The organism is Humibacter ginsengiterrae (genome assembly GCF_054780115.1).
In genome coordinates this window covers 1-50,503 of sequence record NZ_BAAGWY010000018.1, presented here as the reverse complement: position 1 = coordinate 50,503, position 50,503 = coordinate 1, and the positions used below count along the sequence as shown (strand labels likewise).

51 protein-coding genes and 1 pseudogene are annotated in these 50,503 nt (G+C 67.4%); 25 read left to right on the top strand and 27 right to left on the bottom strand.

Translation table 11 applies throughout. The features are described from left to right. Nucleotides 1-305: 305 nt before the first annotated feature. From ACYVII_RS17255 to ACYVII_RS17240, 4 genes are all read right to left on the bottom strand, one after another. Entirely contained in the window at nucleotides 306-2,084 is a 1,779-nt protein-coding gene (locus ACYVII_RS17255) for a glycoside hydrolase family 35 protein (RefSeq protein ID WP_460537398.1), read from the bottom strand. Between the two features lie 125 nt (nucleotides 2,085-2,209). Further along, nucleotides 2,210-3,562: an ABC transporter substrate-binding protein gene (locus tag ACYVII_RS17250; protein WP_460537396.1), complete on the bottom strand. Its 1,353-nt coding sequence runs from the start codon at nucleotides 3,560-3,562 to the stop codon at nucleotides 2,210-2,212. A 61-nt stretch (nucleotides 3,563-3,623) separates the two neighbouring features. Then, nucleotides 3,624-4,589, bottom strand: coding sequence for a carbohydrate ABC transporter permease (locus tag ACYVII_RS17245; RefSeq protein WP_460537394.1), 966 nt, complete (start codon nucleotides 4,587-4,589; stop codon nucleotides 3,624-3,626). Continuing rightward, nucleotides 4,586-5,590, bottom strand: coding sequence for a carbohydrate ABC transporter permease (locus tag ACYVII_RS17240; RefSeq protein WP_460537404.1), 1,005 nt, complete (start codon nucleotides 5,588-5,590; stop codon nucleotides 4,586-4,588). Before ACYVII_RS17240 ends, ACYVII_RS17245 begins: the two co-directional genes overlap by 4 nt. 146 nt (nucleotides 5,591-5,736) lie before the next feature. On the opposite strand from ACYVII_RS17240, the gene ACYVII_RS17235 reads away from it, so the two are divergent. From ACYVII_RS17235 to ACYVII_RS17215, 5 genes are all read left to right on the top strand, one after another. Then, nucleotides 5,737-6,771: a LacI family DNA-binding transcriptional regulator gene (locus tag ACYVII_RS17235; RefSeq protein ID WP_460537392.1), complete on the top strand. Its 1,035-nt coding sequence runs from the start codon at nucleotides 5,737-5,739 to the stop codon at nucleotides 6,769-6,771. Nucleotides 6,772-6,956: 185 nt separating this feature from the next. Continuing rightward, nucleotides 6,957-7,817: a hypothetical protein gene (locus ACYVII_RS17230; RefSeq protein WP_460537390.1), complete on the top strand. Its 861-nt coding sequence runs from the start codon at nucleotides 6,957-6,959 to the stop codon at nucleotides 7,815-7,817. 80 nt (nucleotides 7,818-7,897) lie between these two features. Continuing rightward, nucleotides 7,898-9,097, top strand: a complete 1,200-nt coding sequence (locus ACYVII_RS17225; protein WP_460537388.1) for a hypothetical protein — start codon at nucleotides 7,898-7,900, stop codon at nucleotides 9,095-9,097. Between the two features lie 203 nt (nucleotides 9,098-9,300). Next, nucleotides 9,301-10,320: a zinc-dependent alcohol dehydrogenase family protein gene (locus ACYVII_RS17220; protein WP_460537386.1), complete on the top strand. Its 1,020-nt coding sequence runs from the start codon at nucleotides 9,301-9,303 to the stop codon at nucleotides 10,318-10,320. Nucleotides 10,321-10,382: 62 nt separating this feature from the next. Further along, nucleotides 10,383-11,759, top strand: a complete 1,377-nt coding sequence (locus ACYVII_RS17215; protein ID WP_460537384.1) for an MFS transporter — start codon at nucleotides 10,383-10,385, stop codon at nucleotides 11,757-11,759. Nucleotides 11,760-11,879: 120 nt separating this feature from the next. On the opposite strand, the gene ACYVII_RS17210 is transcribed toward ACYVII_RS17215, so the two are convergent. From ACYVII_RS17210 to ACYVII_RS17195, 4 genes are all read right to left on the bottom strand, one after another. Then, complete coding sequence (locus ACYVII_RS17210) at nucleotides 11,880-12,518, bottom strand: transcriptional regulator (RefSeq protein WP_460537382.1); 639 nt, start codon at nucleotides 12,516-12,518, stop codon at nucleotides 11,880-11,882. After that, nucleotides 12,515-13,630 (bottom strand): sensor histidine kinase, encoded by a 1,116-nt coding sequence (locus ACYVII_RS17205; RefSeq protein WP_460537380.1) that lies wholly within the window; start codon nucleotides 13,628-13,630, stop codon nucleotides 12,515-12,517. The genes ACYVII_RS17210 and ACYVII_RS17205 overlap by 4 nt, the downstream gene beginning before the upstream one ends. Before the next feature lie 9 nt (nucleotides 13,631-13,639). Then, a complete protein-coding gene (locus ACYVII_RS17200; protein ID WP_460537378.1) occupies nucleotides 13,640-14,089 on the bottom strand; it encodes a hypothetical protein in 450 nt (149 codons plus the stop codon). 216 nt (nucleotides 14,090-14,305) lie between these two features. Continuing rightward, a complete protein-coding gene (locus ACYVII_RS17195; RefSeq protein WP_460537376.1) occupies nucleotides 14,306-14,884 on the bottom strand; it encodes a TetR/AcrR family transcriptional regulator in 579 nt (192 codons plus the stop codon). A 114-nt stretch (nucleotides 14,885-14,998) separates the two neighbouring features. Here ACYVII_RS17195 and ACYVII_RS17190 point away from each other — a divergent pair, with 114 nt between their 5' ends. Then, nucleotides 14,999-15,880, top strand: coding sequence for an SDR family oxidoreductase (locus tag ACYVII_RS17190; protein ID WP_460537374.1), 882 nt, complete (start codon nucleotides 14,999-15,001; stop codon nucleotides 15,878-15,880). A 205-nt stretch (nucleotides 15,881-16,085) separates the two neighbouring features. Next, nucleotides 16,086-18,323, top strand: a complete 2,238-nt coding sequence (locus ACYVII_RS17185) for an adenylyl cyclase (RefSeq protein ID WP_460537372.1) — start codon at nucleotides 16,086-16,088, stop codon at nucleotides 18,321-18,323. A 120-nt stretch (nucleotides 18,324-18,443) separates the two neighbouring features. Here the strand turns inward: ACYVII_RS17185 and ACYVII_RS17180 are convergent, their stop codons facing one another. Continuing rightward, nucleotides 18,444-19,124 (bottom strand): TetR/AcrR family transcriptional regulator, encoded by a 681-nt coding sequence (locus ACYVII_RS17180; RefSeq protein ID WP_460537370.1) that lies wholly within the window; start codon nucleotides 19,122-19,124, stop codon nucleotides 18,444-18,446. A 127-nt stretch (nucleotides 19,125-19,251) separates the two neighbouring features. On the opposite strand from ACYVII_RS17180, the gene ACYVII_RS17175 reads away from it, so the two are divergent. Continuing rightward, the gene (locus tag ACYVII_RS17175) at nucleotides 19,252-19,536 is read left to right on the top strand and encodes a hypothetical protein (protein ID WP_460537368.1); all 285 of its coding nucleotides are present in this window, start codon (nucleotides 19,252-19,254) and stop codon (nucleotides 19,534-19,536) included. A 107-nt stretch (nucleotides 19,537-19,643) separates the two neighbouring features. Here ACYVII_RS17175 and ACYVII_RS17170 read toward each other — a convergent pair whose 3' ends face one another. From ACYVII_RS17170 to ACYVII_RS17150, 5 genes are all read right to left on the bottom strand, one after another. Next, entirely contained in the window at nucleotides 19,644-20,621 is a 978-nt protein-coding gene (locus tag ACYVII_RS17170) for a zinc-binding dehydrogenase (protein WP_460537366.1), read from the bottom strand. Between the two features lie 153 nt (nucleotides 20,622-20,774). Further along, nucleotides 20,775-21,968: a Gfo/Idh/MocA family protein gene (locus ACYVII_RS17165; protein ID WP_460537402.1), complete on the bottom strand. Its 1,194-nt coding sequence runs from the start codon at nucleotides 21,966-21,968 to the stop codon at nucleotides 20,775-20,777. A 58-nt stretch (nucleotides 21,969-22,026) separates the two neighbouring features. Further along, nucleotides 22,027-23,385, bottom strand: coding sequence for an ABC transporter substrate-binding protein (locus tag ACYVII_RS17160; RefSeq protein WP_460537364.1), 1,359 nt, complete (start codon nucleotides 23,383-23,385; stop codon nucleotides 22,027-22,029). Next, entirely contained in the window at nucleotides 23,382-24,212 is an 831-nt protein-coding gene (locus ACYVII_RS17155; protein ID WP_460537362.1) for a carbohydrate ABC transporter permease, read from the bottom strand. Before ACYVII_RS17155 ends, ACYVII_RS17160 begins: the two co-directional genes overlap by 4 nt. Nucleotides 24,213-24,224: 12 nt before the next feature. Next, the gene (locus tag ACYVII_RS17150; protein ID WP_460537360.1) at nucleotides 24,225-25,208 is read right to left on the bottom strand and encodes a carbohydrate ABC transporter permease; all 984 of its coding nucleotides are present in this window, start codon (nucleotides 25,206-25,208) and stop codon (nucleotides 24,225-24,227) included. Between the two features lie 115 nt (nucleotides 25,209-25,323). Between ACYVII_RS17150 and ACYVII_RS17145 the strand changes: the two genes are divergently transcribed. From ACYVII_RS17145 to ACYVII_RS17130, 4 genes are all read left to right on the top strand, one after another. Next, a complete protein-coding gene (locus ACYVII_RS17145) occupies nucleotides 25,324-26,304 on the top strand; it encodes a LacI family DNA-binding transcriptional regulator (protein WP_460537358.1) in 981 nt (326 codons plus the stop codon). An 87-nt stretch (nucleotides 26,305-26,391) separates the two neighbouring features. Further along, nucleotides 26,392-27,543 carry a sensor histidine kinase gene (locus ACYVII_RS17140; RefSeq protein WP_460537356.1) on the top strand — a complete coding sequence of 384 codons (1,152 nt, stop codon included), beginning with the start codon at nucleotides 26,392-26,394 and terminating at the stop codon, nucleotides 27,541-27,543. Next, nucleotides 27,531-28,199, top strand: coding sequence for a transcriptional regulator (locus ACYVII_RS17135; protein WP_460537354.1), 669 nt, complete (start codon nucleotides 27,531-27,533; stop codon nucleotides 28,197-28,199). Before ACYVII_RS17140 ends, ACYVII_RS17135 begins: the two co-directional genes overlap by 13 nt. Nucleotides 28,200-28,298: 99 nt before the next feature. Beyond that, on the top strand, nucleotides 28,299-29,183 hold the full coding sequence (locus ACYVII_RS17130) for a CPBP family intramembrane glutamic endopeptidase (protein WP_460537352.1): 885 nt from the start codon (nucleotides 28,299-28,301) through the stop codon (nucleotides 29,181-29,183). Between the two features lie 21 nt (nucleotides 29,184-29,204). Here ACYVII_RS17130 and ACYVII_RS17125 read toward each other — a convergent pair whose 3' ends face one another. The 3 genes and pseudogenes from ACYVII_RS17125 to ACYVII_RS17115 all read right to left on the bottom strand — a co-directional run bounded on the left by ACYVII_RS17125 (nucleotide 29,205) and on the right by ACYVII_RS17115 (nucleotide 31,063). Further along, nucleotides 29,205-29,519, bottom strand: coding sequence for a hypothetical protein (locus ACYVII_RS17125; protein ID WP_460537406.1), 315 nt, complete (start codon nucleotides 29,517-29,519; stop codon nucleotides 29,205-29,207). 154 nt (nucleotides 29,520-29,673) lie between these two features. After that, nucleotides 29,674-30,210: pseudogene (locus ACYVII_RS17120) on the bottom strand (FAD-dependent oxidoreductase); the annotation flags it as partial. A 34-nt stretch (nucleotides 30,211-30,244) separates the two neighbouring features. Continuing rightward, on the bottom strand, nucleotides 30,245-31,063 hold the full coding sequence (locus tag ACYVII_RS17115) for an oxidoreductase (protein ID WP_460537350.1): 819 nt from the start codon (nucleotides 31,061-31,063) through the stop codon (nucleotides 30,245-30,247). A gap of 138 nt (nucleotides 31,064-31,201) precedes the next feature. Between ACYVII_RS17115 and ACYVII_RS17110 the strand changes: the two genes are divergently transcribed. Further along, entirely contained in the window at nucleotides 31,202-31,825 is a 624-nt protein-coding gene (locus tag ACYVII_RS17110; protein WP_460537348.1) for a TetR/AcrR family transcriptional regulator, read from the top strand. 55 nt (nucleotides 31,826-31,880) lie between these two features. On the opposite strand, the gene ACYVII_RS17105 is transcribed toward ACYVII_RS17110, so the two are convergent. The 3 genes from ACYVII_RS17105 to ACYVII_RS17095 all read right to left on the bottom strand — a co-directional run bounded on the left by ACYVII_RS17105 (nucleotide 31,881) and on the right by ACYVII_RS17095 (nucleotide 35,189). Further along, entirely contained in the window at nucleotides 31,881-33,200 is a 1,320-nt protein-coding gene (locus tag ACYVII_RS17105; RefSeq protein WP_460537346.1) for a threonine/serine exporter family protein, read from the bottom strand. Between the two features lie 67 nt (nucleotides 33,201-33,267). Further along, entirely contained in the window at nucleotides 33,268-33,933 is a 666-nt protein-coding gene (locus tag ACYVII_RS17100) for a response regulator transcription factor (protein WP_460537344.1), read from the bottom strand. Further along, nucleotides 33,930-35,189: a sensor histidine kinase gene (locus ACYVII_RS17095; protein WP_460537342.1), complete on the bottom strand. Its 1,260-nt coding sequence runs from the start codon at nucleotides 35,187-35,189 to the stop codon at nucleotides 33,930-33,932. Before ACYVII_RS17095 ends, ACYVII_RS17100 begins: the two co-directional genes overlap by 4 nt. A 192-nt stretch (nucleotides 35,190-35,381) precedes the next feature. Here ACYVII_RS17095 and ACYVII_RS17090 point away from each other — a divergent pair, with 192 nt between their 5' ends. Continuing rightward, nucleotides 35,382-36,074 (top strand): ABC transporter ATP-binding protein, encoded by a 693-nt coding sequence (locus ACYVII_RS17090; protein WP_460537340.1) that lies wholly within the window; start codon nucleotides 35,382-35,384, stop codon nucleotides 36,072-36,074. Next, nucleotides 36,071-37,363, top strand: a complete 1,293-nt coding sequence (locus ACYVII_RS17085) for an ABC transporter permease (RefSeq protein ID WP_460537338.1) — start codon at nucleotides 36,071-36,073, stop codon at nucleotides 37,361-37,363. The genes ACYVII_RS17090 and ACYVII_RS17085 overlap by 4 nt, the downstream gene beginning before the upstream one ends. A 42-nt stretch (nucleotides 37,364-37,405) precedes the next feature. Here ACYVII_RS17085 and ACYVII_RS17080 read toward each other — a convergent pair whose 3' ends face one another. Further along, on the bottom strand, nucleotides 37,406-37,936 hold the full coding sequence (locus ACYVII_RS17080) for a DinB family protein (protein WP_460537336.1): 531 nt from the start codon (nucleotides 37,934-37,936) through the stop codon (nucleotides 37,406-37,408). Between the two features lie 150 nt (nucleotides 37,937-38,086). On the opposite strand from ACYVII_RS17080, the gene ACYVII_RS17075 reads away from it, so the two are divergent. After that, the gene (locus ACYVII_RS17075; protein WP_460537334.1) at nucleotides 38,087-38,755 is read left to right on the top strand and encodes a VOC family protein; all 669 of its coding nucleotides are present in this window, start codon (nucleotides 38,087-38,089) and stop codon (nucleotides 38,753-38,755) included. A 16-nt stretch (nucleotides 38,756-38,771) separates the two neighbouring features. On the opposite strand, the gene ACYVII_RS17070 is transcribed toward ACYVII_RS17075, so the two are convergent. Then, a complete protein-coding gene (locus ACYVII_RS17070; RefSeq protein WP_460537332.1) occupies nucleotides 38,772-38,981 on the bottom strand; it encodes a YciI family protein in 210 nt (69 codons plus the stop codon). Nucleotides 38,982-39,156: 175 nt separating this feature from the next. Here ACYVII_RS17070 and ACYVII_RS17065 point away from each other — a divergent pair, with 175 nt between their 5' ends. From ACYVII_RS17065 to ACYVII_RS17055, 3 genes are read left to right on the top strand one after another with little or no spacing between them, the layout of a single operon-like run. Then, on the top strand, nucleotides 39,157-39,495 hold the full coding sequence (locus ACYVII_RS17065; protein ID WP_460537330.1) for an ArsR/SmtB family transcription factor: 339 nt from the start codon (nucleotides 39,157-39,159) through the stop codon (nucleotides 39,493-39,495). Nucleotide 39,496: 1 nt separating this feature from the next. After that, on the top strand, nucleotides 39,497-40,144 hold the full coding sequence (locus ACYVII_RS17060) for a dihydrofolate reductase family protein (RefSeq protein WP_460537328.1): 648 nt from the start codon (nucleotides 39,497-39,499) through the stop codon (nucleotides 40,142-40,144). 10 nt (nucleotides 40,145-40,154) lie between these two features. After that, nucleotides 40,155-40,628 (top strand): SRPBCC family protein, encoded by a 474-nt coding sequence (locus ACYVII_RS17055; RefSeq protein WP_460537326.1) that lies wholly within the window; start codon nucleotides 40,155-40,157, stop codon nucleotides 40,626-40,628. Here ACYVII_RS17055 and ACYVII_RS17050 read toward each other — a convergent pair. Further along, complete coding sequence (locus ACYVII_RS17050) at nucleotides 40,618-42,291, bottom strand: alkaline phosphatase family protein (RefSeq protein ID WP_460537324.1); 1,674 nt, start codon at nucleotides 42,289-42,291, stop codon at nucleotides 40,618-40,620. The two genes, ACYVII_RS17055 and ACYVII_RS17050, sit on opposite strands and share 11 nt — an antisense overlap. 188 nt (nucleotides 42,292-42,479) lie before the next feature. On the opposite strand from ACYVII_RS17050, the gene ACYVII_RS17045 reads away from it, so the two are divergent. Next, nucleotides 42,480-42,995: a P-loop nucleotide/nucleoside kinase family protein gene (locus ACYVII_RS17045; protein ID WP_460537322.1), complete on the top strand. Its 516-nt coding sequence runs from the start codon at nucleotides 42,480-42,482 to the stop codon at nucleotides 42,993-42,995. 103 nt (nucleotides 42,996-43,098) lie between these two features. Here ACYVII_RS17045 and ACYVII_RS17040 read toward each other — a convergent pair whose 3' ends face one another. Next, the gene (locus ACYVII_RS17040) at nucleotides 43,099-43,692 is read right to left on the bottom strand and encodes a hypothetical protein (RefSeq protein WP_460537320.1); all 594 of its coding nucleotides are present in this window, start codon (nucleotides 43,690-43,692) and stop codon (nucleotides 43,099-43,101) included. A 38-nt stretch (nucleotides 43,693-43,730) separates the two neighbouring features. On the opposite strand from ACYVII_RS17040, the gene ACYVII_RS17035 reads away from it, so the two are divergent. Next, nucleotides 43,731-44,090, top strand: a complete 360-nt coding sequence (locus tag ACYVII_RS17035; RefSeq protein ID WP_460537318.1) for a hypothetical protein — start codon at nucleotides 43,731-43,733, stop codon at nucleotides 44,088-44,090. Nucleotides 44,091-44,114: 24 nt separating this feature from the next. Here ACYVII_RS17035 and ACYVII_RS17030 read toward each other — a convergent pair whose 3' ends face one another. Next, a complete protein-coding gene (locus ACYVII_RS17030) occupies nucleotides 44,115-44,984 on the bottom strand; it encodes a LysR family transcriptional regulator (protein ID WP_460537316.1) in 870 nt (289 codons plus the stop codon). A gap of 92 nt (nucleotides 44,985-45,076) precedes the next feature. On the opposite strand from ACYVII_RS17030, the gene ACYVII_RS17025 reads away from it, so the two are divergent. Beyond that, entirely contained in the window at nucleotides 45,077-46,291 is a 1,215-nt protein-coding gene (locus ACYVII_RS17025) for an MFS transporter (protein WP_460537314.1), read from the top strand. Nucleotides 46,292-46,336: 45 nt separating this feature from the next. On the opposite strand, the gene ACYVII_RS17020 is transcribed toward ACYVII_RS17025, so the two are convergent. Beyond that, a complete protein-coding gene (locus tag ACYVII_RS17020; protein WP_460537312.1) occupies nucleotides 46,337-47,266 on the bottom strand; it encodes an NADP-dependent oxidoreductase in 930 nt (309 codons plus the stop codon). Between the two features lie 88 nt (nucleotides 47,267-47,354). Between ACYVII_RS17020 and ACYVII_RS17015 the strand changes: the two genes are divergently transcribed. Genes ACYVII_RS17015 through sigJ form a run of 3 tightly spaced genes read left to right on the top strand, consistent with a single transcriptional unit; the run spans nucleotide 47,355 to nucleotide 50,059 of the window. Continuing rightward, complete coding sequence (locus ACYVII_RS17015; protein ID WP_460537310.1) at nucleotides 47,355-47,849, top strand: MarR family winged helix-turn-helix transcriptional regulator; 495 nt, start codon at nucleotides 47,355-47,357, stop codon at nucleotides 47,847-47,849. Nucleotides 47,850-47,897: 48 nt separating this feature from the next. Further along, nucleotides 47,898-49,076, top strand: coding sequence for an NAD(P)/FAD-dependent oxidoreductase (locus ACYVII_RS17010; RefSeq protein ID WP_460537308.1), 1,179 nt, complete (start codon nucleotides 47,898-47,900; stop codon nucleotides 49,074-49,076). After that, nucleotides 49,073-50,059, top strand: coding sequence for a sigma-70 family RNA polymerase sigma factor family protein (sigJ, locus tag ACYVII_RS17005; protein WP_460537306.1), 987 nt, complete (start codon nucleotides 49,073-49,075; stop codon nucleotides 50,057-50,059). The genes ACYVII_RS17010 and sigJ overlap by 4 nt, the downstream gene beginning before the upstream one ends. Before the next feature lie 11 nt (nucleotides 50,060-50,070). Here sigJ and ACYVII_RS17000 read toward each other — a convergent pair whose 3' ends face one another. Further along, a complete protein-coding gene (locus tag ACYVII_RS17000) occupies nucleotides 50,071-50,457 on the bottom strand; it encodes a winged helix-turn-helix transcriptional regulator (protein WP_460537400.1) in 387 nt (128 codons plus the stop codon). Nucleotides 50,458-50,503: the final 46 nt, after the last annotated feature.

The following is a 50,503-nucleotide window of genomic DNA, read 5'->3' as shown; positions in this document are numbered from 1 at the left end:
ATGCGAGCACTGATCCACGTCCTCCACGAGACCACCGAGCCCGCCCGCCCCGAACTGCTCCTCACCGCCTAACCATCACCCACCCACAGGGAACAACAGCAGTGACACCACACCACGGGACTTGACCGATCCAGATGTGCCAGCCACGACGAACGAGCCCGGAATCGACGAACCACCACGCAATGGACGGCGCTACCGTGCTCGCTCGTCCGTAGCGTGCTCGCCCGTCTACAGCGTGCTCGCTCGTCCGCAGCGTGCTCGCTGGGCCGACGCGCTGATCGGATGCCTCGGCCTGCCGCGGCCGCCTACTCCTCGGTGTGGCCCAGCTGCGGTGAAGGCACGAAACGGGCCGTACGCGACGACATCGCGTCGAACTCGAGAACGACCAGCTCGTTCTCGCCAGCGCGCGTCGCACCGGCGGGCACATAGAGCGTGCGCTGCGGCCCGGCGCTCCAGTAGCGCCCGAGTGGGAACCCGTTCACCCAGGCTGCACCCTTGCCCCAGGAGACCGTGTCGAGGAAGAGGTCGGCGGATGCCTCGAGCTCGAACACCACGCGATGGAATCCAGGCAGCGACAGGTCGCCGCGGCTCGCCACGCCGCCACCGACCATGTGCGCCGACGCAGCAGCACCAGCCGTGCGTGCGAGCGCATCCGCGTCCAGACGCAGCGTCTCCCACCGGTCAAGCTGAACGCCGTCGACGTTCGCCGGGCCGATCAGGCCCTTCCGCTCGCCGATGCGGGGGCCGTAGTCGACACGTCCCTCGTCCTCCACGACGACGAGCAGCTCATGGCCGCCGGGCACCACCATGGCTCGCTCGTGCCGCTCTCGCGCCAGCACTCCGACCCGCACGCCGTCCACGAAGACGATCGCGCGGTCGCGCACCTCGTCGAAGGTGAGCACCGCAGGCGAACGATTCGACAATGAGGCCCGGTAGGCGACCAACCCTCGGTAAACGCCGAGGTCTTCCATCGTGGGCAGCGTCGAATGCGGCTCCCAGAAGCCGACGGCTGCCGCGGCATCCAGAAGCCCGGCTCCGGGCGAAAGCGACACCTCGAAGCTCGGTGCCGGCGAGCGCGGCACCCGCTCGAACTCGGGCACGGGCGCGTACTTCGCGATCACCTCGCGGAACGCCCAGAACTTCTCGGTGGGGCGTCCGGCCTCGTCGATCGGGGCGTCGTAGTCGTATGAGGTGGTGATCGGCTGGTACACGCCCTTGTCGTTCGCGCCGTTCGTGAATCCGAAGTTCGTGCCGCCGTGCACCATGTAGATGTTGACGGATGCACCGGCCGCCAGCAGCGCGTCGAGTTCGGCCGCCGACGCTGCAGCGGGCGTTGTGTGGTGGTGCGCGCCCCAGTGGTCGAACCATCCGCACCAGAATTCGCCGCACATCAGCGGTCCGGTCGGCTGCTGAAGCCGCAGGCGTGCGAGGCGCTCGGCGGCGTGCGAGCCGAACGAGCCCGTCTTGTGCAGCTCGGGCAGGCTGCCGTCCGCGATCATCGATCCGCTCGGCTGGTCGACCGTGATCAGCGGGACGGAGATCCCGGATGCCCGAGTCGCCTGCGTCAACTCGCGCAGGTACTCCTTGTCGGCGCCGTATGCACCGTATTCGTTCTCCACCTGCACGAGGATGACCGGGCCGCCCGCGTCCACCTGCAGCGGTGCGACGATGCCGAGCACGTGACCCAGATAGCGCTTCGCAGGGTCGAGGAAGCGGGCATCCGTGCTGCGCATGCGCACGCCGGAGTCGGCGAGCAGCCACGCCGGCAGTCCGCCGCCATCCCACTCCGCGCAGATGTACGGGCCCGGCCGCACGATCGCGAACATGTTCTCCTCGGCGACGATCCGCAGAAAGCCCTCGAGATCGAGGCGCGGGTCATCCGTCACGAAGGCACCCGGCTGCGGTTCGTGCTCGTTCCACGGAACGTAGGTCTCGATGGTGTTGAGACCCATCGCACGGGCGAGCCGGATGCGATCGCGCCAGTGCGCGGGATGCACGCGGAAGTAGTGCAGCGCCCCCGAGATGACGCGGAAGGGGGCGCCGTCGAGCAGGAAGGCGTCGGATCCGATCTCGAAACGGCCCATGCGTGAGAACTCCAGGTTGTGGTGCGGGTGCGGCAGAGGAAACGGGCCGGCTCGTCACTCGAGCCGGCCCGTCATCGGGTGGGTCGCCGGTCGAGCAGCAATCGCCGCTCGACCGGCAGGTTTCGCTAGGAGCCGGCCTTGACCGTGAAGCCCTGCTGGTTGCCGTAGCTGATCAGCTGCTTCTGCCAGTTCTCGAGCCCGGAGTCCAGCGAGGTCGCGCTGCTGTACGACTGGCCCACCGTGTCAGCGAAGATGCTGTTCGCGTACACCTCGTACGGCAGGTACTGCCAGCCCGGCAGCACGTTCTTCGCGCCGTCGACCAGCACCTTGTTGATCTTCTGGCCGGCGAAGTACGCGGGTGCCTGGTTCAGGAACGAATCCGAGTTCTGGTCGGCGACCGTCGACGGGAACCCGCCGCCGCTCTTCACGAAGATGTCGACGCTCTGCTTGCTGTCGTTCAGCCACTTCAGGAACCCGGCGGCGAGCGCCTGGTTCTTGCTCTGCTTCATGACGACCTCGGAGCTCCCGCCGTTCTCGGCGTTCACGGCCTTGCCGTCGTAGGTCGGGATCGGCGCGACGGCCCACTGCCCGGATGCCTGCGGCACCGACGACTCGAGCACACCGGGCATCCAGGCGCCGGTGATCAGCGTGGCGATGTCGCCGTTGCCGAGGCCCTTGTACCAGTCATCCGTCCAGCCCGGCGTCTGGGAGAGGAGCTTGTTCTCGACGAGCTCGTTCCACACCGAGGTGAACTTCTTGGTGCCGGAGTCCTGCAGGTTGATCGTCACCTTCGTGCCGTCGACCTTGAACGGATGCCCGCCCGCTTGCCAGATCATGCTGGTCGCGAACCCGGGGTCACCGCTGTCGGAGGTGATGTAGGCGTTCGGGTCGGCGGCGTGCAGCTTCTTGGCGGCATCCACGTACTCGGCCCACGTCGTCGGCACTGAGATGCCGTACTTGTCGAACACGGTCTTGTTGTAGAACATCGCCATCGGGCCGGAGTCCTGCGGCAGGCCGACGAGCTTTCCCTGCACGTTGACGTTGCCCCACGGACCGACCGAGAAGTCCTTCTTCAGCTTGTCGAAACCGAACTGCTTCAGGTCGACGAGGGAGTCGCTGAGCGCGAACTGCGGGAGCGCGTAGTACTCGACCTGGGCGACATCCGGTGCGCCCTTGCCCGCCTTCACCGCGTTCTGCAGCTTGGTGTACTCCGTCGTGTTGGTGCCGGCGTTGACGAGCTTGACGTGCACCTTCGGGTACGCCTTCTCGAACGCGGCGACCTGTGCCTTGGCGGCCGGGGTCCACGTCCAGTACGTGATGGTGCCGCCCTCCTTGAGCGCCGCGTTCACGTCTGTCGAGCTGCCGCCTGCGCCGTTGCCGGATGACGAGCATCCAACCAGGGCAGCCGCGACGACCGCACCGGCGGCCGCGACGGATGCGAGCCGGCGGAGCGCCGACGATCGCGTGCTGTGTTTCATTTCGTGCCTTTCACTTCATCGGGATGTGAGGGGTTCGGGTAGAGGAGAACGACGGATGCGCTCACGACTTGACGCTTCCGGCGGCCAGCCCCGACTGCCAGTAGCGCTGCAGGAAGAGGAAGGCCACGACGATCGGCACGATCGTGAGCAGGCTTCCCGTGATGACGAGGTTGAAGATCGGCTGCGCGCCCACGCCGGTGGCCTGCGCGCTCCACTGGCCGAGGCCGACGGTGAGCGGATACCAGGTCGGATCGCTCAGCATGATCAACGGCAGGAAGTAGTTGTTCCAGGTGGCGACGATCGCGAAGAGGAGCACCGTGACGATGCCGGGCGCGAGCAGCTTCAGCGAGATCGTGAAGAAGGTGCGCAGCTCGCTCGCGCCGTCCATGCGCGCCGCCTCGAGCACCTCCGTGGGAACGGCGTCGATCGCGAACGTCCAGACCAGGTAGAGCCCGAACGGACTGATCAACGACGGCAGGATGATCGCCCACGGCGTGTTCGTCAGCCCGATCTGGCTGAACAGCAGGAATGTCGGCACCGCCAGGGCCGTTCCCGGCACGGCGATCGCGCCGAGCACGACCGCGAACACGGCGCGCCTGCCGCGGAAGGCGAACTTCGCGAGACCGTAGCCGGCCAGCGTCGCCAGCAGTGTCGCGCCTCCCGCACCGACCACGACGTACAGCAGGGTGTTGCCGAACCAGTGCAGGAAGATGCCGTCCTTGTACGTGAACGTCTCGACGATGTTCTGAAACAGCGCGAAGTGGTGTCCGAACCCGAGTCCGAACGTGGAGAACAGGTCGGCCTGCGTCTTCGTCGCGTTGATGAGCAGCCAGGCCAACGGCACGAACGAGTAGACGACGAAGAGCGCCATCACGATGGTGAGCACGATGTTGCGGCGCGGCCGCGCGACCGGCCGGCGTCGACCCACCGCGCTCATGGGACGACGGATGCCGCCTGCACGGCGCGCGCTGGCATCCGTGCGCCGGGTGCTGGCATCCGTCCGTGTTGTCGTGGTCGCGCTGGTCATCGGTTCTCCGCTCTCGTTCCGCGCACCTGCACCACGTAGGCGATGACGGCGGTGATCAGCCCCATCACGATGGCGACGGCCGCGGAGTAGTTGAACTGCTGGCCGGCGAACGACAGGTTGTAGGCGTACATGTTCGGGGTGAAGTTGCTGCCGATGGAGTTCGGCGCGAGCGGTTGCAGCAGATTGGGTTCGTTGAAGAGCTGGAAGCTTCCGATGATCGAGAAGATGACCGCGATCACGAGGGATCCGCGGATGGCCGGCAGCTTGATGTTGAACATCACGCGCCAGGCGCCGGCGCCGTCCAGCTCGGCGGCCTCGTACAGGTCGGGCGAGATGACGCGCAGCGCCGAGTAGAAGATGAGCATGTTGTAGCCCATGAACTCCCAGGTGACGATGTTGCCGATCGAGCCGAGGATCCACGACTTGGCCAGCGGCGCCAGGTGCCACCCGAATGCGTCGTTCACGGCCGCGGTGAGGCCGAACTGATCGCCGTAGATGAAGCCCCAGATGAGCGCGGCGACCACTCCGGGAACCGCGTAGGGCAGGAAGATCGCGATGCGGAAGAACCCTGCGCCGTGCAGACGCGCACTGTCGAGCGCGAGCGCCGCGATGAGCGAGAGCACGAGCATGATCGGCACCTGAACGACGAGGAACAGCAGCACGCGCAGGAACGACTCCCAGAACTTCGCGTCCTGGAAGAGCGTGATGTAGTTGCCAAGGCCGACGAAGGCAGTGCCGCCGACGAGCTGCGTGCGGAAGACGCTCAGGGCAAGCGCGTAGACGATCGGCGCCACGATGAACAGCGCAAGGCCGATCATGAACGGCGCCACGAAGCCGACGCCGGCCAGCGAGACGCGGCGCTGGAGTGTCGAGCGCTTGCGGCGGGTAGGGCCGCCCTGCGAGCGAGAGCCGCCGCTCTTCTGGCGGGAACCGGCGGGGGAGCCGGGTGAGCCGGCGGGGGAGCCGGCCGCGCCCGCCGGGGATGCGGGCGATGAGGTGATGGACACGATTTCGGGTTCCTCAATGAACGATGTTCACGTAAACATGTTTACGTTAACATACTCGGCGATACGATTCTGTCGACCGCGCTCGTTGTCGCCGGTGCTGCTGCCGGGGCGGATGAGCGGTCGCGGAGCGAGGGAGCGCGATGACCGACACGGAGCAACGCGAATGGCTGCGCCCGGCATCCATCGCCGATGTCGCCGCGAGGGCCGGCGTTTCATCGCAGACGGTCAGCCGCGTCTCCAACGGCCTCGACACCGTCAAGGCCGAAACCCGCGACCGGGTGCTCGCCGCAATGGCGGAGCTCGACTACCGGCCCAACAGCGCAGCACGTGCCCTGAAGAGCGGCAGGTTCCAGACGATCGGCGTGCTCATGTTCACGCTGCAGAACATCGGGTCGATCCGCATCCTCGACGCGATCACGGCCGAGGCCGCGTCACACGCATTCTCCATCGACCTGATCTCGATCGGCGACCCGTCGACGGGCGACATCACGGATGCCCTCTCCCGCCTGGACCACGAAGCGGTCGACGGGATCATCGTCATCCTCGAGGCGCACGAGCTGCGCGAGCACTCGATCACATTCCCCGACCGCATCCCCTCCGTGCTCGTGGACTCCCGCGCGTACGACGACCGGATCTCGGTGAACGCAGACCAGAGACAGGGCGCGCGACTGGCGGTCGAGCACCTGCTCGAGCTCGGGCATCCGACCGTCTGGCACGTGGCGGGACCGGTCGAGAGCTCGAACGCGGCATCAGACCGCGCCGAGAGCTGGCGGCAGACGCTGCGGTCCCACGGAATCGAGGCGCCCGAGCCCCTCGGTGGAAGCTGGCGGGCCGAATCGGGCTACGAGGCCGGCCGAACGATCGCCGCCCGGCAGGATGTCTCGGCCGTCTTCTGCGCGAACGACCAGCTCGCGCTCGGTGTGCTCCGCGCCCTGCACGAGGCGGGCCGCGATGTGCCCGGCGAGATCAGCGTCGTCGGTTTCGACGACAACCCCGAGTCGGCCGAGTACTGGCCGCCACTGACTACGGTCCGGCAGAACTTCGCGGAGGTCGGCCAGCGCGCGTTCGCTCTGCTCAACCAGGCGATCCAGCGCGAGACCGTGAAGCCGGGGCTGCGGCTGATCGAGAACGAGCTCGTGGTGCGGGAGTCGACGGCGCCGTTCGTGACGCGCTGACACCTCGGACTCTCGGAGAAGGCCCGGGTCGAAGGAAGCAGTAGTCTGGGCTGTCTATCCCTCATACGGGGTGGACATGCTCTGCTCATCCGTGTACCGTCTCCTCCTGTCTGCGTCGAAGAACACGAGCCGAATGACGGCTCCAAGAGTCCAACGATTCCTCGACGCTCACGAACGGCTCATCAGTGGAAATCTCGGAATCGCGCCCAGCTTCCTGGCTGCTGCGCGTCCTTCTGCTCGGTGCCGCACTTGCCGCCGGATGGGTGATTCTCACAGTCGTTCTCGGCGTCGCCTCGCAGAGCGCCCACGCCGAAGACGCGATTCCGGATGACATTCCGGCCGTGTCCAGCTCCTCGACAACGGCATCGACGCCGCCGTCCACGCAGTCCGTCGGCTCGTCGATCGTGGGACTCGCGACCGGCACCTCGAACGACCTCGCGTCGACGACATCCGCCGTGACCTCCGCCGTGCAAAGCACCGTCGCGCCGCTCACCACGGCGCCGGCCCCGACCGTCGATTCGTCCGTGTCCGGACTCGGCGACACAGGGTCGTCTGCCGGCACGTCCCCCGCTGTTCTCCTCGATGCCGCATCGGCCGCCGGCTCGACGCTCGACGCGCTCGACGGCACCGTCTCGAATACGCTCACCTCGGCCGTCGACGTCGTCCGCTACCCAGCGGTGGCATTGCTCGGTCCCGTACCCGCCTCCCCGCGACCGGTGGTCGCCAGCGCCTCCCAGACATCCGTCCCGGCGTCAGCGGTCCCTCGCACGTTCGCGCAGGGTCACGCGGGCCTGAGTGCGACGAGGCCGGGATCCGCGGCAGCCGACCGGCTGCCTGCGCCGTTCGGCACGCCGCCGAATGAGGCGTCCGGATGTCTCGGAGTCGGAATAGGTATCGCCGGCTCGGGAGCAGCGGGTGGCGGGGGCTCTGCGATGTCGCCGAACCTGCTGCTGCATGCGGCACTGACATCCGCGGCGGCACGCCTCCAGCCCGGCGATCGGCTGCCGCCGGCACCGCCGGAATCGCCCGAAGTCTCTCCCGACTGAATCCGCCTCACCGTCGCTCTCGACGGACAGGCACACTCGCGCTTTCTTGCGCTCAGATTCAGATACGAAGGACAGAAACTATGCATCGCGTCATTTCGCGCGCCCTGTGGGGCACCATCATCGCCGGTGGCTTGACACTCGCCGGCGCGACCGCAGCAAACGCTGCGACACCGGCAGACGCGGGGAGCGACACCGGAGCCACGGCATCCGCGTTCTCCTCGACGAGCGCCAGCAGCACCATCGACAGCACCGGCAGCGTCCTGGGCGGCGTCATCGGCACGACCGGTTCCTCCGTCAGCGGAGTTCTCCGCTCGGCGGGCAACACCGCGGACGGTGTGATCGGCACGACCGGCGCCACGGTCAACGACACCATCCGCACCACCGGCGCTACGGCCGGTGCTCTCGTGGGCACCACAGGTTCCACCACGACCGGCGTCATCGGGAGCGCCGATTCTGCGGTGAACAGCGTCACGAGCTCGGCGGACAACACCGTGTCGAACGTCGCCGGCACGGCCACGGGATCCGCCCGCGCCGCCGCCGGCGTCGCGGATGGTGCCGTGGGTACCCTCGACAGCGCCGTGCGCACCACCGCAGGCGACGGCGTCACTGCCGTCAGCGGCCTGGTGAACCGGGCGCCGGGCAATGCTGCAGCACTGAGCAAGCTGGTCGACACCGGCCTGATCACCGACGGGGTCTCGCGACTGCCGGGCATCCCCCTCGGAGATCTCGCAGGCGGAGCCAACAGCGCTCTCGGCCAGACGATCGAGGCACTGGGCGCCACCGCTCGGCGCACTGACGGGCTCGACGGCCTGCTCGTCGCAGGCCCCAGGAAGGCGCTCGCCACCGTGAGCGGCACCCTCGGCACGGTGACTTCGGCGCTCCCGAGCACCGGCAACCTCACCGGGTCGCTGCCGAACGTCGAGTCGCTGCCGAACCTCGGCAACATCACCGGCATGCTGCCCAACACCGGCGACCTCACCGGGTCGCTGCCGAGCACCAGCAACCTCACCGGCGTGCTGCCGAGCACCAGCAACGTCACCCGGTCGCTGCCGAGCATCGGCAACCTCACCCGGTCGCTGCCGAGCATCGGCAACGTCACGGGCAAGCTGCCGAACGTCGGGTCGCTGCCGAACCTCGGTAACCTCACCGAGTCGCTGCCGAACGTCGGCAACCTCACCGGCACGCTGCCGAACGTCGGCACGTTGCCCAGTGCCGGCAACCTCACCGGGTCGCTGGCAGGCATCCATGATGTCGCGGGTTCGCTGCCAGGTCTGGCGTAGTCCAGCGCAGACGCGCAGGTTCGGCCTCACCAAGGCCTGAACCAGGCGTCCCACCATCGACTGGACGGGGCGAGGCCTTCTCGCCCCGTCCAGCCGGGGTCTGGCATGCCCTGCCATTACCTGTTCCGCCAAGGACTCCCACGAACGCGCGCGAGGGTGTTCCCTTGTATCGCACCCCATCGACCACAACTGGAGGCCACGCAATGCGCGCAGTCATCATGGATGCTCCCGGCGAGATCAGCGTCGTCGAGCGCGAAGATCCGACGATCGTCGAGCCGACGGATGCGATCATCCGTCTCGCTGCCACCTGCATCTGCGGCTCGGACCTCTGGCCGTATCGCGGGGTCGACCATCCGGACCACACCCCGATGGGTCACGAGTACGTCGGCGTGGTCGAAGAGATCGGCCCGGACGTGAAGAACATCAAGGTAGGCGACTTCGTCGTCGGATCGTTCATGGCCTCCGACAACACGTGCGAGATCTGCCAGGCGGGCTACCAGTCCCGCTGCGTGCACGTCGTGGGCATGGGCTCGATCGGAACGCAGGCCACGAAGGCACGCATCCCCCTGGCCGATGGCACGCTCGTCGCCACGCCCGGTCAACCTGACCCGGACCTGATTCCGTCGCTGCTGGCGGCATCCGACGTGCTCGGAACCGGATGGTTCGCTGCAGTCGCCGCAGAAGCCGGCCCCGGTAAGACGGTCGCGGTCGTCGGCGACGGAGCGGTCGGCCTGCTCGGTGTGCTGGCCGCGAAGCAGCTCGGCGCGGAGCGGATCATCGCGATGTCCCGCCACGCCGACCGGCAGGCGCTCGCGCGCGAGTTCGGCGCGACCGACATCGTGGAGGAGCGCGGGGATGCCGGCGTGGCCCGCGTCAAAGAGCTCACCGGAGGCCTCGGCGCGCACAGCGTGATCGAGGCGGTCGGAACGCAGGAGTCGTTCCTGCAGGCGATCCGTTCGACCCGCGCCGGCGGGCACATCGGTTTCGTCGGAGTCGCCCACGACGTCGCCATCCCGGGTGACGAGCTGTTCTTCAAAGAAGTTCACCTGCTCGGCGGACCGGCACCCGTTCGCCGATTCCTGCCCGAGCTGATCGACCTGATCTGGACGCGCACGATCGACCCGGGCAAGGTGTTCGACCTCGCACTGCCGCTCGAACAGGCCGCTGAAGGCTACAAGGCGATGGACGAGCGCCGCGCAACCAAGGTGCTGCTCACCGTCTGAACCCGTGCCGGGCATCCGTCAAGCCCTACCGAGCCAGGTCGCCACGCGGCTTGCTGGATGCCATGGCTGGCTTCATCTCAGAGGTGCGATCGAGCGCCAACGGTCTCATCATCAGGGCCGCGATCATCGCGGCAATCGGCGGACTGCTGTTCGGATACGACACCGGTGTCATCTCGGGCGCGCTCCTGTTCATCAAGAAGGATCTGCACGCCAACGCCGCCGCGCAGGAGTGGATCGTCTCGGTGCTGCTGCTCGGCGCCATCGTCGGCGCGCTGATCTCTGGCTACCTCGCCGACAAGATCAGCCGCAAGTGGACGAAGGTGATCTCCGGCTGCGTCTACTTCATCGCGGCGCTCGGGTGCGCGCTGTCGATCTCGGTGCCGATGCTCATCGGGTTCCGGTTCCTGCTCGGTGTCTCGGTGGGCACGGCATCGTTCGTCTCCCCGCTGTATATCTCCGAGGTCGCCCCGCCCCGCGTGCGCGGCGGGCTCGTCTCGTTCAACCAGCTCGCGATCACGTCGGGCATCCTCATCGCCTACCTGGTCAACTTCGCGTTCCAGGGCTTTCCGGGCAACTGGCGATGGATGCTCGGAATCGCCGCGCTCCCGGGCGCAGCCCTCGCGATCGGCATGCTCACCGTGCCGCACACCCCGCGCTGGCTCGCGCAGGTGGGCCGCGAGGACGACGCACGAAAGGTGCTGGAGAAGCTGCGCGAGGGCGACGCGAAGGCGGATGTCGACGGCGAGCTGAAGGAGATCAGGGAGGCGAACGAGCGCGAGGCCGGCAGCAAGGTGAAGGACCTCTTCGGTCCGAAGGTTCGTCCGCTCATCCTGATCGGGCTGGGGCTCGCGATTGCGCAGCAGTTCGTCGGCGTCAACACGGTGATCTACTACGCCCCGACCATCCTTTCCGACACCGGACTCTCGGCCAGCAGCTCGATCGGGCAGACGGTGTTCGTGGGCTTCACGAACGTGGTCTTCACGATCGTGGCGGTGCTGCTGCTCGACCGTGTCGGGCGCCGCGCGCTACTGCTCATCGGCACCATCGGGCTGACCGTGTCGCTCGCGGTGCTGGGCATCTACTTCGCCATCCCGACGCTGCAGCACACGGCCGGCTGGCTGGCGCTGATCTGCCTCATCGTCTACATCGCGGCGTTCGCGATCGGCCTCGGGCCGGTCTTCTGGCTGATGATCTCCGAGATCTTCCCGAGCGGGCTGCGCAGCAAGGCCATGTCGGTCTCCACCATGACGAACTGGGCGGCGAACTTCGTGGTCGCGGGCTCGTTCCTCACGTTGAACATGGTGATCACCCGGCAGGGCACGTTCTTCGTCTACACGGCGATCGGCATCGCCGCGTTCCTGTTCTTCATGTTCCGGGTTCCGGAGACGAAGGGACGCTCCCTGGAGCAGATCCAGACCGAGCTCGTCGGCGAGAAGTAGCTCGCGCTCGACGTTTCGCCGTCGCACTCGGCGGCGTTCACGCGGCGGTGTCACCGTCGCAGCAGAGCGCGTTGCGAGCAGGCCCACCGTTTCGACCACGGCTGCCTACGCACGTTCGGGCTACCCGGTGAGCAGTCCGCGCCGGAAGCCTTCGGCCACGGCGGCGGCGCGATCGCCGACGCCGAGCTTGGCGTAGATGCTCAGCAGGTGCGTCTTCACCGTGGCCTCGCTGAGGTGCATGCGGGCGCCGACCGCGCGGTTCGTGGCTCCGTCGGCGACGAGGGCGAGCACCTCCAGCTCCCGCGGGCTCAGCGCGTTCGCCTCCGGTGCGCGCACCCTGCCCATCAAGCGAGAGGCGACGGACGGCGCAAGAACCGCCTCGCCGGCAGCGGCGGCACGGATGGCCCGCAGCAGGTCGTCGCGCGGCGCATCCTTCAGCAGATACCCGGTCGCTCCCGCCTCTATCGCCGGCAGCACGTCGGCGTCGGAGTCGAACGTCGTGAGGATGACGACCCTGGCCCGGATGCCCAGCCGCGCGAACTCGCGGGTCGCGGCGACACCGTCGGTGCCTGGCATCCGTAGGTCCATCAGCACGACGTCAGGGTCGAGCACCCGCGCGAGCGAGACGGCCTGGGCGCCGTCGGATGCCTCACCCACGACCTCGACATCGGGAGCGGACGCCACCATGCCGACGATCCCGTCGCGCACCACGGGGTGATCGTCGGCCACCATCAGCCGGATGGGCGTCGCTTCGCTCACGCCGGCACCTCCGCACGCACCGCCGTGCCGTGTCCCGGCCTCGATTCGACGGTCAGGGCGCCGGCCACGGATTCGATCCGTTCCCGCATCGCCACCAGACCATACCCGCCTTCCTCGGTACGGGCGGCCCGCCCGTGTCGTTCCGCCGGATCGAAACCGCAACCGTCGTCGCGCACCTCCAGGCGAGTTCCCGAGCGGTCCGATCGAACGGTCAGCGCCACGCGGTGCGCCTGAGCGTGCCGTTCGACGTTCGCGAGCGCCTCCTGCGCCGCTCTGAGCAACGCGACCTCGGCATCCGTCGACAGAGTTCGGCTGTCGCCCGAGACGCCGAAGTCGACGGGGATGCCTGTGCGCGCCGACCAGCTCGCGGCCACGTTGCGGAGGGCGTCGTGCAATCGCATCGCGTCGAGCGCGGCCGGGCGGAGCGCCTGCACCGAGCGTCGTGCCTCCGCGAGGCCGTCCCTGGCGAGCTCGATCGCGGCATCCGAGTGGCGGAGGCGTGTCGCGTCATCCGGTGCCTGTTCGGCCGCCTGAAGCTGCGTCACGATCCCGGCGAACTTCTGCGCGAGCGTGTCGTGGATCTCGCGCGCCAGCCTCGCTCGCTCGGCTGCCGTGGCGGCACGCTCGTCCTGTCGCTGCGCGATGAGCAGACCCCAGGAGAGCCCGCACATGATGACGATGTTGATCGCCACGACGACGACCCGGCCGATCAGGCCGAGCGTGTCAGCCCCGAAGCTCGAGCTCTGGGCCAGGCCCGCCACGACGGCTGTGCCGCCTACCGGCAGAAGCTCCCACGGCCATTCGACGAGCGAGTAGGCGAAGGTGAACGTCGCGATCGTGAGGAACCCGAAGTACCCCTGGAGAAGCACGAGCGCCAGGTTCAGCAGGATGGCGCCCGCCACGAATACCGCTATGGCCACCGGCCGATCCCGCCAGCGGAACGGCAGGTTGCGCATCACGAGCACCCAGACGCCGTACGCAGCACACAGCACGAGCACGGGCACGAGGCGCGCCCGTGCGCCCCATTCGGTGCCGAGGGCGAATGCTGCCAGCATCCCCAGCACGAGGTAGGGCGCGTAGGTGAGAACGGTGCGCCAACGCGGGTCGACCACGTATCGACCCTATGCCGTGGCCGTTGCCACGGCTTTGGGGAAGAGGCGTCCCATGCGAGGGAGGTTGACGATGATGACCGCAGGCAGCACGAGAAGCCCGCAGACCGCCTGCTCCACGCGCACCCAGTCGGGGAGGAATCCGGGGATCGAGACGATCACGATGACCGCGATGACCACGATCGGCGTGATGATGCGCAGCCGGATCCACGCGGCGCGCGAGCCGCGTGCGGCGGATGCCCCGATGAGCAGCAGCACCACGGCGCTGGCGAGCACGAGCGAGCAGCGGATCCAGATGGCGCTTTCGATGGATGCGCCACCCACGCTCATCGCGACGAGCACGGCGATCATCGCGGCGCTGACGACGAGGAAGCCGGTGAACAGGCGAAGCACAGGACGGAACGCCGCGCGCCGGAGCGCCGGAATGTCGATGCGGAACGGGAGGGAGTCGGTGTTTGTCATGACTCCAGCGTCGCGAGCCTCGGGTCCGGCCGGATCAACCGAACGGTCAGGCTGCGCCACCGATCGGTTGATCGTGGTCACCGCTGTTGTCTCTTGGCTTATCGCCTGTCGCGACTGCCGGCGGCGGAACGCCCGCTACGACAGCGTCGGCCACGGGCGGCTTCGTGGTCGCCGGCCAGGTCCGGCTTCGCAGTCGCCACCCAGGCCCGGCTTCGCTCAGCCCAGCGAAGCTGTGGCCGCTCGCAGCTCGCCCAGAGCGCGCGACGTGTAGTACGCGAGGTCGTGATCGGACTCGCGGTCGGCCTCCGTCCAGTCGGCATATCCGCGCTTGAACGCGAGCAGACCGAGCTCGGCCGCAAGGTGGGCCGTCGGGTCCGGTACTCCGCGAGCGACGAGTGCGGTCGTCATGGATGCCGCGAGGCCGACGCTCTTCAGTGCGTCCCGTTCCTGCAACTCGCTGCTGGCTGCGATGGCCGCCTTCATCCGCGGCCAGAGCTCACGGTTGATCGGGCTCATGACGCCAGAGACCGCCTTGAGACCTGCAGCGACGGCCTGCAATGGCGTGGCATCCGAGGGCGCGCCGGCTATGCCCTCCGCGAGCAGTGTCCCGAGGGTCTCCTGCCCGGCGACCAGGAGCTCGCGCTTGTCGGGAAAGTATCTGAAGAACGTGCTCTTCGTGAGCCCAGCGCGCTCGGCGATCTGGGCAACGGTGGTCTCGTCGTAGCCCTTCTCGCTGAACAGCTCGACGGCCGCGACGACGAGGCGATCGCGCGCACCGGGTTCCCATCGAGCCATGCATCCAGTGTACTGACGGGACTTTTGTCTCATCACAGGTGTACAGTGATGAGACATCGGTCCCATCACTTGTGGACCGAGGTCCCCACATCCACTACTCACCAGGGAGATCACATGCACGTCTTCATCACCGGCGGCACCGGCTTGGTCGGCTCGGCCGTCGTCGCGGAACTGCTCGAGCACGGGCACACTGTTCTGGCGCTCGCACGTTCGGATGCCTCCGCTCGCGCTCTCGAGGAGGCCGGCGCCACGACCCTGCGCGGCGACCTGGCCGCGCTCGACGTCATCCGTGCCGGTGTCGCCCAGTCCGACGGCGTCATCCACCTCGCCTTCGCCAATGACTTCAGCGGCCAGGAAGCACTCGAGCGAGCGATCGCGGAAGAGACCGCCGCGAGCGCGGTGATAGGCGAAGAACTTGCCGGCACCGATCGTCCGTTCGTCAAGGTCTCGGGAACGCCGGCCGAGCCCGGACGTGCGTCGACCGAGAGCGACCCGATACCCACCGGTGGGCCTGTCGGCGGCCGAAGCAAGTCCGTCGCGGCCGCGCTCGCGCTGGCCGATCGCGGTGTGCGCAGCAGTGCCGTCCGTCTGCCGCGCACCGTCCACAACAACGGCACCGGCGGCTTCGCCGGACTGCTCACCCAGATCGCGCGCCAAACCGGCGTCTCCGGTTACCCGGGAGACGGCTCTCAGCGCTGGCCGGCCGTGCACGCCCTGGATGCCGCCGTGCTGTTCCGGCTGGCTCTCGAGCGGGCGGATGCCGGGACCGCCTGGCACGCGGTGGCCGACGAGGGCGACGCGGTGCGCGACATCGCCGCGGTGATCGGTCGGCGGCTCGGCCTGCCGGTGCAGCAGGTTCCCGAGGAGACGTACGGCCCGCTCGGCCCGATCTTCGCGACGGACCAGCCGTCGTCGAGCGCACGCACCCGGGAGTTGCTCGGCTGGGAGCCGACCCACCCGAGCCTGCTCGAGGACCTGGAGAACATCCAGCCCTGACCGCGAAGAACCCGCACTCTCGCGCACCCAAAGCCGAGCGAGGGTGCGGGTTCGTCTCCTCGAAAGGGTGGCGCAGGAACGCGGTCAGTGGCAGGGTTACTTTCCAGTCAGTAAGTGACCAGTCCACCAGGGACATGCTCCACCCGTTTTCAGGCACCGCCGCCTGAGATCCGCGCGCAGGCGGCTCGGCAAGAAGGAGAACCAGATGAGTCGTTCCGCACCCTCCCGTCGCATCCTGGCGGGAGCGACCGTTCTCGCCTCGTCGGCACTCGCGCTAGGCGGGCTCGGCCTGCTGGGCGCCGTGCCGGCATCCGCCGCGTCTCCCGCCGATGGCTCCACGGCGGGCTGCCAGCCCGACCCCTCCTACCGCGCACCGGCCGCGCCGGACTTCGGACCGAACGTGGTCATCCTCGATCCGAGCATGAGCAACGACACGATCAACGCGAAGCTCGCGGCCGTGTCGAACGAGCAAGAGTTCTCGTCGAACCGGTACCAGGTGTACTTCCTGCCAGGCACGTACGGATGCGGCACCAACACCAACAACTCCGGCCCCGATCAGGCGACGAACATCATCAACGCCAACGTGGGCTTCTACGAGTCGGTCGCGGGTCTCGGCGGTTCGCCCGACGACGTCACGATCAACGGGGCCCTGCACGTCGAGCCCGTCCAGTCGAATCCGACGGCACCGTGGGAGGGTCAGAGCCCCGGCTCGCTCGACAACTTCTGGCGAAGCTTGAGCAACGTCAAGATCAATCCGATCCAGGAGCCCCTCGGCGAGGATGCCGCGCGCCAGTACCCGGAAGGCATCACCGACCCGCACACCATGCGCTGGTCGGTGTCGCAGGCCGCCCCTCTGCGGCGCGTCGACATCGCCGGCAACCTGACCCTGATGGGCCGCTTCGGCGCCTACGCGAGCGGCGGGTTCCTCTCCGACTCGAACGTCGACGGGCTCGTGACGAACGGCTCACAGCAGCAGTGGTACACCGAGAACACCTCGGTCGGCTCCTGGTCGAACGGGGTGTGGAACCAGGTGTTCTCCGGCGTGACCGGCGCCCCGGGCGACGCCGCGTATCCGAACCCGCCGTACACCACGCTGGGCTCCACACCGGAGAGCCGGCAGGCCCCGTTCCTCTACGTGGACCAGGGCCAGTACCGGGTGTTCGTGCCGAAGGCGCAGAAGAACGCCTCGGGCGTGTCCTGGTCGACGGATGCCTCGGCCGGCGCGTCCCTGCCGATGAGCGCGTTCTACATCGCACACCCGGGTGACTCCGCGGCACGCATCAACGCGCAACTGGCATCCGGTAAGAACCTCATCGTCACGCCCGGCGTCTACAACCTTGATGAGGCGCTGCGGGTGCGGCGAGCGGACACGGTCATCCTCGGGCAGGGCGAGGCGACGCTGACGCCCACGCACGGCAACGCCGCCATCGAGATCGGCGACGTGAAGGGCGTCAAGGTGTCGGGACTCACCATCGACGCCGGCGCCGAAACCAGCAAGGTGCTTGTGCAGGTCGGGCCGGACGGCGCCCGGGTAAGCGACCCGAGCGATCCGACAACGTTGAGCGATGTGTTCGTGCGCATCGGCGGGGCCCAGCCAGGCAGCGTGGACACCGCGATCGTCGTGAACAGCAGCAACGTACTGCTCGACGACATCTGGTCGTGGCGCGCGGACCACGGGACGGGCGTGGGCTGGACGCTGAACACCGGCCAGCACGGCCTCGTCGTCAACGGCGACCACGTGGAGGCGAACGGGCTGTTCGTCGAGCACTACCAGCAGGCGCAAACGGTGTGGAACGGGAACGACGGCACCACGGTCTTCTACCAGAGCGAGCTGCCCTACGATCCGCCCACCCAATCCGCGTGGATGGACGGCACCCGCGACGGCTACGCCTCATACCAGGTCGCCGACACGGTGACGAGCCACCACGCATATGGGCTCGGCATCTACTCGTTCTTCGACCCGACCCGCGAGGCCGGCGGCGTCGATCAGAACGTGTTCGCCCAGTCCGCCATCCAGGCACCGGTGAACCCGAACGTGGCGTTCCACCACGTGGTCACGCAATTCCTGAACGGCGGCGGCGGCATCGTGCACGGCATCAACAGCACCGGCGACACCGTGTCGGCGACCGCACCAACCGGACACACCGCCTACATCGTGGACTACCCGTCGGCGGGCACACCCGTGACAACGGTCACCTTCGCCACGCCTGGCGCTCAGCCCAACGGTGCGGGCTTCTACAAGGGCGGGTCCGTCACGTTGGTGATCGGCACGACCGGTGACACGTCCGCGGTGCTCACCGCGAACATCGACGGCCGCACTCCCGTCACGGTGACCGGGTCGATCAAGCTCGGCAAGGGGTCGCACACAGTCTCGGTCACCGCGACGGATGCCGCGGGCGACGTCGAGGCGGTCGGCACCTGGCGCGGGCGCGTGGTCGGCTAGCGGGCACGTCGACACTATGGATGCCACACCGAGACTTGGGCGAACGGCCGTAGTCTCGGCGGCGCATCCATAGTGTCGGCGGCGCATCCGTAGTGTCGGCGACGCCTGGCGTCGGCCGGCTCAGTCGCCCCTGGCCTCCAGCAGCGCGGCACGAGCACGGGCATCCGGTGCAGGAGTACCGGATGCCAGCCTGTCGACGATCTCGTTCATCACCATCTCGACGGTGGCCCGCATGTCCACAGCATCCGGATCGAGCAGCCACTGCACCTGCAGCCCGTCCATCACCGCGATCAGCGAGTTGGCCGCACGCAGCAGTTCGTCGTCGGTCACGTCGTGGGCCGCGAACTCGCGCAGAACGCGCATCAGCTTCTCGCGCAGTGCGGCGATCCTGCCGCGGAAGTACTCCTGTGCAGGATGCCCCTCGGTGACCGACTCCGCGGACAGCACGGCATACGCCTGTACGACGCCGCGGCGCTCGGTGTTGGCCTCGACGGTGTCGAGGATGTGGCCGACGAACGCCGGCCCGTCTACTTGCGCGCGGGCGGCGATCCCGTCGACTTCGTCTCCGTCGCGGTACTGCAGCACCGCCACCAGCAGGCGCTCCTTGCTGCCGAAGTGGTGCAGCACGCCGGCGTGCGTCATTCCTGCGCGTTCCGCCACCTCGGTCAGCGCGGCCTTGTTGTAGCCGCGTTCGCCGAACACGCTCATCGCGGCCTCGAGCACCGCCTCGCGACGTGCCGCCGTCCCCGCTCGTGCCTTCGACTTGCCGCGCGACTCGTCGCGCATCGTGGATGCGGTCACCTGGGCTCCTCGGTCATGTCGCCGATCCGCGGCTGTTTGCCGACTATGAGTATTCTCGGATGCCATAACTTACTGACGTGTAAGTAAGCTACCGCACAGGCTATACGGGAGAACGGAAGGGCGAACCATGAACTGGGCATCCGTCGTTGCCATGGAAGCAACGTACGACCTCGGCAACACGCAATGGAACCTCACGCTCCTCAGCGAGCGCGGCACGCCCGTGCTCTTCTTCGTCGACTTCGACCATCCGGATGCGCTCAGTCCCGAGGCCCTCGGCTGGGACGCCGCGCTCCTGGCGCCGCTCGACCTCGACTTCACGCCTGACGGGAGCTGGCTCGCCCAGCCCGACGGCCGATGGACGGCCGCCGTGCAGGCACGACGCGCCAGAGAACTCCAACTCGCCGCGGGCTGAAGCGCACCCCCGGCCACACAAGCGTGCACCCTCGGCAAGACAAAAGCGCACCCTCGGCGACACAAACGCGCACCCTCGGCGACACAAACGGCGCACTCTCGGCGGTGTCAGGGCCGCAGCAGCACCTTGCCGACCCGGCCGGCGCGCATGCTCGCGGCCACGGCGGCACGCACGTCGTCGAGAGCGTGCACGCTGTCCACGGGCAGGGTCAGCCGCCCGTCGCCGATCAGCCCGAACAGCTCGGCGAACAGCGCACGTTTGGTCTCCGCCGACATCGCGGCCGACACCTTGCTGCCCCAGAACCCTTTGATCACCGCCTGCTTGAAGATGACCGCGCCCGACGACAACTCCATGCGGTCGGAGGCCATCGCCCCGAACGACACCAGCGTTCCGCTTTCGCCGAGCAGGTCGAGTAGATCGCCCGATGCCGTGCCGCCGACGGAATCCACCGCGGCGACGATCGGCTGATCGCCGGCGAGCTGTCGCACCCGGTCGCGCCACGTCGGGTCGTCGGCGGCGACGGCATCCGAGATTCCGGCATCCGCGAGCGCGGCGACCTCCGCGTGCCGGCGCACGACGCCGATCACGCGGATGCCCCGACTCGCCCCGATCTGCGCGACGAGCCGCCCGACCGCGCCGTTCGCCGCGTTCTGCAGGATGACGTCTCCCTCTCGCACGCCGAGGAAGTCCACCAGCGAGATGGCGCTGAACGGCATCGCGACGAGCTGCGCCGCGACCTCGCCGGGGATGCCGCCCGGCACCGGAACGAGCGCTCCCGCCTTCGCGATCACGTACTCCGACCATGCCCCGAACGCTCCGCCGGTGGCGACGCGTTGCCCGAGTTCGAACCCCTCGACCTCGTCACCGAGTGAGTCGACGATCCCCACGGCCTCCGTGCCCGCGCGGGCCGGCAGCTCGGGCTTGTAGCCGTAGGTGCCACGGATGGTCCACAGGTCGTGATTGTGGATCGGCGAGAGCAGCACCCGAAGGCGCACCTCGCGCGGCCCGGGCTGCGGAACCGCGACGTCCTCGACCCCCAGCACGTGCGCGGGGTCGCCGAACTCGTGATGGACGATTGCACGCATGGGCTGCTCCTCTTTGTCGATGACCGACGCCTGCGGCGTCCTCCCTCCAAATTGTGGACGCCCATCGCCGTTGTCGCGCGGCACAACGGCAACAGGCGTCCACTATTCCGTAAGACAGCAGGCGCTACCGAGCAGGAGGACGGGCGCCGCCGATCAGGCGGGCGCGTCGCCGAAGTCGGGGATGGGCAGCCGCGCTCCGCCCTTCAGGGCGGACTCGTGCGCGACGATCCCGGGCAGCGTGTAGCGAGCCGCGACCCACGCGTTCACCGGCGGAAGCGTGCCGTCCACCACGGCCCGCACGAAGTCGTCGGCGAGGAAGTGATGGCTGCCCTCGTGCCCGCTGGGCAGGCCATGGAACTCCTCGGGCAGCCGCGACGGGTCGTGCACCTCTGCGTAGCCGGAGACGAACGCCTCCCGCAGTTCCGGTGCGACATCGGCGAGCTCCGGGTCATCCAGAGACATGGATGCCTCGGTGTCGAGCTGCTTGCTGACGTCGAACACCTCGTACTTGTCCTGCCAGAGCGACACCGTCGCCAGCTGCTCGAAGCTGGCCTCGGTGCCGAAGTAGCGGAACCGGGACTCGCGGATCTGCGACGGATACCCCACCCGGCGCATCTCGTTGGTGCGCATCACCGCGCCGTTGTCCAGTTCGAACAGCGCGCTCGCGTTCGAGAAGTCGTTGTCGAACTGGCTCACCTCCTTGTCGAACACGCCGTCGCCCCGGTCGTCGACGATGCCGATGCAGCTCACGCTCACCGCATGGCCCGGGATCGCGCCGAGCACCCCGCCGATCGCGTGCGTCGGATAGAGCATGGGCGGGTAACTGGCCGTCGACTTCCAGCCCTCGCCCCCGCTGTACTGGTAGGCGGCGTAGAAGCCGAGGTCCATGTCGTGCACGTAGTCGCCCTCGGCGTAGATGATGCGCCCGAACGCACCCTCCGCCACCTTTTTGCGCGCGAACACCGTGGCCGGGTTGTAGTAGCTGGTCTCGCCCATCATGTAGGTGAGGCCCGTCTGCTTCACCGTGTCGATGATCGCCGCGATCTCCTCGGCCGAAATGGCCATCGGCACCGCGGAGTACACGTGCTTTCCGGCCTTCAGCGCGGCGACCACGAGCGGTCCGTGCGTCCACCGCTGAGTGAAGATGGCCACGGCATCCACATCGCTGGCCAGCATGGCATCGAAGTCTTCGACCGTTCCGTCGAGGTGCTCGCGTTCCACGAGCTCCGAAGCGCGCCCGGGCAGGATGTCCGTCACCAGCACCCGGTCGACATCCGGATGCGCCTTGAACAGCTTGGCGAAAGAGGGGGCGAACTGGCCGGCACCGACCATTCCGATGGAGATCATTGTCACCTTTCGTTGCTTTATTGCGTGGGTTCTCAACGCACGGCGGAGCCGCAGTGCGTCACTTCTTGCTGGCGTACGAGATGCGGTAGTCGAAGATCTCGGAGGCCGCGGCGAGCGAGCTCGCCACCGGTTCCTGCCCGAGGAAGGCCGGCCCGAGGGTGGTCGTCACATTGGTCAGGGCTTCCTGCATGCCCGTGGCCACCGGGAAGTTGACCGTCTTGCCGTGCGCGGCATCCAGGAACCAGGACATGTCCAGGCCCTTCTTCTTCCAGTAGGCGAGGAACAGCGGGTCGAGCTCCTTGATCGCCGACCACACGTATCCGCCCTCGGCCATGATGCGCTGCGACTCGGGACCGCCCAGCCACTGCACGAGCTGCCATGCCTCCTTCGGATGCGGCGTGTTGCTCACGATCGCGTCGATCAGGCCGTTGAAGACGCTGATGCGTCCCTTCGGGCCAGATGGCATCGGCATCACGCCGATCTTGAAGCCGGAGAGCTGGCTCACGGTGAGAGTATTCCAGTCGCCGGTCATCCATAGGGCCATCTGGCCGGAGGCGAACAGCGTCTCCACGTTCGTCGAGTCCCCGTTCGGCCCGGTCTGCGCCGCCGGCACGATGACGTGCGCGGCGCTGAGCATGTCGGTGATGAAGCTGAACATCTCACGGTTCTGCGGGCTGTTCATCGTCGACGAGGTGGCGTACGGCTTAGGCAGCATCGAGCCGCCGTTCATCGCCATGTAGTTGCCGAACGAGTCCTGGTAGCTGTTCGTCGCGGCGGTGGCGTACATGGCGATGTTCCCCGGGTCGAATCCCGCGTCGAGCGCGCTGCGACCGTTCTTGTCCAGGGTGATCCGCTTCAGGAAGTGCAGGAAGCTCCCGCCGTCCGTCGGGTTCCACTCGAGGTCTGTCGGCGGCTTCGCGTAACCGCACTTGGCGAGGTGGGTCGCGTTGTAGAAGAAGCAGATGGTGTCCCAGTCCTTCGGCAGGCCCCAGAGATGGTCGCCGTCGGTGTGCAGGTCGACCAGCGCCGGGTAGTACCGGCTCATGTCGATGCCGGCCTGCTTCACCTTCGGGGCGACATCCGTGAGCACACCACCCCGTCCCCAATCGGCCAGCCACGGCGTGTTCACCCAGAACACGTCGGGCGCGTTGCCCGAGATGTACTGCTCGGTGATCTTCTGCTGGTAGTTGCCGTACGGCACCTGCTGGATCGTGACGCGGATGTTGGGATTCCGCTTCATGAACTCGGCGACCGATTTCGTGAGGCCGATCTGCTGGTTCGCATCCCACAGCGCGTACGTGAGATCGACCGTCTTACCGCCGTCGCCCCTGAATCCCCAGCCGGCCGCCGAGCATCCGCTCAGCGCAAGGGTTCCCGCCGCAGCCCCGGCGAGCTGGAGGAACTGCCGCCGCTTCATCGGCTCGCTCCCGACAGGTTCACCGAGTTGACGATGTGCTTCTGGAAGATCGCGAACAGGATCACCATCGGGATGAGCGCCACCAGCGAGCCCGCGAGCACCAGGTTCCATTGCTGCGCATAGTTCGAGTTGAAGTTCGCGATCCCGACGCTGAGCACCTGCAGGTCGTTCGAGTCGGTGGCGATCAGGGGCCAGAGGAAGTTGTTCCAGCCGAAGATGACCGCGATGATCGTGGCCGTCAGGATGACCGGCTTCGCCAGCGGAACGATGATGCGACGCAGGATGCCCAGCTCCGAGAGCCCGTCGAGGCGTCCGGCTTCGACCACCTCGCCCGGGATCGTCTGCAGATACTGCCGCATGAGGAAGACGGTGTATGGGGTGCCGAACACGTACGGCAGGAACAGCGCCCAGTACGTGTTCACGAGTCCCGCGCCCGACATCATGATGTAGAGCGGGATCATCGTCACCACGTTCGGCACCATGAGCATGGCGAGGAAGCCCCAGAAGATCGCCTCGCGGCCGGGGAACTTGATACGCGCGAAGGCGTACGCGCCCAGCAGCGAGAAGCCCACCTGCCCGATGGTGAGGATGACTGTCACGACGAGCGTGTTCGCGAGGTAGGTAGCGAAGTGGTACTGGGTGAAGATCGTGACGAAGTTGTCCCAGGTGAAGTGCGAGGGCAGCTGCCAGGCCCGATCCGACTGGATCTCCGACAGCGGTTTGAACGCGGCGAAGATCGAGAAGATGTACGGGGTCAGGAAGACCGCGGCGATGAGGAGCAGCACGACGACGTAGAGCGTCTTGCGCAGTCCGGCGTTGAATGTCATGGTCGGAACTCCTCACATCATTTCGTAGACGGTCTTCTTCTGGAAGTAGTTGAACTGCACCAGAGTGACGACCAGGATGATCAGGAAGAGGATGACCGAGAGCGCGGATGCCGTGCCGAACCGGAATCCCTCGAACCCGTTCTGGTAGATGAGGATGTTCATCACCGTGGTGGACGTGCCGGGGCCTCCGTTGGTCATCACGTAGACCGTGTCGAAGACCTGGAACGATCCGATGACGCCCGTCACCACGACGAAGAGCATGGTCGGCCGCAGCAGAGGCAGCGTGACGAACCAGAAGCGTTTCCACGGCGACGCGCCGTCGATGGATGCCGCCTCGTAGACGTGCTGCGGAATCGCGGCGAGCCCGGCGAGGAAGAACAGCATGTTGTAGCCCACGTACTGCCAGATGTTGGCGAACGCCACGACCGGCATCGCCCAGCCGGGTGAGTTGAGCCAGTTCGGCCCGGTGACGCCGATAAGGTGCAGCAGCGTGTTGACCACACCGGTGCTGGGGGCGAAGATCCACTGCCAGACCACGCCCATCGCCACCGGCATCGCGAGATAGGGGAGCACGCACAGCACGCGGATAACCGCGGTGAACCTGCCCCTCCGGTTCATCAGCATCGCCATGCCGAGGGCGAGCACCGTCTGGGCGGGGATGTTCAGCAGCACGTACCAGAACGTGACGACGAGAGCGTGCCACGCACCCTCGTACTTGAACGCGTCGATGTAGTTGCTGAAGCCCGCGAACGCCGGAGCATTCAGCATGTTCCACTTCATGAACGACAGCACGAACACGAAGATCACGGGGATCAGCAGGAAGACGACCACCCCGAACAGGCTGGGGGCGAGTAGTCCATACGCCGCGAGATACCGCTTGCGCTCGGGCGCACGGTTCCTCACGTTCTTCGCGGGCGCGGGCCGCGCCTTCACCGGGACGTCTTGCGCCACCCCGGTCATGATGAGGTCTCCATCGACAACTCCTTCGTCTTCCATGGACCACCCGGTTGACCGCGCTGGTTGAACGTTCGATCATGGGGGCGTCGTGCCATCGTGACAGACGCGCCGAGTCTCTGTCAATGAATGCACCAAGATCGTGGGAGGAGGCGAGATGACCGGAACGGGACGCGTGACCATCGACGACGTCGCACGCACGGCGGGTGTCTCCCGGCAGACCGTGTCGAACGTCGTGCACGGGACCGGCCGGGTCGGCGCCGCGACGGCGGAGCGCGTGCGCGCTGTGGTAGACCGGCTCGGCTACGTGGTGCATCCCGGCGCGCGCAGCCTGCGATCACTGCGCACCGGCCAGCTCGCATTCCCGCTCGACGAGTACATCGAGGGCAAGGACGATGTGTTCAACCTCGACTTCGGACGCGAGCTCACCTTCGCCGCCGGCAAGCGCGGCTACCACGTGCTGCTCATGGTGCCCAGCCTCGACGCGATGCGCGATCTGATCCGCTCCGCCCGCGTCGACGGCTTCGTGTTCTCGAACCTGAAGAGTGACGACCCGCGCGTTGCGCTGGTGACCGAGTACGGCACGCCGTTCGCGTGCATGGGCCGCACCGAACCGAGCCAGCGCCAGCCCTGGGTCGACATCGACAACGCGGCGGGCATCCGGCTCGCCATCGAACACCTCGCTTCGCGCGGCCACCGCCGAATCGTCTACTTCGGGTATGAGCCGATGAACTACTGGGACAAGGAGCGGGCGGATGCCTACCACTCCACGATGAAGGCGCTGGGCCTCCCGCCACAGTCCGTTCTCACCGACGGCGATCCGTCGAGCGTGGCGAGAGCCGCCGCGATCTCGGGCGACGCGACAGCCGTCGTGTGCAGCGGCGACCAGCTCGCCGAGCAGATCTACGAGGCCGCCGCGGAACGCGACATGGCCATCGGCCGCGATCTGGCGGTCACGGGCTTCGGCCACGACGTGATCGGGCGCAACCTGGTACCGTCATTGACCACCGTTCGCACGCCCATCCGTTCGATCGTCGAACTCGTGATGCAGCGCTTCGTGCGGGAGGTGGCGGGCGAACCGGATGCGCCCGGCGAGCTCATCGTGCCGGAACTGGTCGTGGGCGCCAGCACCGGGTGAACCGCGATCAGCAGCGTCAGTCGTCCGTCGCCGCCCACGACGCGAGAAGCGCCACCGACGGTGCAAGCCGTGTCCTAGCCTGAAGCCATGCTGCCTCGCGCCGCCGGACGGGCCATGGAGACCTGGCATCGGCTCGCTCCTCTTGTGCGTGATTCACTCGGCGCCCTGTTGCTCCTCGTTCTCTCACTGCTGCCTCTCGGCGTGCCTGCGCTGCAGTTGGGTGACCTGCCTTCGACAGTCCCAGCTCCGGTCGCCACGGTGCTGACCGTGATCGAGGTCGCTCCACTCGCACTCCGCCGTGTGGCACCGTCCATCACTCTCGCCGTCGTAGGCGCGGCGTTCGCCGCGGCCGAGATCACCGGGGCGCCGACGGGGTTGGGTGGTCTCGCGCTGCTCATCGCCCTGTACAGCGTCGCCGCGCATCAGCGGAACGGGCGGTTGATCGTGGCCGGCGCCTCGATCGTCGTGTACGCAGCACTGTGCTTCGTTCTTCACCTGGCCGGGTCGCGCGAGCGAGTGCTCGACTGGTGCACGTTCGCAGCCGTCCTCCTGCTTCCGTGGCTCTTCGGAGAGATCATGCGACGACGGGATGCCGTGCAGGCCGAGCGTCTTGCCCGCGCAGCAGACGACGCGGTTCGGGTTCAACGCGCGGCACTGGCTCGCGAACTGCACGACGTGGTCACGCATCATGTGACCGCCATGGTCGTGCAGTCCGAGTCGGCGCCCTACCTGCTTCCGGATGACATGGCGGAGCGGGACCGCGTATTCAGCGCGGTCGGGGAGACCGGGAGACTCGCACTCACCGAACTGCGCACGCTGCTGGACACGCTCGATCCGGACACCATCGATCGCGACGAGGGAGTCCTCACACCGGAGCGCGACGTCATCGCCATGATCGGCCGTCTGAAGAAGGCCGGGTATCCGATCGAGCTGGATGCGCCGGCCGACGTTCGGCTGCCGGGCGACGATCGTGGCTCGGCGGTGCAGACCGTCGTGCGTGAAGCGCTGACCAACGCGATGAAGCATGCTCGTGGTGCGACGGTATCGATACGGCTCCGCACCACACCGCTCGAACTGCGCGTGGCGAACCCGATCTCTTCGACCACCCGACCGATCTCCGGCGGTGCCGGGCGTGGGCTGGCCGGAATGTCGAGCCGCGTCGAAGGCGCCGGGGGCAGATTCGAGGCCGGCTCTGTCGCCGGCACGACGTTCGTGGTCAGCGCACGATGGAGCTCGTGAACGCGCGCACGCGGATCGTCCTCGCCGACGATCAGCCGCTCATCCGCGAGGGCGTCTCCCGGGTGCTGGGCTCACAGCCCGATCTCGAACTCGTCGGCACCGCATCCGACGGTCTCGAGGCGGTGGCCCTCGTCAACGAGCACCGGCCCGACGTCGCGCTTCTCGACATCCGGATGCCCCGGCTCGACGGCATCGAAGCGACGCGACGCATCCTCTCGGTCGAGAATGCTCCGCGCATCCTGATCATGACCACGTTCAACCTCGACTCGTACGTCTACGAGGCGCTGCGCGCCGGCGCGAGCGGGTTCCTCTTGAAGGACGCCCGCCCGGACAAGCTGCTGGATGCGGTGCGCACGGTCGCGAGGGGAGAGGCGCTCATCGACCCCGCCGCGACCCGTGCGCTGATCGGGGAGTTCGGCACGCGCATCCGTCCCCCGCTCTCGGATGCCCGCGCAGCGGCTGGGCTGACGAACCGCGAGCTCGAGGTGCTCAAGCTTCTCGCGGACGGTCGTTCGAACGCCGAGATCGCCGACGCGCTCATCGTCACGCGCGAGACGGTCAAGACGTATGTCTCGCGCCTCCTGCTCAAGCTCGGGCTGCGCGATCGCGTTCAGGCGGTCGTCTACGCGTATCGCACGGGGCTCGTCGAAGACTGAAGCCCCAGGCCGGATTGTCGACCTTTGGGGGACCCGGCCCGCTCCGGCGCTTCGTAGCTTCGAAGTGAGGGCTCGACGAGCCCGGAATCGGAGCATGAGATGACCTTGAAATCCCGGCCGGGGCCAGTCCGGCGCATCCTCGCGTTCCCACTGGTGTGGGCGCTCATCGGGGCCGTATTGATCGTGATCGGCGACGGTGTGCTGCTGGGCGTGGGTGGCGATCTGGGCGACTCCGGCTCTATGGTCTTCACCCTCATCGGTGTCGCGTTCTCGATCGGTGCCTACGTCTTCGTGATGAAGGTTCTCGCCCGGCGCACGGTGGGCGAGTTGTACCGCGGATTCACGCGCGAGTCGCTCATCGGCTTGGCCATCGGCAGCGTCTTCATCATCGCGTCGACGGTTCTCCTGGTGCTTACCGGCGCGTACTCGATCCATTGGCATCCGGTCGATGCCGCGCACACGATTCTGCTGGCGGTCGTCGTCACCATCGGTGGCGCGGTCACCGAGGAGCTTCTGTTCCGGGGTCTGCTGCTTCAGGCGATCGAGCGGCTGGGCGGCACGTGGATCGCGATCGGCGTCACCGCTGTGCTGTTCGGCGGTGCTCACTTCTTCAACCCGGGCGCCGACCTGTGGAGCTCGGCAGCGATCGCGATCGAGGCGGGTGTTCTCATGGGTGCAGGCTTCGCCTGGCGTCGCAGCATCCCGTTCGTGGTGGGCATCCACTTCGCCTGGAACTTCATCGAGAGCATGCTCGGCATCCCGGTCTCCGGCCACCGCGAGCCCGGTCTGTTCCTGACGCAGACGCACGGAGCGATCATCCTGACCGGCGGCGACTTCGGCCTCGAGGCGTCGATCATCCCGGTGCTGCTCTCGTTGGTCCTGTCCGCCGGGATGCTCGCGCTCGCCCACCGCTCCTCCCGGGTGACGCGCTTTCGGTCTTCGACTCCCGGGGTGACGGGAGTGCGGGACCGCGTCTCGGCATGAGTCGGGACCACCTTTTTGGGCCTACCTCGGCGATGCTCCTTGGACCGCCGCGTCGGCGTCCGCGGTGGCCAGCATGCTGTTGATGTTGGCGCCGGCCGCTGCGCCGGCGGCTGCGGAGGAACCGACCTGGGCAACCGGGTCGGCGGCGTTGCCGGCCACCCACACACCCGGTACGTCGGTGATCCCGGCCGTGCCGGAGGCGAAACCGCGTCCCGCGTTGTTCGGCAGGTCCTGCATCGGCAGGCGCAGTCCTTCTAGACCTCTGCTGCGGGCTTGCATGTGTGTGCCGACGGCGAGGACACGGCGGGCGACGACCTGGCCGTCGGCCAGGCGCACCCCGGCGAGGGCGCCGTCCTTGTAGTTGACGATCTCGGTGATCGGGGTGTCGATGATGCGGATGTCGCGGGCGGTGAAGCGGGCGCGGCTGTCCTCGTCCAGGTCGGTGCCGTTGGTGAAGTAGGCCAGGGTCCTCGGTCAGCTGACGGAACAGGAACGCTTGGCCGATGGAGGCCGAGCCGGTGGCGATGATGCCGATGGGCTCATCGCGCACCTCCCAGCCGTGGCAATACGGGCAGTGCACCACACTGTGGCCCCAGTGCTCAGCGAGCCCTGGAACCTCCGGCAGCACATCGGTGAGGCCGGTGGCCACCAGGATGCGGCGAGCGGTGATGCGGCGGCCGTCGGCCAGTGCGACGGTGAACCGCAGGTCCCCGTCGGCCGACGGGGAAGCAGCCCCGGCCGCGACGACCTCGCCGTGGATCACGCGTCCGTCGTACTGGCGCACCTGTTCCCGGCCCCGCCGCAGCACCTCGAACGGCGGGGTGCCGTCGAGGACGATGAAGCCGTGCACGGCCTCCGCGGGCGCGTTCCGTGGGGAGCCGCTGTCGATCACAACGACCGACCGGCGAGACCGGGCGAGGATCAGCGCACCGCCGAGGCCCGCAGCGCCTCCGCCGATCACCACCACGTCGACGATCCCCTCGGCCAATGAGTCGCTTGCGTACGACAGAGTGGGGCTTGCAGCCATGGTCTCCTGCCTTTCCTTTTCAGTCCTGGTTCAGTCAGTTCTTCGGCAGCCGGTTGAGCTTGCGGATCTGTTTATCGAAGGCGCTCGAGGGCACGAACCGGCGCAGGAGGCTGACACGGCTTGCCAATGAGCCCGCGGTGTACCGCTGTTTGGGTCTGAAATCGGTGGCGGCCGCGACGATCACCTTCGCGACAACATCCGGGGCATCGGCAGTGCGTATGGCGGAGGCCAGCACGTCTCGGGAGATCTCCCGCTGTGCGGCGTAGGCGGGCAGGGGCGAGTCGGGTGCCAGGCTGCCCGCCTCGAAACTCGTGCTCGTGTAGCCCGGCTCGATGAGCAGCATCCGCACGCCGTGCTCGCGAAGCTCGTGATCGACGGACTCGGCGTAGCCCTCGACCGCATGCTTGGTAGCGGCGTAGACGGCCATGAAGGGCGCTGGAATCCGGCCGAGCACCGATGCGACGTTGACCACGCGGCCACTGCCTTGGGCACGCATGTGGGGCAGCACGGCATTCGTCATGCGCATCAGGCCGAAGACGTTGATGTCGAACACTTCCCTGGTCTGGTCGATCGAGCTCTCCTCACCGGCTCCGACCGCCCCCACGCCCGCGTTGTTGACCAGGACGTCGATACGACCGAACCGATCGATCACCTCCTCGACCAAGGAGTGGACCGATACGTCGCTGGCCACGTCGAGATCGAGGAACGTCACCCCGGCAAGCGGTGCGGCCTTCGCCGCGTTGCGGCTCGTACCGACCACCATGAAGCCGGCGTCTGCGAGGGCGAGCGCCGTCGCCCGCCCGATCCCGGAGGAGGCTCCGGTCACAACGGCCACTGCGGAAGCTGTCTGCATGTTGATTCCTTCGCTTGTGGGCATGACTTCATCTGCGTTGCGCACCGTCCGCAGGCTGATTGTGTACTGAACAGTCAGGAATCTATAGAGTTCTGTACTGCGTTGTCAAGAACTGTGCATTGGAGCTAGCTTTTGGGTATGGGGAGACCACGAAGCTTCGACCGTGACCACGTCTTGCATGCCGCCGAGCGGCAGTTCCGCACCACGGGCTACCACGGCACGAGCGTCGACGACATCAGCGCCGCCACGGGCCTGGGCCGCGGCAGCCTCTACGCCGCATTCGACGGCAAGCACGGCGTGCTATTGCAGACGATGGCCGGATACTTCGCCCGCCTGGGCGAGTTCGCGCCGAAGGCGCTCGCCGGACCGGATGACGGCGCCTTGGAGCGACTGCACGGTTACTTGCTTCGCGCGGTTCGCGGGGTGCCCCTCGCCGATGACGTACCGCCCGCCCCTGACCGGGCGGCTGCGGCCTGCTTCGCCGCCAAGATGGCTCTGGAGATCGGCGCCTCCGACGCCGAGGTGCGACGCCTCGCCAGCGAATGCTTCTCCGTGGTCCTCACGGCTGTGGCCGAGTGTCTGCGTGCGGCACAGCGCAACGGTGACATCGACCCGAACGCCGATCCTGACGATCTTGCCTACCTTCTGCTGACCGTCATCCGCGGGATCGATCTCGTCGGCGCCTCCGGCCAGAGTTCCGCCCGCCTGACCTCGATTGCAGAGAGCGCGTTCGCGTTGTTGCCTCGCGGGCACCACCGCTGAAAAGGGCTCGGCCGGCCTCGGTGCGGGCAGAGCAGTCGCACCGATGTGGCCCGTTTCAGATCTTCCGTCGTCGTGACGCGATCGACAGCAGCGGCCCGCGTACCCGCCGGGTGCCGCGCGACATGTTCCGCCAGGATGCCTGTGTCACGTACTGTCCGGCGATGGCGCCTGCAGCGAGTGCTGCAGCGACAGCGGCCGCGACGAGCGCGGCGAGCAGGCCGGCGACCGATCCGGATGCCAGCTGCATCAGCGCGTTGAACAGCACGAGGCCGGGAAGGAGTGGAACGAGACCGGTGATCACGAGAGCGAGCACGGGCGTGCGGCTCAGGTGCGCGAGGACCGAGGCGAGCATCCCGACGGCAAGTGCCGCGATAGCGGATGACCAGACCGGCCCGAACGTGTTGGCCGCGCACACGAGGTAGAGCGCCTCCGCCACCGCGCCGAGCAGGCAGACAGCCCAGAGCGCGCGCCACGGCACCTGAGTCGCCAGGGCGAAGCCGATCACGATGACGATGGCGCTCGCAACCGTGATCGCAGGCGGGCCGCCGATCTGAGTGCCGCTCGACATCACATCCAGAGACAGTCCGAGGCCCGAGAATACGAGGGATGCGCCGATCACCCCGGCCGCGATGCCGATCGTGATGACGAGGGCCTCGGTGAGCCGGGCGAGCCCGGTGAGATAGAAGCCGGAGAGGATGTCTTGCACGCCGCCGAAGATCGCGGTACCGGCGAGCAGCACGATGATCGTGGCGACGACAACGAGACGTGCCGACTCCTGCGGTTGTACGAGGTGCACGACGACGGCCGCGACCGGTCCGACGACCCCGCCGACGACACTCTGGAAGAAGACCGGAGCGCGGCGCCGAGCCATGAGCGACGTGATGCTCTCCAGCACGAACGCCGCGACGAACGCGACCGCCGCCACGAGGAGGTCGCCCCCGACGAGGAGTGCCGCGCCGCCTCCGATCAGGCTCCACCCGATGCGCAGCACGAGACGGGATGCCTGCGGCTTGTGCGATGCGATTCGCGCCAGGTGACGCCGTGCCTTGTCGAGTTCGAACTTCCCGTCGACAATCTCCTCGAACAGGGTGGACGCCGCGGCCAACCGGGCGAAGTCCATCCCACGGGCCGGGATCGTGTGGCGTCGCGACACCGACTCGTACGTGCCGGGGTTCGTCCAGGTCAGGCTCAGCACGGTGTGCGTGACATCCGAGTCGACGTTCCGCACCCCGTACGCGCCGGCGATCGCGGTCATGGCGGCGGTCGCATCCGCTGCTCCTGCGCCCGAGGAGAACAACACTTCGGCCAGCCGGATCGCGAGGTCCAGCACCACCCGGATTCGTCCTGGTGCGTCCAGCGCTCCACCCTCAGCCATCGAAGCCAACGCTACTCATCGTCGGGCAGCGACAGCAGTCCGATTGCCCGAACGAGGTGGGCCGCAGCTACTCGGCGCCCGGCGCGATCAGCCCCGACTCGTAGGCAACGATCACCAGCTGTGCGCGATCGTGGGCATCCAGCTTCGTCATCGCACGGTTGATATGCGTCTTCGCCGTCGCGGGGGAGATGAACAGGGCGGCGGCGATCTCGTCGTTGGAGCGGCCCCTGCCCACCAGGGCGAGGATCTCGGTCTCGCGCTCGGTGAGGTCCGGAGGCAGCACGCGAGAGGGCGCGGTCGATTCCGGCGCGGCGAGCGAGCGGCGGATGAGCGCGCGGGTGGCGACCGGCGAGAGCAGTTCGTCACCCGCGTGCACGATGCGCACCGCACGCACGATCTCGTTCGGATCCGCGCCCTTGCCGAGGAAGCCGGCCGCTCCGGCCCGCAGCGCCGACAACAGGTTCTCCTCGTCCTCGAATGTGGTGAGCACGAGCACCCGGGTGGCGTCGAGCTCCGTGTTGGAGCGGATGGCCGTGGTCGCTGCGATGCCGTCGGTGCCCGGCATCCGCAGGTCCATGACGACGACGTCGGGATGCTCGCGGGTCGCGATCGCGATCGCCTCAGCGCCGTCGGATGCCTCGCCCACCACCTCGATGTCACTCTCATGGCGGAGCAGGCTCACGACGGCGGACCGGATCAGCGCCTGATCGTCCGCGATCAGCACACGGATCACAGACGGCTCCGATCGTTCGCACGCGTGAGCGCGCCTCCCGGGTCGGTCGCATTGCGGGCGTCGACCGCTCCGGACCGGCCGGTCGTGTCTCGTGCGGCCGGGAGCGTGGCTACGAGTTGGAATCGGCCGTTCGCCCGCTCCAGCCGCACGCTGCCACCCACTTCCGCGAGCCTTTCACGCATGCCGATCAGTCCATGACCGTCCCCGGACGGCACGGTCGCGTCCCCGACGACCGGGTTGGCCACCCGGATCCGCAATTGGTCCCGCCCATAGTCCAGTTCGACCTCCGCCGTGCGTTCCGGCCCGTGCTTGTACGCGTTGGTGAGCGCCTCTTGCACCACGCGATACGCGATCGGACTGAGTCGGGCATCCAGAGCGTACGGCTCGCCGTTCACGTGCACGCTGACCTTCAGACCACTCTTCGCGAAGAGCGACAGCAGGCCCTGGATGCGCGCGAAATCGGGCTCCTCCACGATGTCGCGGTCCGCACTGCTGCGCAGGAGGCCCAGCATGTCGCTGAGTTCGGCGAGCACGCTGCGTGCTGCATCGCCGACGATGGCGATCGCGGCCTGCGCCTCGTCCGGGTCGTCGCGCAGAGATCGCTCTGCAACGCCCGCCTGCAGATTGATCACTGCGATGCGATGTGCCACCGAGTCGTGCAGATCCCTGGCGATCGCGAGCCGATCCTCCGCGACACGACGCCTGGCCTCGGCTTCCCTCGACTCCTCTGCACGTCGTGCCCGTTCCCGCGCCGACTCGAGCGCGTCGAAGTAGGAACGGATGGCCGACCCGAGGGCTGCGGCGAACGCGATCAGCACGGCGGGCTGCAAGGTGGCCGGAGCGGTGACATCCCCCGCGCCGAAGCCTGCGCCCGCGATGATCAGCTCTTCGAGAGGCAGGAGCACGATCAACGCCACCGCGAACGTGACGGTCAGCGCGCGGGAGCGGTAACGCGCCACCGTGTACATGCCGATCGCGACGGGCAGAGCGAACACGGGCGAGTGCGGAACACCCAACAGCGCAGCGGCCAGACCGATGAGCAGACACGCGACGAGCGCCGGCACCGGGAACCGGCGGCGGGCGAACAGCACGACGCCTGCCGCCGCCATGAACGGAAGCACGATCAGGCCGTACCGGCCGGCCTCGCCCGCCCCGTCTCGGCTGGCGGGAACGAACGACGCGAGGCAGACGAACACGAAGACGATGACGTCGACCACGACGTCCCGCGCGCGAACAGACCTGGCCTGTGCCGGCATCGGTCCTCCGTTCCCCGCGAGCGCCTCCACCGACAAGCATCGCGCAGCTGCGCCCGGGTGTCCTCCGCCTAGCGCGGTCGCTCGCATACCGCGACCGCGGTACCCAAGACACCGCAGCAGTCGGATGCCGGCGGCGGGGCCGCTCGTGACACTGAACTGGCGGCATTCTTCACCCGAGAGAGAACGGACACGATGGCAGCTGTACTGGAAGCACGCGACCTCCGCAGGTCGTACGGAAGCGGTGCCGACCGCTTCGAGGCCCTGCGCGGGGTTTCGCTGAACTTGATAAGCGGCGAGAGCCTCGCGATCGTGGGCAAGAGCGGCTCAGGCAAGTCGACCCTGATGCACCTGCTCGCCCTGCTCGACCGGCCCACCTCCGGCGCCGTGCTCGTCGACGGCGCGGATGCGAAGAACGTGCGCGGGACAGACCTGAATCGGCTTCGCAACAAGGACTTCGGCTTCGTCTTCCAGCAGTTCTTCCTCAACGCCCACGCCAGCGTGCTCGACAACGTCGCTCTCCCGCTCGTCATCGCAGGCGTATCCCGATCGCAGCGCAAGCGCCGCGCGATGGAGGCGCTCGACCGGCTGGGTCTCGCCGACAAGGCGCGCAATCGCGCCAACGATCTCTCCGGGGGTCAGAAGCAGCGCGTCGTCATCGCCAGGGCACTGGTGAATGAGCCGAAGGTCATCTTCGCCGACGAGCCGACCGGCAATCTGGACTCCTCGACGGGCGCAGAAGTCGAGGGAATGCTCTTCGGGCTGCACCGCGAACAGGGGATCACGCTCGTGGTCGTCACACACGACGCCGACCTGGCATCCCGCTGCAAACGGAGCATCACGATGCGCGACGGACTCATCTCCGACGTCTCGGAGGTGGCGGCATGAAGACCGGCGACCTGATCGAATCCGCGGTCCAGAACACGTTCCGCAGCAAGCTGCGCACCACGCTCACGGTGATCGCCATCTTCATCGGCGCGTTCACCCTCACGCTCACCTCCGCCATCGGAACCGGCATCTCCGGTTACATCACGACGCAGGTCGCGGCGATCGGCTCCACCGACTCGCTGACCGTGACGAAGGCGCAGAGCGCGCAGACATCCACGGGTTCCGGGCCGCAGAAATACAACCCGGACACCGCGAGCTCTGGACAGGTCGGAGAGCTCGCCCGCGGCGGAGCGGCTGCGCTCACCGCGAGCGACATCACGACGATCAAGAACGTCGACGGCATCACCTCGGTCACCGGAAACACCGGGATCAACCCGTCGTGGATCAGCTACGCCGCGGGCGGCAAGTGGGTCGTCACGATGAACTCCGTGCGCAACATCAAGGCCGATCTCGCGTCCGGCGCGCAGCTGGAAAACGGGTCGAATCAGAACCAGATCGTGCTACCGACCACCTACCTGCACAACCTCGGGCTCGGCACCGCGAAGGATGCCGTCGGCAAGACGGTCACGATCGGCATCAAGGACTATCTCGGTTCGATGCACGAGGTGGATGCCACGATCGTCGGCATCCAGAACGCCACGCTCTTCACCTCGGGCGCCTCCGTCAACGACGCCCTGCGCGGCTCGCTCGTAACAGCGCAGACCACGGGCAAGCCGGCTGCGGTGGCAACGACCTATGGCAGCGCCACGGCGACGATCGCGAAGGATGCCACGCCTCGGCAGATCGCCACCATCAAGACGGACCTGAAGAACGCCGGGTTCACCGGCCAGACCGTCAACGACCAGCTGGGCAGCCTGCTCACCGTGATCAACGGCATCGTCGGCGTGCTCGACGCGTTCGCCGTGATCGCACTGATAGCCGCCGGGTTCGGCATCGTGAACACCCTCCTGATGAGCGTTCAGGAACGCACCCGCGAGATCGGGCTGATGAAGGCGATGGGAATGGGGAACGGGCGGGTCTTCACCCTGTTCAGCCTTGAAGCCGTCTTCATCGGATTCCTGGGCAGCGCCATCGGAGCCCTCGCCGCCATCGGTCTCGGAACGCTGATCAGCAACCGGCTCTCCGCGACGCTGCTCTCCGATCTGCCCGGGCTCCATCTGTTGCAGTTCTCGGTGGCCTCGGTCGCCACGATCATCATCGTGGTCATGGCGATCAGCTTCGTCGCAGGCACGTTGCCCGCACGCCGGGCGTCGCGTCAGGACCCGATCGAGGCGCTCCGGTACGAGTGAGGCGCGACCGCCCAGTTGCGGGGCCCCCTCACACGGGCCGAGCTACGCTTCTTCCTTGTTCAAGAACGAGTCGGTCAGGAGTTCGAGGTGCCCGACGTGGCACGCCGTCTCCTCGAGCATGTGCACCAACGCCCACCGCAGTGTGACGCGCCCTCTGCCGAAGGACGGGTCGGATGCCTTCGCCTCGAGGCTGGAGATCGACGCCACAACTGCACGACTGCGCTCGCACGATTCCTGGTACAAGGCCGTGACCTGCTCGACGGTGTCGTCGACAGCGGATTCGAAGTCCCAGTCGGGCCGGGCATCGAAGGGTGCGGATGCCCATGGCTCGGGAAGCTCCCTTGAATCGATTCGTGCGGTGAACCAGTGATCTTCCATGTGCGCGAGATGCTTGACGACCCCGCCTGGTGTCAGCGTGGTGGCGGCCAAACTCGCCTCTCGCGCCTGCCCATCGGACAAGGCGGAGAACCTTTCGATCACGCGTCGGCGGTAGAGGTCGAGGAATTGGATGAGAGTGGTGCGCTCGTCCGCATCGAGATCTGGATAGCTCGAGACTGGGGCGGTGTCACTCATGGCCGAACACTAGACCACCCCCGACTTACCGGCCGAACTTGCCGCTTCAGGCGCGAATAGCGACAACGCGGGACGGGAATTCCGCGAGCGGCGGCGCCCGAACGCCCGCGACTCCTTGACGCCTTCCGCTGACGGCCGTACGTTCGCCCCATGGTCGAGCCCATCACCTCGAAGCAGTTCCATGAAGCCCAAGGCGTCGAAGACTGGCGCGTGCTCTCCGACGGCGCGGCTGCGTTCTTCGCAACCGGATCGTTCGCGAAGGGCCTCGAGTTCGTCGACAGAATCGGGGCACTGGCGGATGCCGCCAATCATCATCCCGACATCGACCTGCGGTACCCAGCGGTGCTCGTCAAGCTGATGACCCACGAGGTGATGCCGAACGGCTGGCTGAGCGAGCGCGACGTCGCTCTTGCCGCGCAGATCTCCGAGGTCGCACGCGAGCTCGGGATCACGACCGATCCCACCAAGGTGCAGACGGTTCAGGTCGCGATCGATGCCCTCGACATCCCGAAGGTGCAGGCGTTCTGGGCTGCGATTCTCGGGCGGTCCGCTACCGAGGAGGATCTGTTCGACGAGAACGGATTCGCTCCCAACTTCTGGTTCCAGCAGATGGATGCCGCGCGCCCGCAGCGCAATCGCATCCACATCGATCTCTACGTGCCGGCCGATCAAGCGGATGCCCGTGTCGCCGCGGCGCTCGCGGCCGGCGGAACCGTGGTGCGCGACAACGGCCCGCAGTGGTGGACCCTTGCCGATCCGGAAGGCAACGAGGTCGACGTCGCTCCGTGGCCCGACACCTGGTCGGGTTGGGGCGGCTGACCGTCCCGGCCAGTCGTCAACGAGCCACGAACCCGCCCTCGATCGGACGCACTTCGACGCCGCCGCCCTGCCCATTTATGGGGTTGCGGCGGGCGATGTCGAGCGCGGAGTCCAGGTCATCCGCTTCGATGACGTAGAAGCCGGCGATGTACTCCTTGCTCTTCGCGAAGGGGCCGTCGGTCACCTCGCCGAGGCACGAGCTGCTCCGTTCACTGATTCGGGTCATTGCGCCCGACATCCCTTCGTCGAACAGAATGCGAGCGATTCGACCCCTATCGCCCCTCCACACGCCGCTGTGCGTCGCGGGGAGCCTCAGGCGATGGGGGCCCAGGCGCCGCAACGCCCGAAGCCGTGTCGACGAGGGGTTGACGAGCGGATGCCCGACATCCATACTTAGGTGCGTGCCTAAGTATCACGACGAGCTCGACGCCGTGCTCCGCGCTCTCGCGGATCCGACGCGTCGTGCCGTCGTGGAGCGGCTGGCGAAGTCTCCGGCCGTCGTGTCGGAACTCGCTGCACCGTTCGCGATGGCGTTGCCCTCGCTGATGCAGCACCTGCGCGTGCTCGAAGATGCGGGACTGATCACGTCCCAGAAGAACGGGCGGGTCCGCACGGTGAGCCTGGTCCCCGGCGCCCTCGACGTGCTGCACCTCTGGCTCGACGAGCAGCGGACCCCGGCAGAACGCCAAGCCGACCGGCTGGGCATCCACTTGACGCGCACAACACCGAAAGAAGGCTGACATGACACGTGTTCGAATCGACCTGTTCCTCTCCCTCGACGGCTACGTCGCGAGCGCCGAGCCGTCGCCGGAGAGTCCGATGGGCGAGGACTGGGAGCGCCTCACCGCCGCCTACACCGCGACCCGCACGTTCCGGAGCATGGTCTTCGGCGACACGAGCGGCGCCGGCACGACCGGCGTCGACGACAAGTACGCCTCCGCATTCTTCGAGGGCATCGGCGCGGAGATCATGGGTGCGGGCATGTTCGGTCTGCACTCCTTCCCCGACGACCCGAACTGGAAGGGATGGTGGGGGGACCAGCCGCCGTTCCACACCCCGGTCTACGTGCTCACGCACACGGCGCCGCGTCCGTCGATCCCGATGGAGGGCGGAACGGTCTTTCACTTCCGCGACGATTCCGTCGAGGCGGTGATGGCCGAGGGCACTGAGGCTGCGCGCGGCCGAGACGTGCGCGTAGGCGGAGGAATCGGCACCGCCCGCGAGTTCCTGCTCGCCGGCCTCGTCGACCACCTGCACCTCATGATCGCTCCCGTCATCCTCGGTCGTGGAACACGGCTGTGGGATGACCTGGGCGGGCTCGAGCGCACCCACATCGTCACGACCGAGGTGTCCGAGAGCGGCACCATCCACGTCAACTTCACGCGGTAGGAGAAACCTCATGGCCCTCGAACGTCGCATCGCCCACTCCGGATTCACCCTGCACCGCGACTACCCCGTGCCCGTCGAGCGCGTCTGGGATGCGTTCGCGATCGAGGAGCAGAAGTTCCAGTGGTTCGGCGAAGGCGAAGCCTTCGAGACCGGTGAGTGGGTCTTCGACTTCCGCATCGGCGGGCACGACGTCGCCGAAGGAGCGTTCCACGACGGTCCGGTGTCGCGGTACATGTCGACGTATGCCGACATCGTTGAGCACTCGCGCATCGTCACCACCTACGACATGTGGCTCGACGCAACGCACATGTCGACGTCGATCGCCTCCTTCGAATTCGAACCGGTCGAGGACGGCACCCGCCTCACCCAGGTCGAGCACGGCGTCTTCTTCGACCGGTTCTGGGCCGATGGTCCTCACCGCGAGGCGGGCAGCCGCGGCATCCTCGAGAACCTCGGCAGTTACCTCGAGCCGCTCAATAGGTGACGCCGCCGGGCAGGACCACGGGCGCTCGCGGCCGCTGACCGAAGTCGAAATCGGCCGCGATGTTGCCGAGCTCGGGGTTGTTCTCCCGCACGTCGGGGCGCGGGTCCGGTCGCCCGTCGGTGGCCGGGTCCAAGCGCTGTCCGTGCAGGAAGTCGTCCTCGATGAACTTCACATACGCGTCGTGGCTAAGGGTCTGATGGTCGATGAAGCCCTTGCGTGCGTACGGGCTGATCACGATGGCGGGCACGCGCAGCCCGTACCCGTTCTGGTCGACGACCGGCGGTTTCACGTGATCGTAGAAGCCGCCCCAGTCGTCCCACGAGAGGAAGATCGCGGTGCTCGACCAGTCCGGGCTCTTCATGACGGCATTGATGAGACCCGTCACGTAGGCCTGGCCGGCGCTGACCTTCGCCGGCGGATGCTCGCTCACCTGACCGCTCGGGTCGATCCAGCTCACCGCCGGCAGGGTTCCCGCTTTCGCGGCCGAGTAGAACTTCGTCAGCGACTGGATGTTTCCCAGCTGTCCGTCCTGCTTCACGGTGTCGAAGTAAGGGAGCGGGTTCCAGATGCCCGGCGTCTTCGCGTTCTGCTTGACGGGCGCGCACGTCATGGCCGAGTCATCCTCGCAGTCCGGCTCCGTGCCGTTGAACACGTAATAGCCCCATGACACCTTCTGCTTGTGCAGCAGGTAGGTGAGATCCGTCCACGCGTAGTCCGGGGGTGCGAGCGCGTTGGATGCCGCGATCAGCTTCTGCTTGAGCGCGTCGGGCAGGGTCGCCTTGTCCACCGCCGCCTGGCAGGTGGCGAGGGAGTCCTTCGCGGTGCAGTTCTGCCGGATGAGCGCGTGCAGCTGCGCCGCGACATCCGGGGTGATGCCGATCTTGGTCAGCTGCGCCTGGCATGCCGGCTTCGCCATGCCGCCACGGCAGGCGCCGATGAGGTTCTTCTTGACGGCACCGCCGAAGTCGGGCGGGTTGCCCGGGCTCTGCAGCGCGTTCACGCAGCTCTGCGGGTCGCCGGCCTTGCTGCACTTCGCCGACCACTCCGAGACCATGTACAGGTGCGATGGCAGGCTCCACGACGCGTTCGACTCGAACAGGTGATCGTCGAGAACGAAGTCCTTCGCATAGGTCCAGTAGTTCGGGATGTCCGCACCCGTCTTGTATCCCATGACATCGGTCTGCGTTCCCGCGGCGCACGACGGCGCATTGGGTGCGCACTTTTTCTTCGCCTGCTCGGCCTGTGCGACGAAGCCGTCCATCTTGCCGCCGTCGATGTCGGCAGTCGCGTTGGCAGCGCCGTGCGGTCCGCCCGAGTTCACGTCCGCCGGGTCGTGGAACGGCTTGTCGCAGGCGCCGGTCGCGGGATCGGGCACGCAGACGGTGGGTGTTCCGTTCGACATCGGGATGCCGTCGGCGCCGGGAAACGTGCCGAAGTAGCTGTCGAACGACCGGTTCTCCTGCATGATCACGACGACGTGCTTGATCTTCGAGATGCCCGCTTCGATGCCCGTTCCGGCTGCTCCGGACGGCTGCGCGGTGGACGCCTGCGAGACGCCGAGCGCGTGGACCGCGGCGAAGTCCGACCGCACTCCGAAGGCGACGCCGAGTGTGACCGCCACGACCGCCAGGATCGTGACGACCCCTGCCGCGGTGATGGACATCATCCGGTGCGACCGGATCCACGATCCGAGCCGAGACCGCCGAGAACGAGCCGGACCTGTCATGCGTCCACGATCATCCCGCCGCGGCCTCCGCGGGTCAGAGTTTCGTAAAGAGGGCGTTAGCGCTTCCTGATACCGCCGCCGGCGGGGTGCGACCGACGGCCCGATGTGACCGAGGACGATAATGGGTGGCCGTGACTGATGTGCTCGTGCTGCACGGCTCACCCGGCTCGGGGAAGAGCACCCTCGCGCGGGCGCTCTCCGAAGCGCTTCGGGCGGCGGATGTCGCGCACGGCGTCATCGATATGGACGAACTGAGCCTCGTGCACCCGTACCCGAGCCGATGGTTCCCGCGCGAGAACCTTCGTGCCATCTGGCCGAACTACGTCGACGCCGCACCCGACATGAAGCTGATCATCCCGATGGTGTTCAACGACGAGGAGGAGGTCGAGCTCGTCCAAGCGGCCATGCCAGGGGCGAGGCTGCTGATCTGCGAGACGACCGCACCCCTCGCCGTGCTGAAGGAGCGAGTGACCGAACGCGAGCCCACCGAAGAGTGGGCGACAGCGCTGCGCCAATGGGTCGACGTCTACCATGCCCGGTCCGATCACGACCGCATCCGGCACTTCCAGGTGGTCACGTATCCTGCGACGGTCGACGAGTCCGTGCACGAGATCCTGGAACGAACGGGCTGGATGCCCTGAGCCGGGCGCAGGCGGGGTTCTCTAGAAGCCGCACGTGTGCCGTGTGTCTCAGCTCCCGCGAGTCGGGAGTCCGCATCCGCATCTTCTGAGACACCTGCGACGCTCACCTGAGGACTCGGGTCACGGCCTGTCTGGGTCCGAGGCTGGTGGGCGAGGTCGCCGCACGGATGTACTCGATGCCTTCTGGCCAACGAGCGATGTGCTGGCCATGTGTCGCCTCGTCGTAGCCGATGTAGGTCACCCCTTCGATTTCGACGCGGAACAGGGCGAACCTCCTCACGACCGGCTGCCAGCCGAGTTGCTCGCCCGCGGCGGATGCATAGCGTTCCTGCACCGATGTCTTGTGCTCCTGGATCGCTCTGCCGACGATCTTGATCTCGACTCCCGGCTCCGGGCCCGTGACGATGCTGTTCAACACGATTCGTTCATCGCGGGCCAGGTCCAGCGCCTTCTTGGACTTGAGCATCATCGACAGCCACAGGTCATCGTCCATGATCAAAGGTTCCACACCGCTGATCCGCGCGATGCCAGCACGTCGGACGGTGCCGATGAAAAGGACGCCGGGCTCGATCAACTTCTGGTTCGCGATTGCGCCGAGCGCCGGTTGCGCCGAAACGAGGTCCGACCATCTCATGCGTGTGACTCTAACGATCCCGCCCGACAGCCTGATGCGACCGCTGTGCTCCTCTTCGTACACGGCGGTACGGTGACGAGACCTGCAAGTAGCAGCTCCTGATGAGCGTTTCCACGGCACCGATCAAGGCCACGATCACGATCGACGAGCTCGCTCGCGTCGACATCCGCGTCGGCACCATCACTGCGGTCGACGACGTCCCCGCCTCCAACAAACTGGTACGGCTCACGGTCGACCTCGGCGACCATCGGCGCAGCATCCTCGTCGGCGTGAAACAAGAACGCGAGGACCCGACGGAGATCGTCGGCCGGCAAGCACTCGTCGTAGTCAACCTCGCCCCGCGCCGGATGGCCGGCGAGTTGTCGGAGGGGATGCTGTTCGACATCGGGTACTCCGACGGCATCACACCGGTGCTCGCCACACCCGAGGTTCCGGTGCCGAACGGGACCCGGGCGGGTTGAGCACACGTCGCACGTGGCCCGCCGTCAGTAGGCAGCGATCAATCGTTCGACCAGTGCACGGGCCGCCTCACTCGGCGACGTTCGCGTCACGACGCTGAACTCCCAGTCGATGCGTTCTGCCAGGGAGACGACGACCGCGTCGGTGCCCGGCGGTATGAGCAGTTCCGGCAGAAGCGCGACACCGAGTCCAGCGGCGACGAAGACCGGTATTGCCGCAGTCTCGGTCGCTTCGATCGCGACATCCCGGCTCACGCCGAGGCCGTTCAGGGCGCCGTCCAGGATGTCACGGTTGCCGAACCCGACAGGCGCGTCCACGAATCGTTCCTTCGCGAGGTCTGCCAGGCTGATCGTCTTCTGCCTTGCGAGATCGTGCCCGGGCGGCAGCAGCGCTACATACCTGGTGATGGCCAATCGGTGCGTGGCGAGGCCGGTGGCCGCGGAGGCCGGCAGCCCGAACAAGCTGAGGTCGAGGCGACCACGCAGCACGTCATTCGCGAGTTCCCTCGAACCGGTGGGGGACGAGCGAAGACGCAGGTCGACGAGCGGATGTTCGCGGTGGAACTCTCGGACCACCCGGGGCAGTGCGAGGTAGCTGACGTTCGAGAACACTCCGATACGCAGCTCACCGCGTAGTTCCCCGCGAGGGTCGGCAGCGGTGCGGGCGCGCGCCTCGGCGTCGGCGATGCCGCGCAAGGCCGGCAGCACCGATTCGCCCGCCGGGGTGAGGCGCACTCCCCGCTGGTCGCGCTCGAACAGCACGGTGCCGAGGTCTCTTTCGAGTGCTTGAACACCCGCCGAGACCGTGGACTGCACGGCGAATACCCGTTGGGCTGCGCGTGTGAAGCTCAGTTCGTCCGCCACCGCTATCGCGTACTCCACCTGCCGAGTGTCCATGGGAGCAGCTTACCGAGTGAATCGTCGTTATCGATGGCAACCATCGTTTACGTTCGTTGGACACGATGACGCCGATCGGCGAATGTTGTGTCATGACATCGACGACCACGAGACCCACGCCGGCTTCGGCGGGCGGGCGTGTTCCGCATGCTGCAGGGTTCTGGATCATCGCGCTCACCTTTCTCACCGAGATGGCGTTCTGCGCCCTGCCGACCCCGCTCTACGCGATCTACCAGCGGAAGGATGACTTCCCCACGGTCGTCCTGACCGTCATCTTCGCGGTGTATGCGGTCGGAGTCATGCTGAGCCTGTATCTCGCAGGCCACGTCTCCGACTGGATCGGACGGCGACGGATCATCCTCGCCTCCCTGCTCCTGAACCTGCTGGCCGCACTGCTGTTCCTCGTGTGGAACGACGTCGCCGGCCTCATCGTGGCGCGCTTCATCTGCGGCCTCGGAATCGGCATCCTCGCGGCCGCAGCGACCGCGCACCTCGACGAGTTGGGAACCGTGGCCCGCCAGGCGAGCGGGCGTGCAGCGCTCGTCGCCACGTTCGCGAACCTCGGCGGCATCGGCCTCGGCCCCTTGGTGGGCGGACTCATCGCCTCGTGGTCGTCGGCACCGCTGGTCGTTCCGTTCGTACTCTTCGCCGCGCTTCTCACCGCGGAAGGCATTCTCGTCGCCTTCGTTCCCGAGACGGTCGAGCGCCGTGCGGTGCGTCCCTCGTACCGGCCTCAGCGCATCGCCATACCTGCCGGACGTCGTGGCGCGTTCTGGGCTGCGGCCACAGCTGCGTTCGCCGTTTTCACGGTGTTCGGCACCTTCATGGCACTCTCGCCGACGTTCCTCGTCAGCATCCTTCACCAGCACTCTTACCTGCTGGCGGGCCTGGCGCCCTTCGTCGTGTTCATGGCCGCAGCGACGGCGCAGATCGTCACCGCGCGCCTCGGGGTCCCCGCTCAGCTCCGACTCGCCATCGCACTGGCCGTGTTCGGGCTCGCGGGCGTGGCCGTGAGCGCCGTCGTCGCCTCGCTCGCCGTCTTCCTCATCGGCGGCGGGGTCGCGGGCGCGGGCATCGGCATCCTGTTCCGGTGCGCACTCGTCACCGCCGCAGCAGCAGCCGAGCCGGGACGCAGAGGCGAAGCACTTGCGGGTATCTTCCTCGTCGCCTACGCGGGATTGACCCTGCCGCCCTTGCTGACGGCCGTCGCTCTCGGACTCTGGCCGGCGGTTGCCGTGCTCGTCGGCCTCATGTCGCTCGGCGCGCTTCTCGTCGCCGTCTCCGGCGCCATGATGGCGGCGCGGTGAGGCGTCTCCGAGATTACCGGCTGACAACCCCGCCCCCGGAACGGCTCAGGGGAGGACGATGACCTTCCCTGCGACGAGACCGGCGGCGGCCTCTGCGTGGAGCGCGGGCAGCTCCGTCAAAGGGATCCGTCGCGTGACCTCGACGACGAGTGCGCCTGCGTCGACGAGGGATACCAGTTCGGCGAGGCGCTCTCGGTTCGGGCGAACGAACACCGTCGACGCGCGCACCCCTCGGGCTCCGTCGCCGGGTGTGGCCAAGGGCGGGATCGTGTTGACAACCACACCGCCGTCGCGTACGGCGGCCACATACGCGGTGAGCTGTTCGGGCTCGATCGGCGCGAGGTTCAACAACACGTCGACCTGCTCATCGACGGCAGCGAGCAGGTCGGTGTCGGTGTGATCGATGATCTCGTCCGCTCCCGCTGCGCGGACGAGATCGATGCTGCGCGGACTGGCCGTCGCGATGACGTAGACACCTGCCCGCTTGGCGAGCTGGATGGCGTACTTGCCCACCGCACCACCGGCGCCGACGATCAGCACTCGCTGGCCCGGCTCGAGCCCTCCGTCGTCGAAGAGCGCCTGCCACGCGGTCAATGCCACGGACGGCAGCGCCGCGGCATCCGCTAGCGGGATGCTCGTAGGCGCGGCGACGACCGCTTCGGCAGGAGCGATGACGTAGTCGGCCGCACCGCCATTGCGCTCCAGCGGCAGGAACCCGATCACGGCGTCACCGATTGCCACCTCGTCCACGCCCTCACCGACAGCGTCGACCGTGCCGGACACGTCATAGCCGGGGACGTGCGGCAACTCGATCGGGACGGGCATGGCTCCGGCCCGCATACCGGCGTCCGCCGGGTTGAACGCTGACGCTGCGACCCGCAGCCGCACCTGCCCTGCACCCGGGTTCGGCTGTTCGACATCGTCGTACCGGAGAACCTCAGGTCCGCCGACTTCGTGGAACTGCACTGCCTTCATAGTCTCACTCCTCGCCTTTGTACTTCGAATTCGAAGCAGTTCGACGATAACACTGCTTCGACTTCGAAGCAACTAGTAGAATCGGAACATGAGCGCTACGCCCGACGCCCTCACTCCGACGCAGCTCCGCGCGTACTTCGCACTCACCGAGGTCGGCAATCTCCTGCGCCCAGCGGTCGAGAAGCAGCTTCGCGACGACGGCAGCCTCAGTTCTGTGCAGTTCCAGCTCTTGGCGAGGCTGGGCGACTCTCCGGGAGGTCACGAACGGATGACCGACCTCGCGGACGGCGTCGTCTACAGTCGCAGCGGTTTGACATACCAGGCGCAACTGCTCGAGCAGCGCGGTCTCATCACCCGTTCTTCCTCCCCTGAAGACGAGCGCAGCACCGTCGTCACGATCACTGACGCCGGCCGCAACCTGTTGAGTTCCGTGTTCCCCGGCCATGTCGAAACGGTGCACGAACTCCTGTTCGCACCCCTCACGGACGAAGACGCCGACGACCTAGCCCGCATCCTCGGGCGCGTCAGCGAGCACCTCCGCGCAGCCCCGCCACGCTCAGCCGCCCGTCGTCGAGGAAAGTGACGACGCTCGGCGATGTCCCAATCCGCCCCGCCGTCTCGTCGTACTGGTATGGGAAAGCATCGGATCATCGTTCTGGGCGGCGGCTACACCGGCATCGTGGTCGCCGGGCAACTGGCGCGGCGAGTGCGGTCGGACGAGGCATCCGTCACCCTCGTGACGAGCAACGAAACGCGTGACGAGCGGATGCGCTGGCATCAGCTGGCCACCGGGCAGCGGTATGCACTGCTGCCGGTTGCGGATGCCTTGAAAGGCTCGAGCGTAAAGCTCAGGGTTGCTCAGGTGGAACGCATCGACCTCGAGCGGCGCTGCGTCGTCACGGAGAGCGCCACGCTCGAATACGACTCGCTCGTCATCGCCCTCGGCAGCGTCATCGACTTCCGCGGGGTGCCGGGGGCGCACGAGAATGCGCACGGTCTCACCGGCGTCGCGCACATCCGCGAAACGGCGCAGGCGCTCGACGCGCTGCCCGACGGCGCGCCCGTGGTGGTCGTCGGCGGCGGATTGACCGGCATCGAGTTGGCGACCGAGGTCGCCGAATCGCACCCGGGGCTCCGCGTCTCGATCGCGAGCTCACGCGCCCCTGGCGACTGGCTGAGCCCGTCCGGCCGACGGCACCTCGAGCATGCCTTCGACCGATTGGCGATCGAGCGGTTCCTCGGACGCGTGGCACGCATCGGGCCCGACGCGGTCGTCTTCGATGACGGTCGCGAGGTCCCGTCGGCGCTCACGTTGTGGGCGGGCGGGTTTCGAGCGAATCCGCTCGTGCAGGCATCCGGACTCGATGTCGACGAGCTCGGCCGCGCGTGCGTCGACGCGACGTTCCACGCCGTCGGCCACCCCGAGGTGCGGGTCGTCGGCGATGCGGCGCGTGTGCCTGGACCCGACGGGGTGCCGCTGAAGATGGGTTGCCGCACCGGCGCCTTCATGGCGATCACCGCGCCGAAGAAAATGGCAGCGGAACTCGCCGGTGAGGATGCATTCGCATTCTCCGGCCGCTATTTCGCCGAGTGCATCAGCCTCGGACGACACGATGCTCTGCTGCAGTGGCTGACGGCGGAGGGAAGGGCGATCGACCGCATCGTCACCGGCCGCGCCGCCAGGTTCATGAAGGAATACGTGCACCGAGGCAACCTGTTCGTGGCCCGGCATCCCGGACCGTATCTGCCGGTGCGGCGAACGCACGTGCTGGTCCCGTCGAACGGCCATCGCGAGAAGATCGAGGCATGACCGAACTGGAGTCGCTGCGTCGTGTCGCGTTCGGTGCGGCCTACCGCATGCTCGGCTCCGTCACCGACGCAGACGACATCGCCCAGTCGGCCATCGAGCGGATGCTTCGCCTCACCGACGCAGACCGGCCCGCGAACCAGGAGGCGTGGCTCACCACGGTGGCGACACGGCTCGCGATCGACCAGCTGCGCTCTGCGCGTGCCCGTCGCGAGAACTACGTAGGCGAGTGGCTACCGGAACCCATCGTCGGCGAACTCCCGAACGCGTCGCGCGACGCGTCGGAGCATGCGGAACTCGCCGAAGAGTTGTCCTTCGCCTTCCTCGTACTGCTCGAGACGCTGACACCGAGCGAACGTGCCGCGTTCCTGCTCCACGACGTGCTCGACTACTCGTACGACGAGGTCGCCTCGGTGCTCGGCCGCTCCTCCGATGGCGCGGCACGCAAGCTGGTGTCGCGAGCGCGGGCTCGAGTGTCTGGTCGCGTGCCCCGCTATCCCGCGTCAGCGGCAGAGCACGAGGAGCTCGTCTCGCACTTCATCGCGGCGGTGGAGTCGGGTGCGGTGGGCGAGTTCGTCTCGCTGCTCACGGATGATGTCCTCGCCATCAGCGACGGTGGCGGAAAGGTTCCGCCCGGCTTCGCCATCACCCGGCCCGTGCAGGGGTTCGACGCGGTGTCCAAGATGCTGGCATCGTTCGGTCGGAGGGCGGTGTTCCCCGTCCACGTCGAGCCGCATCCCGTCAACGGCGGGCCCGGTGTCGTCATCGTCGCCGATATCCCCGTCGGAGGTGGTGTGCTCGCGGTCATGTCGCTCCAGCTGCGCGACGGAAGGATCGCCGCCATCCACGGCGTCGTGAACCCCGAGAAGCTGCAGCACCTCGTTCCTTCACTGGGACGACTGGCCGACTTCGACGCGGTGCGCGACGCCGAAAAGGCTGGGCACGCGCAAAACGTGCACGACGCCGGGCGCCCTTACGGGCACTAGAGCCACATCGCTCAGGATGCGTTTGCGCCGACGATGTCGTCCGCGTGGTCGGTGATCCACGACATCAGGGGCAGCAGGTACTGCGTGAGTTCGCGTCCGCGATCGGTGAGGCTGTAGTCGACGCGTGGGGGGATCGTTGGTTGGGGAGAGCGGAGCACGAACCCGTCGCGCTCGAGCGTACGGAGAGTCTGCGCGAGCATCTTCTCGCTGACCCCTTGAACAGTGCGCCGCAACTCACCCCATCGCAGGGTGCTCACCGAGAGCGCTACGAGAACCAGCACTCCCCAGGTGCTGGTGACGTGGTTCAGTACGATCCGGCTAGTGTGTTGCGTCGTTAATTCGTTGCTAGTTTTTGTTAGGCTGTGGTATGTCTCGACGCGGGCCCGCTCTGGCCGAATTGACGCTTTCCGCGGAGGAGCGGGCGCAGCTTGAGCGGTGGGTGCG

Bases quoted from the DNA above. Each gene is read 5' to 3' on its own strand.
- ACYVII_RS17220 (WP_460537386.1), top strand. From the start codon at position 9,301: ATGCGCGCAGTCATCATGGATGCTCCCGGCGAGATCAGCGTCGTCGAG.
- ACYVII_RS17245 (WP_460537394.1), bottom strand. From the start codon at position 4,589: ATGACCAGCGCGACCACGACAACACGGACGGATGCCAGCACCCGGCGC.
- ACYVII_RS17155 (WP_460537362.1), bottom strand. From the start codon at position 24,212: ATGACATTCAACGCCGGACTGCGCAAGACGCTCTACGTCGTCGTGCTG.
- ACYVII_RS17250 (WP_460537396.1), bottom strand. From the start codon at position 3,562: ATGAAACACAGCACGCGATCGTCGGCGCTCCGCCGGCTCGCATCCGTC.
- ACYVII_RS17135 (WP_460537354.1), top strand. From the start codon at position 27,531: ATGGAGCTCGTGAACGCGCGCACGCGGATCGTCCTCGCCGACGATCAG.
- ACYVII_RS17225 (WP_460537388.1), top strand. From the start codon at position 7,898: ATGCATCGCGTCATTTCGCGCGCCCTGTGGGGCACCATCATCGCCGGT.
- ACYVII_RS17110 (WP_460537348.1), top strand. From the start codon at position 31,202: ATGGGGAGACCACGAAGCTTCGACCGTGACCACGTCTTGCATGCCGCC.
- ACYVII_RS17090 (WP_460537340.1), top strand. From the start codon at position 35,382: ATGGCAGCTGTACTGGAAGCACGCGACCTCCGCAGGTCGTACGGAAGC.
- ACYVII_RS17190 (WP_460537374.1), top strand. From the start codon at position 14,999: ATGCACGTCTTCATCACCGGCGGCACCGGCTTGGTCGGCTCGGCCGTC.
- ACYVII_RS17025 (WP_460537314.1), top strand. From the start codon at position 45,077: ATGACATCGACGACCACGAGACCCACGCCGGCTTCGGCGGGCGGGCGT.
- ACYVII_RS17055 (WP_460537326.1), top strand. From the start codon at position 40,155: ATGGCCCTCGAACGTCGCATCGCCCACTCCGGATTCACCCTGCACCGC.
- ACYVII_RS17030 (WP_460537316.1), bottom strand. From the start codon at position 44,984: ATGGACACTCGGCAGGTGGAGTACGCGATAGCGGTGGCGGACGAACTG.
- ACYVII_RS17200 (WP_460537378.1), bottom strand. From the start codon at position 14,089: ATGACAAACACCGACTCCCTCCCGTTCCGCATCGACATTCCGGCGCTC.
- ACYVII_RS17080 (WP_460537336.1), bottom strand. From the start codon at position 37,936: ATGAGTGACACCGCCCCAGTCTCGAGCTATCCAGATCTCGATGCGGAC.
- sigJ (WP_460537306.1), top strand. From the start codon at position 49,073: ATGACCGAACTGGAGTCGCTGCGTCGTGTCGCGTTCGGTGCGGCCTAC.
- ACYVII_RS17160 (WP_460537364.1), bottom strand. From the start codon at position 23,385: ATGAAGCGGCGGCAGTTCCTCCAGCTCGCCGGGGCTGCGGCGGGAACC.
- ACYVII_RS17170 (WP_460537366.1), bottom strand. From the start codon at position 20,621: ATGCGTGCAATCGTCCATCACGAGTTCGGCGACCCCGCGCACGTGCTG.
- ACYVII_RS17175 (WP_460537368.1), top strand. From the start codon at position 19,252: ATGAACTGGGCATCCGTCGTTGCCATGGAAGCAACGTACGACCTCGGC.
- ACYVII_RS17165 (WP_460537402.1), bottom strand. From the start codon at position 21,968: ATGATCTCCATCGGAATGGTCGGTGCCGGCCAGTTCGCCCCCTCTTTC.
- ACYVII_RS17150 (WP_460537360.1), bottom strand. From the start codon at position 25,208: ATGGAAGACGAAGGAGTTGTCGATGGAGACCTCATCATGACCGGGGTG.
- ACYVII_RS17010 (WP_460537308.1), top strand. From the start codon at position 47,898: ATGGGAAAGCATCGGATCATCGTTCTGGGCGGCGGCTACACCGGCATC.
- ACYVII_RS17145 (WP_460537358.1), top strand. From the start codon at position 25,324: ATGACCGGAACGGGACGCGTGACCATCGACGACGTCGCACGCACGGCG.
- ACYVII_RS17115 (WP_460537350.1), bottom strand. From the start codon at position 31,063: ATGCAGACAGCTTCCGCAGTGGCCGTTGTGACCGGAGCCTCCTCCGGG.
- ACYVII_RS17095 (WP_460537342.1), bottom strand. From the start codon at position 35,189: ATGCCGGCACAGGCCAGGTCTGTTCGCGCGCGGGACGTCGTGGTCGAC.
- ACYVII_RS17070 (WP_460537332.1), bottom strand. From the start codon at position 38,981: ATGACCCGAATCAGTGAACGGAGCAGCTCGTGCCTCGGCGAGGTGACC.
- ACYVII_RS17215 (WP_460537384.1), top strand. From the start codon at position 10,383: ATGGCTGGCTTCATCTCAGAGGTGCGATCGAGCGCCAACGGTCTCATC.
- ACYVII_RS17140 (WP_460537356.1), top strand. From the start codon at position 26,392: ATGCTGCCTCGCGCCGCCGGACGGGCCATGGAGACCTGGCATCGGCTC.
- ACYVII_RS17015 (WP_460537310.1), top strand. From the start codon at position 47,355: ATGAGCGCTACGCCCGACGCCCTCACTCCGACGCAGCTCCGCGCGTAC.
- ACYVII_RS17130 (WP_460537352.1), top strand. From the start codon at position 28,299: ATGACCTTGAAATCCCGGCCGGGGCCAGTCCGGCGCATCCTCGCGTTC.
- ACYVII_RS17185 (WP_460537372.1), top strand. From the start codon at position 16,086: ATGAGTCGTTCCGCACCCTCCCGTCGCATCCTGGCGGGAGCGACCGTT.
- ACYVII_RS17060 (WP_460537328.1), top strand. From the start codon at position 39,497: ATGACACGTGTTCGAATCGACCTGTTCCTCTCCCTCGACGGCTACGTC.
- ACYVII_RS17020 (WP_460537312.1), bottom strand. From the start codon at position 47,266: ATGAAGGCAGTGCAGTTCCACGAAGTCGGCGGACCTGAGGTTCTCCGG.
- ACYVII_RS17035 (WP_460537318.1), top strand. From the start codon at position 43,731: ATGAGCGTTTCCACGGCACCGATCAAGGCCACGATCACGATCGACGAG.
- ACYVII_RS17085 (WP_460537338.1), top strand. From the start codon at position 36,071: ATGAAGACCGGCGACCTGATCGAATCCGCGGTCCAGAACACGTTCCGC.
- ACYVII_RS17195 (WP_460537376.1), bottom strand. From the start codon at position 14,884: ATGGCTCGATGGGAACCCGGTGCGCGCGATCGCCTCGTCGTCGCGGCC.
- ACYVII_RS17075 (WP_460537334.1), top strand. From the start codon at position 38,087: ATGGTCGAGCCCATCACCTCGAAGCAGTTCCATGAAGCCCAAGGCGTC.
- ACYVII_RS17255 (WP_460537398.1), bottom strand. From the start codon at position 2,084: ATGGGCCGTTTCGAGATCGGATCCGACGCCTTCCTGCTCGACGGCGCC.
- ACYVII_RS17105 (WP_460537346.1), bottom strand. From the start codon at position 33,200: ATGGCTGAGGGTGGAGCGCTGGACGCACCAGGACGAATCCGGGTGGTG.
- ACYVII_RS17235 (WP_460537392.1), top strand. From the start codon at position 5,737: ATGACCGACACGGAGCAACGCGAATGGCTGCGCCCGGCATCCATCGCC.
- ACYVII_RS17050 (WP_460537324.1), bottom strand. From the start codon at position 42,291: ATGTCCATCACCGCGGCAGGGGTCGTCACGATCCTGGCGGTCGTGGCG.